The following is a 56,916-nucleotide window of genomic DNA, read 5'->3' as shown; positions in this document are numbered from 1 at the left end:
TACGCCGGTGCGCGGCCGGGCTGGCCCGCGGACGCCGCGATCGGCAAGACGCTCGTGTCGTCGTCCCTGATCGACCGGGTGGCGGGCAGCCTCGGCCGCCGGCTGCTCGAGGTGCCCGTCGGGTTCAAGTGGTTCGTCCCCGGCCTGCTCGACGGGTCGGTCGGCTTCGGCGGCGAGGAGTCCGCGGGCGCCTCGTTCCTCCGCAAGGACGGCGGCGTGTGGACCACCGACAAGGACGGGATCATCCTGGCGCTGCTCGCCTCGGAGATCCTCGCGACGACCGGCAGGTCGCCGTCGCAGCACCACGCCGACCTGGTCGCCGGGTTCGGCGAGTCCTGGTACGCGCGGGTCGACGCCCCGGCGACCCTGGAGCAGAAGGCCACCCTCGGGAAGCTGTCGCCGGAGCAGGTCACCGCGACCACGCTCGCCGGCGAGGAGATCACCGCGAAGCTCACCTCCGCGCCGGGCAACGACGCGCCCATCGGCGGCCTCAAGGTGACCACCGAGAACGCCTGGTTCGCCGCCCGGCCGTCGGGGACGGAGAACGTCTACAAGATCTACGCCGAGTCGTTCGTGAGCCCCGATCACCTCGCCCAGGTGCAGGAGGCGGCGAAGGACGTCGTCTCCGACGCCCTCGGCGGCTGACCCGCACGCCGGCCCCGCTCCGCGAGGAGCCGGGCCGGCGCGGCGCGCCCCGCCGCGGCGGTCAGGCCGTGGCCACCGGGAGGCAGACCCGGGTGACCCAGGCCGACGGGTCGGGCTCGGTCACCGGGCCGACCACGTACACGTTGCGCATCGGGCCGGCGACCCGCAGGCCGCGCGCCGCGATCCACGCGCCGAGCTCGGCCATGACCGCGCCGACGCCCTCGTACGGGCCGTGCAGCTCGCCGACCACGGCGTCGACCGCCGGCTCCTCGACGTACCGCACCCCGTCGGCGTCCGGGAACGGTCGGGCCACGTCGAGCTGGACCTCGACGTCGGCGTCCTGCTCGACGAAGCCCTCGTCGTGGAACACGGCGACGGCCGCCGCGTCCGGGGCCGGGGCGACACCGGCGGCGTCGAGCGCGGCCCCGAGCCGCTGCCAGAGCAGGCCCTCGTCGTCGTAGGTCGGGATGACGCCGCGGAGCGACGCGACGCGGCGCGCGGGCAGGGTGGTGCGGGTGACGGTGGTGGACATGACGGGTCCTTCCAGATCGGCGAGGAATCGGTCGATGTCCGCGAGCCGGCCCTCCGCCACCGCGATCTCCGCCTGCACGGCGCGCCGCCGCTCGAGCAGCACCGCCCGCAGCCGCGCCTCGTCGTCGAACGGGGCGCACGCCGCGAGGTCGTGCACACCCACCCCGGCGTCGCGCAGCGCCCGGACGCGTCCGGCCGTGCGCAGCAGCGCGGGGTGGTAGCTCCGGTACCCGCTGGACGGGTCGACCCGGGTGGGCGGGAGCACGCGGTGCTCGTCGTAGTGCCGCAGCATGCGGATGCTGAGCATCGACAGGCGCGAGAACTCGCCGATCGTGAGGAGCCGGTCGTCGGACATGTCCACGACCCCACACCCTGCCACCGTGCGAGGGTCCAGCCCTTCGGCGCGCGCCGCCGCCCGGACGCGCCTAGCGTGGCCCGACCAGGCCGCACAGCGAAGGAGCAGTGATGAGCGAGGACGTCACGCCGTTCCCCGAGGACTCCCCCGACTCCCTGACCGAGCCGGACGTGGACGAGATTCGCGACGAGGAGGTCTCGGACGACGAGGTCGCCCGGTCGATGCCGGACGCCAGCCCGTCCGACCAGGACCCGGGCTCGTACCTCAACCCCTGAGACCGCCCGCCGCGCCGAGCCTCGGTGACGACTCGGCGCGGCGGCGCGACAGCAGCGCGAGCACCAGGGCGAGCGGTGCCAGCGACTCCGCGCCGGCCACCGCCCGCTCGGCCAGCCCCTCGACCGCGCCGCCCCGGGCGGACTCCGCGACGAACCAGCCCAGGAGCCCCAGCAGCGCCGCCGTCGCCGGCACCAGCACCGCCGGGCGCAGGGGTGCCGGGCCGCTGCGACGCGCCGACGCCGCCGGCCACAGCGCGAGCGCCCCGAACGCCACGCCCGCCGCGGCCCCGTGCGCGTGCGGCGCGGCGTCGAGCGGCAGCAGGCCGACCGCCGCCGTGGCGACGCCGCCGAGCGCGAGGCCGAGCCGGCCCGCCCACGGCACGCCCCGCAGGCCGGCCGCGGTGGCGACGTGCGCGCCGCCGGTCACCAGGAGCGCCGCGGTCATGACACCGGGGTGCGGCACGTCCGCGGTGGCGAGCTCGCTGATCGTCCGGCGCTCCGGGTCGAACCCGGGCGCGACGGCCTCGGCGACCAGCCAGCCACCGATCATCGCGACCGGCGCGACGACCGCCGGCACGACGGCCCAGCGGCGAGGGGCCGCGGTGCGGGAGCCGGCCGCGAGGGCGGGACCGGGGGACGCGGCGCGGCGCGGGCGGGGCATCGCCGCACGCTAGCCGCGGGGCCCGCCGTCCGCCCGCCGGGGCCGCCCCGGGTCGCGGGCCCGGCCGCCAGCCGCTAGACCGGGGGCATGACCGGCACCGACGCACCCACCGCCGTCCTGCTCGACATCGACGGGACGCTCGTCGACTCGAACTTCCTGCACGTGCACGCCTGGGTCCAGGCGTTCGCCGAGGTCGGCCACCCCGTCGACGCCTGGCGCGTGCACCGGCGGATCGGCATGGGCTCCGGCCGCCTGATCGGCGAGCTGCTCGGCGACGACGCGGACCGTCTGGGCGACGACGCGAAGGAGCAGCACACCGCGCGGTACACGGAGCTCGCCGGGCTGCTCCGCCCGTTCGACGGCGCGCGCGACCTGGTGCGGACGCTGGCGGACCGCGGCGTGCGCGTGGTGCTGTCGACCTCGGCGGCCCCCGAGGAGCTCGAGAGGCTCCGGGCGACGCTCGACGTCGACGACCTCGTGCAGGTCACCGGCGCGGAGGACGTCGACGAGGCGAAGCCCGAGCCGGACCTGGTCCACGCCGCGCTCGACCTGGCCGGGGTGCCGGCCGACCGGGCGGTGTTCGTCGGCGACTCGGTGTGGGACGTCGAGGCCGCCGTGCGCGCGGGCGTGCCGTGCATCGGCGTCCTGTCCGGCGGCACCTCGGAGGCCGAGCTGCGGGACGCCGGGGCCACGGCGGTGGTCGAGGACGTCGCGGCGCTGCTGCGGGACCTCGACGCGACGCCGGTGGGGGCGCTGCTGCGCGGCTGACGGGGCAGTCGGAGGGCGCGGCCGCGATGCCGCGTCGCCGCGTCGTCCCTCGCGCCCCCGAGGTCAGGCGGTCGGGTCGCCCCCGGCGGGGTCAGGCGGCCGGGTCGGCGACCAGGTCGCCGTACTCCGGGTGCTCCTCGACGAAGGCCCGCACGAACGGGCACCGCGGCTCGATGCGGTCCCCCGCGGCCCGCACCGCGTCCAGCGCCTCGCGCACCAGCGTCGAGCCGATGCCGTGTCCCTCCTGCCGCGGGTCGACCTCGGTGTGCGTGAACACCACGATGCCAGGGCGCCGCCGGTACTCCGCGACCCCGAGCACGGTCCCCTCGTCGTCGGTGATCTCGAACCGCTGCTGGTCGGCCACGTCCGTCACGCGCGTCGTCATGCCGCCGAGCATCCGACCGACCGGCCGATATCCGCGAGCGGGGTGTCGGCGGCGGGTGCGACACTGACGACGTGCTGGGGCCCTACCGCGACGTGCTCTCCCGTCCGGGGGCGCTGGCGTTCTCCTCCGCCGGCGTCATCGCCCGGCTGCCGATGTCCATGGTCGGCATCGGGATCGTGCTGATGATCCAGGCGCTGTACGGCTCGTACGGCCTCGCCGGCAGCGTCTCGGCGGCGTACGTGCTGGCGCAGGCCGTCTGCTCGCCCCAGCTCGCGCGCCTGGTCGACCTGCACGGGCAGGCGCGGGTCATGCGCCCCGCGGTCACGGTCTCCGCCACCGCGCTGGTCGGCCTGGTCGCGTGCGCGCTCGCCGACGCCCCCGTCTGGTCGCTGTACGTCACCGCCGTCGTGGTCGGCGCGACCGTCGGCTCCTTCGGCGCGCTGGTCCGCGCCCGCTGGTCGCACGTCCTCGACGACCCGCGGGCCCTGCACACCGCGTACTCGCTGGAGTCGGCGCTCGACGAGCTGGTGTTCGTCGTCGGCCCGATCCTCGCCACCACGCTCGCGACCGCCGTCACCCCGTCGGCCGGCCTGATCGTGCCCGTGCTGGGCATGGTGCTCGGCGGGTTCTGGTTCCTCGGCCAGCGGGCGACCCAGCCGCCGCCGCACCCCCGCGAGGCCGTCACCGCCCCCGACGGGACCCCGGTGCGACGCCGCTCGGTCATGCGTTCCGGGGGCATGGTCGTGCTGGCGGTCGTGTTCGTGGCGATGGGCGCGATCTTCGGCGGCACCGACGTCAGCACGGTCGCCTTCGCCGAGGAGTCCGGCACGCCCGGGCTCGCCGGCGTCATCCTGGCGGTGTTCGCGTGCGGGTCGATGATCTCGGGCCTGCTCTACGGCGCCCGGCACTGGACCACCCCGCTGTGGCGGCGGTTCGCGATCGGGATGGTCGCGCTGGCGCTGGGGGCCTCGCTGTTCGTGCTCGTCGACTCGATGGCGATGCTGGCGGTCGTCATGTTCGTCGCCGGCTTCGCGATCGCGCCCACCCTGATCAACGGCAACGGGCTCGTGCAGGACCTGGTCCCGCGCGAGCGGCTGACCGAGGGCCTGACCTGGGTCGGCACGTCGCTCGGCGTCGGGGTGTCGGTCGGGTCCTGGGTCGCGGGGCTGCTCATCGACCGGCAGGGGTCGCACGGCGGGTACCTCGTGGTGGTCGGCGCGGCGGTGCTGGCGGTCGTGGCGGTGCTGGGGTCGCTGCGGGTCCTCCGGGCCGGGGCGGCGGCGGGCGCGGCCGGGGTGCCGGCGGCGGGCGCGGGCGCGGAGGCGACGAGGGCGGCTGGCGCGGCCGGCGAGGGCGCGGCGGGCGCGGCCTCGGCCGGCGCTGCGGCGACCACCCGGATCGGGGACGCCGACGCCGACGCCGAGGGCGTGTCCGCGGTCGACCGCGCCGCAGCGCCGCGGGGCGACGCCCGGCGCTGAGCGCGCTCCGGCGCGGGTCGGGCGCTCGGCGGGCGAGCCGCGTCCCGCGCCGGCAGCCGCGCCGGCCACCGGACGCCGGACGCCGGACGCCGAGCGCCGGACGCCGGACGCCGAGCGCCGAGAGTGCATCGAACACGTCGACCGAGCATCCAGCGGGTACTCGCTCGACGCGTCGGTTGCACACTCGGTGACGGCCGGCCGCACGCGCACGCGCGCGCCGGTGCGCCCAGCCGCGCACGCGACGGCCCGCCGCCCGCGCACCGGGTGACGCGCCGGCCGCGGCTCAGCGCAGGACGCCCCCGGCGGTCGCCCGTCCCTCCGCCACCGCGGTGCGACGGCGCTCCGCGAAGACGCCGAGCACCAGCAGCAGCCCGCCCGCGGCGAGCAGCGTCAGCAGCCACGGACCCGCCGAGATCGTGCGCCCGAGCTGTGCCGCGAAGACGCTCAGCACCGCCACCGGCAGCGCGCCCGCCCCGAGGACGAGGGGCGCGCGCAGCATCTCGCGGGCTCCCTCGAGCATGAACCCGAGCGCCAGGACGACCACGAGGATCGCGCGCCACGTCATCGGGTCGGTCCAGATCGCCAGCATCGACGGGCCGAGCGTCGCCAGGATGCCCGGGGTGAGCGTGGCGAGCGACGTCGCGCGGCCGACCGGCCACGCGGGGCGCACCCCGACCGGGCCCCCGGGGCCGGCACCCGCCCCGACGCCCGGGACGGTCCCCGGTCGGACGGGCGTTCCCGGCCCGGCGGCCGGACCGGCGAGCGACGCGCGCAGCGCCACCCAGCCCATCGCCGTCAGCGCGAGGCCGAGCGGCAGCGCGAACACCTCGACGCGCAGCTCGCGAGGGCTCCACGCGCCGATGGCCCACGCGAGCGCGGCGAGCCACAGCACCCAGCCCGGCGGGACGTCGGTCGCGAGCGAGCCACGCGGCCGGGAGGCCTCGGACCGCACCGCGGCGACGGCGAGCGCGAGCAGTCCGAGCTCGACGACCCACCCCGTCCAGGTCAGCGCCCAGGACGGCCGCACGGCGACGAGCGCGCCGACGGTGAACGCGAGCAGTGCCGGCGCGAGCGCCCAGCGCCGCAGCGCGGCGGCGCGAGCGGCGCGGCGCGCGTCCGGCCAGGCGGGGGCCGCGGGCGGACGGACGCCGAGGACGGCCGCGGGCGCAGCCGCACCCACCGGTGCAGCCGCACCGGCCGGCGCGGACGCGAGCCGGTCGACCAGCAGCCGACCCAGTACGCCCAGCAGCACCGCCCCGACGAGCGACCACAGCAGCGCCGCCCCGAACAGCCGGGCGTTGGCGACCCCGCCCGCGACCGGCGTGCTCGCCGCGAGGTGCGCCGCCCGGACCGCGCCCGCGACCGCCGCCGCGGCACCGCCGGCCAGCAGCGGCTCGGTGAGCGCCGACCAGGCCCGCGGGCCTGCGGCCCGCGGGCGGTCGAGGGCCCCGGCCGCGACCGCGAGCGCCGCGACGGCGAGCAGGACCGCCGACCGGACGCCCACGTCGCGCCCGGCGAGGGCGAGCAGCAGCGTCGGGGCGACGAGCAGCGCGACCCCGGCCGCCACGAGCGGCCGCCAGCGGTCGCCCCGGCGCGTGAGGAGGGTGCCGACCACGACCGCGGCCAGCGCCGGGGGCGCCGTGTACGCCTCGACGAGACCGACGCCCCACCACACGAGCGCCGACCACGCCACGCCGCACCACAGCAGCGCCGCCGGCCACCAGGCGAGCCGCCGGTCCGGCCGCATCGCCACGGCGGTCGCCCCCGCACCCAGCAGGGCGCAGAGCACCAGCACGGTGTCGGCACCGGTGGGCGTCCGGGCGATGCCGAGCAGCAGCGCGACGGCGCCGGTGCCGGCGGCGGCCAGCTCGACCGCCACCCGCGCGCGGTCGCCGGGGGTGCCCGGGGCGCGGTGCCGCAGCCGGTCGCCGATCGCGGGTGCGGCGACCGCGGCTGCGGCGGCGAGCACCGCGACGACGGGCAGCAGCACCGGGGAGCCGGAGCCCGGCAGCAGCACCGCGCCGGCGCAGATGACGACGACCGCGACCGTGGGCAGCACGAGAGCCGCCGCGGAGACCCGGGCCCACGACGGCACCGGCCGGCGGCGCGTGTCGAGGAGCAGGACCTCCACGAGCAGCAGCGCCGCGGCGGCGCCCGCTCCCCACCAGGTGCGGTCGACCGCGACGGCCGCCACCGCGACCACGGCGGGGACGAGCGCGACGACCAGCACGCCGAGCCAGGTGTCGTCGCCGACGCGGGGCAGCACCACGAGCGCCGCCGCGACGACGAGCAGCGCCACCGCGACGCCCCCGGCCACGCCGAACCCGTCCCAGCCGGACCAGGCCAGCACGGCCGCCAGCACCGCGCCGGCGTAGGCCGTGGCGAGGCCGACGAGGACCGCGCGGACGTCCCGCGGCAGCAGCGCCCGCGCCCGCAGCAGCAGGGCGGCGACCGCGACGGCGCCGAGGGCGGTCGTCGGGCGGGACACCCAGCTCAGGAGGGCGAGGAAGGCGACCTGCGCGAACGCCGCCGGGACGAGGGTGGCGCGCCACGGCACCCGCGGAGCGGGGCGCACGAGCGCGGGGCCGGACGGGGCACCCGCGACGCCGGGAAGGCCACCCGCGACGCCGGGCACGCCACCGGCGACACCGGACGCGGCGACCGGTGTGCCCGTCGCGCCACCGGCGGCACCCGATGCCGCCCCGACGACGCCCGGCGCGCCACCGGTCGCGCCAGCACCGCGGGCGGGCGGGATCTCCGGGCTGACGGCGGTGCCCGCGCCGGCGGACACGGCGGGCACCCGACGCGCCACCTCGACCAGCGTCGCGGCGAGCACGATCTCGGCGACGAGCAGCGGGACCGCCCACGACCGCAGGAGCGCGACGGCGAGCCAGGCGGCGAGGACCACGCCCGCGGGGAGGCAGGCCCGTCCGACGACCACGGCCGCGTGCTGGCGCCACACCGTGGCGCGGACCAGCACCGCGCCGGGCGCCACCGGGTACCGGGGCGGGGCGGGGTGCCCCGGCACCGGACCGCCCGGCACCGCCCGGCCGGGCGCGCGCGGGCCCGCGACGGGGACCGACTCCGCCACCCGCGCGAGGGGGACCCGGCCGATCGCCGCGAGCGCCCCCGCGAGCACCACGGCGGCGAGCACCGGGCCCGCGCCGGCGCCGAAGCCCGTCGCGTCGAACGCGCCGGGCGCCAGCGCCCAGCCGGATCCCGCCCAGCCGGCGCCCACCCGGGGGGAGCCGCCGTCGACCCCGACGGCACCGAGGAGCCCCAGCGTCTCCAGGACGCCCGCCGCGACCCCGGGCCCGGTGGTGAGCACGAGCGCCGTCCACCCGCCTGCGACCTGCGCGCGGTACCGCGCGTCGGTCGCGCGGTCGCCGGGGAGCAGCCGCGGCACCAGCACGAGCAGCGCCCACGCCGCGGCGGCCGCCGTCGGCACGGTGCCCAGCGGCGCGGGCAGCAGGGACGCGACCGCCACGCCCGCCGACAGCACGGCCATGCCGCCGGCGACCCACACCCACGCCGCGGCGGCGCCCCACGTGGGCCGCTCGGCGAGCGCCTGCGCGCGGGTCGTCGCGGCCGCCAGCAGGAGCGCCAGCGCGAACCCGCCGGTCTCCCAGCCGGTGCCCGGCTCCGGGAGCACGACGGCGGCGACCAGGGCGCCGCCGACCAGTGCGAGGGCCGCGAGGGCGAGCAGCGCGTCGACGACGGCCCCGTCGGTGCCGAACCGCCCGGCGACCGCCCGGCGGTACCCGGCGCGGACGAGCGTCACGAGCGCCGCGGCGAGCAGGGCCAGGTGCCACGCCCACGGACCCGGCCAGGCGGCGGCGACGCACAGGGGCACGAGCGGCAGCGCCAGCACCGCGACGGTCCACGCGCGGACCCGGACGGCGAGGCCGGCGGCGGGCAGGCCCACACCCACCGCGAGCAGCAGGAAGGCGAGCGCCAGCCACCGGACGGGCCCGTCCGCCAGGAGCGCGATCATCCAGGCGTCCACGACGGCGAGGGCCGCGACGAGCCCGCCGACCGCCTCCGCCGACGCGCCCAGGCCGCTCCGGCGGAGCGCGAGCGTCCCGGCCACGGCGCCGGCCGTGGCGACGAGCATCACCACGACCCGCGGGCCCGGCGAGCCAGCCAGGAAGAAGAACGCGAACACGAGCGCCGCCGCCGCGACGAGCCCGGCACCGGCGAGCACGAACAGCCGGGCGACGTCGAAGGGCCGCTCGGGTGCGGCGGCGGGCACCGGGGCGGCGGGTCGGCCGGGCCCGCGCGGCGGGACCGCACCGCGGGACGGCGCGCCCCCCGCCGCCGGCGCGGGCCCCCAGGGCGGCACCCGGCCGGGCGCCGGCATCCCGACGGGCGGGGGGACCGGTCCGGGCGCGGAGACCGGGCCGCGCGGAGGGACCGATCCGTGCGCGACGGGACCACCCGGGGCGCCCGGGGCGCCCGGGGCCTCCGCCACCGGCCGCCACGCGGTCGGCCGCGCGGAGCCCGGGTCGGCGGCGCGCGGGCCCGGGGCCTGCGCCCCGCTCGCCCTCCCGGCGTCCGGCACCCCCGCGCCCTGCCGCGCCCGCACGCCGTCGACGACCTCCCGCCGCGCGTCGAGCGCCCGGACCGCCGCCCACGACGCCTCCGCGATCCGTGCCCCGTCGGCGCCGCCCAGGTCGAGCCCGCACCGGGTGCAGCGCGTCGTCGTGAGGGTCGCGCCGCACGCGGCGCACCGCGTGAAGTCGAGCAGCTGGCGCCGTGCGGCGTCCACGGGGGTCGGTTCCACGAGCCGAGCGTGCCAGGTCAGGCGGCTGCGGGGCGGCTCGTCCACCGTTCCTCCCCACGGAATCACCGTGTCGGACCCGCGCGGCCCGACGCCGCCCGACTCCTCGGCGCCCGCCGGCGGCGCGCGGCGCTCGACGTGCCGACGGACCGCGTCCGCGACAGGCTGGCACCGTCCCCCGTGACCGACGAGACACCGCCCCCGGGTGGCACGCGGGCAAGTCATGGGATGAATATGGCCTGACGACAACGACAGGAGTGATCCCGTGGCACGCAGCAGCACGGTGGCCGACCAGCTCGTCGCCCAGGTGGTGGCGGCCGGGGCCAAGCACATCTACGGCATCGTCGGCGACAGCCTGAACCCGGTGGTGGACGCGGTCCGCCGCGCCCGGGCCGCGGGCGAGGACATCCAGTGGGTGCACGTCCGGCACGAGGAGGCCGCCGCGTTCGCCGCGGCCGCCGAGGCGGAGATCACCGGCGACCTCGCCGTGTGCGCCGGCTCCTGCGGCCCGGGCAACCTGCACCTCATCAACGGCCTCTACGACGCGAACCGCAGCCGGGTCCCGGTGCTCGCGATCGCCTCGCACATCCCGAGCGCGCAGATCGGCACGCAGTACTTCCAGGAGACGCACCCGGACCGGCTGTTCGTCGAGTGCTCGGTGTTCTCCGAGATGATCTCGTCCGCCGCGCAGGCCCCCCGCGTCATCCGCAGCGCGATCCACCACGCCTACGGCGCCCCCGGCGTCGCGGTGCTGACGCTCCCCGGCGACGTCGCCGACCTGGAGGCACCGCCCGCCGGGACCGACACCCTGGCCCGGCCGCGCAAGCCGCGCGTGGTCCCCGCCGAGGCCGACGTCGCCGCCCTGGCCGCCGCGATCGACGGCGCCAAGAAGGTCACGATCCTGGCCGGCGCGGGCGTCCGCGGCGCCCACGACGACGTCCTCGCGCTGGCGGACAAGATCGCCGCGCCCGTCGGGCACAGCCTGCGCGGCAAGGAGCACATCCAGTACGACAACCCGTTCGACGTCGGGATGACCGGCCTGCTCGGCTACGGCGCGCTCCAGGCGTCGATGGACGAGGCCGACCTGCTGATCCTGCTCGGCACCGACTTCCCGTACGACCAGTTCCTGCCCTCCGACGTGCGCACCGTGCAGGTCGACATCGAGCCGACCCGCCTCGGCCGCCGGACCCGGAACGACCTGGCGGTCGTCGGCGACGTGGGCGAGACCGTCCGCGCGCTGCTGCCGCTGGTCGAGCGGAAGAAGTCCCGCCGGTTCCTGGACCAGATGGTGAAGAAGCACGAGAAGGCGATGGGCGGGGTCGTCGGCGCCTACACCAAGGACGTCGAGCACCACCGCCCGATCCACCCGGAGTACGCCGCGGTCGTCCTCGACGAGGAGGCCGCCGACGACGCCGTGTTCACGGTGGACACCGGCATGGGCAACGTCTGGGCCGCGCGGTACCTCACGCCGAACGGCCGCCGCCGCGTCATCGGCTCGTTCCTGCACGGGTCGATGGCCAACGCGGTGCCGCACGCGATCGGCGCTGCGCTGGCCGCCCGGGACTCCGGCGCCGAGCGGAAGCACGTCGTGGCGATCGCGGGCGACGGCGGCCTGTCGATGCTGCTGGGCGAGCTCATCACGCTCGTGCACTACGACCTGCCGGTGAAGGTGATCCTGTTCGACAACGCGACGCTGGGCATGGTCCGGCTGGAGATGCTGGTCGACGGCCTGCCGAGCTACGGCACCGACTCCCCCGCGATCGACTACGCGGCGCTCGGCACCGCCCTCGGCATCCCGTCGGTGCGCGTCGAGGACCCGACGCAGATCCGGTCGGCGCTGCGCCAGGCGTTCGCGCACGACGGCCCGGCGCTGGTCGACCTGGTCACCGACCCGCGGGCCCTGTCGATCCCGCCGAAGATCACCCGCCAGCAGGTCAGCGGGTTCACGGCGGCGATGAGCAAGGAGATCCTCGGCGGCGGGATGGGCGAGGTCATGGCGATGGCCCGCTCGAACCTGCGCAACGTCCCGCGCCCCTGATCCCGCCGAGATAGGGCCTCCGCGCCGAGGTAGGACCGCACGAGGTCCTACCTCGGCGAGACGGTCCTATCTCGGCGAGATCGTGGTCAGTGCAGGTCGCCGAGGGCGGCGCGGATCTCGCTCGTGATCACCGTCATCGCCCGCTCGGCCGCCTCGGGGTCGCGGCGGCGCACCGCCTCAGCCACGGCGGCGTGCGCGTCCAGCGCCTCCGCGCGCGGGCGGGAGGGCATCAGCCCGTGCCGGGTCCGGCCGGCGAGCACCTCGGCCACCACGCCCGTGAGCGCGCCGAACATCTCGTTGCGCCCGGCCCGCAGCAGCAGCGCGTGGAACTGCTGGTCGACCTCGAGGAACTCGTCCAGCCGGCCGGCCTCCCCGAGGTCCCGCAGCCGCGCCATCAGGGCCAGCAGCTCGTCGACCTCCTCGGGCGACGCGTGCCGCGCGGCGGCCGCGGCGGCGACCGGCTCGACCGCGGCGCGCAGCTCGGTGAGCGAGCGCAGCTGACCCAGGCGCCCGGGGCCGGCGAGCCGCCACCGGATCACCCGCGGGTCGAACACCATCCAGTCGGACGACGGCCGCACCACGAGCCCGACCCGCCGCCGGGAGGTCAGCAGACCGAGCTGCTCCAGCGAGCGCATCGTCTCCCGGGCGACGGTGCGGGACACGCCGAACCGCTGCTGGAGCTGCTCCAGCGTCAGCACCGTCCCGGCCGGCAGCGTGCCGGCGGTGATCTCCGCGCCGACCGCCTCCAGCACCGTGCTGTGCAGCACCTCGACCGCCACGACTCTCCTCCTGCCACCCTGCGGGGCGTCCCCTCGACGCGCGACCTCCGGACGGCCGTGCCAGGGTCGCACACGGGAGCGGGAGCGCAGGTCACGCCCGCCCCTCGCACCACAGGTGACATCTTTGGGTTACAAAGGTCGCATCTTTGTGGCAGAGTGTCGGCACCCCGGGGCGACCCGGGGCAGCGCCCGGACGCTCACGCCCGGACAACGACGTCAAGGAGGGCAGCGATGCCGGAGGTCCAGCACCTCGTGATCATGGGTGTCTCGGGGTCGGGGAAGACCACGACCGCGCAGATCCTCGCCGACCGTCTCGGCTGGCCGTACGCCGAGGCCGACGAGTTCCACCCCCAGGCCAACATCGACAAGATGTCGGCGGGCACCCCGCTGACCGACGAGGACCGCTGGCCGTGGCTGCGCGCCATGCGGGACTGGCTCACCGAGCAGTCCCGCGCCGGCCGGTCGACCATCGTCACCTGCTCCGCGCTGCGCGTCGCCTACCGCGACGTGCTGCGCGAGGCCGAGGGCCGCGTCCGGTTCGTGCACCTGCAGGGCACGATCGAGGCGATCGGCGAGCGGATGTCCGGCCGCGCCGGGCACTTCATGCCGACGTCCCTGCTGCCCTCGCAGTTCCAGACCCTCGAGCCGCTGCACGACGCCGAGGACGGCGTCGTGGTGCCGGTCGAGGTCTCGCCCCACTCCGTCGCCGACGCCGCCCTGCGCGAGCTCGGCATCGACCCCGCCACCGCACGCGCCGGCACGACGCCGGCGACCTCCCCCCAGGAGTCCTGATGCTCTCGCTCCCGACCGCAGCACCGTTGCTGCTGGCCGCCGCGGCCGACGACGCCGCGCCCGCGGTCTCCGACACCCGGCTGATCGTCGCCGCCGTCATCGGCATCGCGGTGATCGTCGCCCTGATCGTCTGGGTCAAGCTGCACCCGTTCCTCGCCCTCATGCTCGGCGCGGGCGTGCTCGCCGTGGCCGCCGGCCTGCCCTACGTCGACGCGTTCACCTCGTTCACCGCGGGGCTCGGCACGACCGTCGCCGGCGTCGGCATCCTCATCGCGCTCGGCGCGATCATCGGCAAGATGCTGATCGACTCCGGCGGCGCCGACCAGATCGTCGACTCGATCCTGGCGCGCACGCCGGTCCAGCGGCTGCCGTGGGCGATGGCGTTCGCCGCGTTCATCATCGGCATCCCGCTGTTCTTCGAGGTCGGCGTCGTCCTGCTGATCCCGGTCGTCATGCTCGTCGCGCGCCGGTCCAAGGTGTCGATGATCGTCGTCGGCATCCCGGCCCTGGCCGGTCTGTCCGCCCTGCACGGCCTGGTGCCCCCGCACCCCGGCCCGCTGATCGCGATCGACGCCCTGGGCGCCGACCTCGGCCTGACCCTCGGCCTCGGCCTGCTCGTCTCCATCCCGACGGTCGCGATCGCGGGCCCGCTGCTCGCGAAGCCGATGGCGCGCTGGGTCCCCCTCGACCCGCCGACCGAGATCCTCGGTGCCTCGGACCGCGCGGACGACGCGCGCCGCCCGTCGTTCGCCACCGCGCTCACCGTCGTGCTGCTGCCGGTCGTGCTCATGCTGGCCCGCACGCTCGCCGAGACCGTCGGCTTCGAGGACTCCGCCGCCGGGCAGGTGCTGGACTTCGTCGGCACGCCGCTCGTCGCGCTGCTCATCACCGCGCTGGTGTCGCTGGTCCTGCTCGGCACGCGCCAGGGCCGCGACCGCAGCATGGTCAGCAAGCTCGTCGACTCCTCGTTCGCCCCGATCGCGAGCATCCTGCTCATCGTCGGCGCGGGCGGCGGCTTCAAGCAGACACTGGTCGACTCCGGCGTCGGTGACGTCATCGCCAAGGGCCTCGCGGACGCCCCGATCTCCCCGCTGCTCGCGGCGTGGCTGGTCGCGGTGCTGATCCGCGTCGCCACGGGGTCCGCGACCGTCGCCACGGTCACCGCTGCCGGCATCGTCGCACCGCTGGCCGAGGGCCTGTCCCCGACGCACGTCGCCCTCATGGTGCTGGCGATCGGCGCCGGCTCGGTGTTCCTCAGCCACGTGAACGACGCCGGGTTCTGGCTGGTCAAGGAGTACTTCAAGATGACCGTCGGCCAGACGTTCAAGACGTGGTCCCTGATGGAGTGCGTCCTGTCCGTCACGGCCCTGGTGGTCGTCCTCCTGCTGAGTCTCGTGATCTAGGAGCGCCGAGATCGCAGAAGAGGCGGGGTTCGCGACGTGCGAACCCCGCCTCTTCTGCGTGGTCGACGGGCCGCCGCCGCCGGGCTCAGGCCCCGGGCGGGGTGACCGGCGTGGTCGGCGTGGTGCCGGCCGGCGGGGTGGTGCGGGTCGCGCCGGTGGCCTCGGTGTCGTCGTCGGAGCCGCGCGACACGGCGCTCTTCACGGCGTCGACGGCCTTGTCCTTCAGCGCGACGCCCTGGTCCTTCGCGAACCCGGCCGCCTTCGACTCCAGGTCGTCGACCGTGGACTGCACCCGCGGGTCGTGCCACGCGTCGGACGCCCAGCCCTTGATCTTCTCGAACTGCGCGCGACCCGCGCGGGTCCCGAGCACGTAGCCCACGCCCGCGCCGAGGACGAATGCCAGCTTGCCCTTCATGCCTGACCTCCCGAGATGTCCTGGTGGTCCGATCGAGCCTAGGGGCGGGGGTCGTCGTGCGCCCGGCGAGCCCGCGGGTGCGGCGCTCGCCGCGCGCGCCGCCGCGCCCGGGAGCACAGTGACCCCCGGAGGGGGAGGTGCGCAGATGGGCGAGTCCACGCAGGTGACCCAGGACCAGCAGCCCGCGCTCAGGCGGTCGATCGGCCGGACGGTGCTGCTGCTGTTCGTCGTCGGGGACATCCTCGGCGCCGGGATCTACGCGCTCACCGGGACGGTCGCGGCCGAGGTGGGCGGCGCGATCTGGCTGCCGTTCCTGCTCGCGTTCGCGCTGGCGGCGCTCACCGCCACCGCGTACGCCGAGCTCGTCGCGCGCTACCCGCGGGCCGCCGGTGCCGCCCTGTACGCGAACCGGGCGTTCCGTCGGCCGTTCCTGACCTTCCTGGTGGCGTTCGCGGTGATGATGTCCGGCATCACCAGCGCGTCGGCCGCGGCGCGCGCGTTCGGCGGCGACTACCTCGCGGAGCTGCTGCCGTTCGGTGTGCCGACGGTCGTGGCCGCATGGGTGTTCCTCGGCCTGATCACGCTGGTCAACGTGCTGGGCGTCTCGGAGTCCGTGCGGGTCAACGTGGTGCTGACGCTGATCGAGGCGACGGGGCTGCTGGTGATCGTCGCGATCGGCGTCGTGGCGCTGGTCCGCGGCGAGGGCGATCCCGGCCGCGCCCTGGAGCTGCGCACCGAGGGCGCGACGTGGATGGGCGTGCTCGGTGGCGCGGCGCTGGCGTTCTACGCGCTGCTCGGGTTCGAGGACTCGGTGAACCTGGCGGAGGAGGCGAAGCACCCGCGGCGCGACTACCCGCGGGCGCTGTTCGGCGGCCTCGCCATCGCCGGTGCCATCTACCTGGCCGTGGCGTTCACGGCGTCGATGCTGGTCGAGACGGACGTCCTGGTCGGCTCGACGGGGCCGCTGCTCGAGGTGGTGAAGGTCGCCGGGCTGGTCTTCCCCGCCTGGCTGTTCGCGCTGATCGCCCTGCTCGCGGTGATGAACACCGCCCTGATCAACATGATGATGGCCTCGCGGCTGGTGTACGGGATGGCTCGGGAGCGGATCATCCCGGCGCTGTTCGGGCGGGTGCAGGCCCGCCGCCGGACCCCGGTGGTGGCGATCGCGTTCACCGTGGTGCTCGCGCTGACCCTCACCGCGACCGGGGACCTCGGGGACCTCGCGGACACCACCGTGCTGCTCCTGCTGCTGGTGTTCGCGGTGGTGAACGTGGCGGTCCTGGTGCTGCGGCGGCGACCGGCTTCCGAGGACGGCGACGGCGACGGGCCCGAGCGCGTCGAGGGTGACTCCGCGCGGTCGTTCCGGGCGCCGACCTGGGCGCCGGTGGTCGGTGCCGTGGTGTCGCTGGTGCTGGCCTCCCCGCTGACCGGGCGGGAGGGGTCGGTGTACCTGCGGGCCGCGGTGCTGCTGGCGATCGGCGTCGTGCTGTATGTGGTGAACCGGCTGGTCGTCGGGAGGGTGGACGCGGACGACGCGGCGCTGGCAGGCTGACGGGGCATGTCCGACGAGACGTTCCTCGACCACGTCGCCGACACCCTGGCGGCCCTGCCCGGGGTCGAGGCGGTGTCCCTGGGCGGTTCCCGCGCGCACGGCACCCAGCGGCCGGACAGCGACTGGGACCTCGCCGTGTACTACCGGGGTCCGTTCGACCCGCAGCACCTCCGGGACGTCGGCTGGGACGGCCACGTGTTCGAGGTCGGGGGCTGGGGCGGCGGCGTGTTCAACGGCGGGGCGTGGCTGACCGTCGAGGGCCGGCGCGTCGACGTGCACTACCGCGACCTCGCCGTCGTGGAGCACGAGGTCGACCGCGCCGAGCGGGGCGAGTTCGACATCGAGCCGCTGCTGTTCCACCTCGCCGGGTTCCCGACGTACGTCGTCGTCGCCGAGCTCGCCGGGCACCGGGTGCTGCACGGCACGCTCCCCCGCCCCGGCTTCCCCGCCGCGCTGCGCCGGACCGCGCCGGAGGTGTGGGGCGCACGGGCCGACTTCACGCTCGACGGCGCGGAGCAGCACGCGCGGGCCGGGCGCGTGGCGCAGTGCGCGGGGCTGGTCGCGGTGGCGGTGACGCAGCGGGCGCACGCGCTGCTCGCCGCGCGCGGCGAGTGGGCGACGAACGAGAAGCGGCTGCTGGACCGGGCGGGGCTGCGGGCGGTCGACGACGTGGTCCTGGGGATGACGGCGGAGCCGGCAGGGCTGCTGGCGGCGGTGGCGGCGGCGCGGGAGCTCGGCGGGAGCTGACGGCACCTGGACACCCTCGGTACGATCGACGGTATGAGTCGGAGTGAGCGGGTCACTGTGACGGTCCCGGTGCCGGACCTCGACTTCCTGAAGGAGTACGAACGCGCCCACGGCCTCCGCTCCCGCTCAGCCGCCTTCCACGCAGCCATCGCCGCCCTTCGCGAGAAGGAGCTCGAGAGCCAGTACCTCGAGGCCGACGAGCAGTGGTACGGCTCTGACGACGCGGCGGCCTGGGACCTGACATCGGGAGACGGGCTCGGGGGCGACGCATGAGGCGTGGCGAGATCTGGACCGTCGACTTCCATCCGGTGGTGGGCGCCGAGGCGGACAAGCGCACCCGGCCGGCCGTCATCGTCTCGGGCGACGGACGCAACAAGGCGTCCGAGCGCACGGGGCGCGGGGTGGTCACCGTCGTGCCGCTGACGTCGAACACCGCACGGGTCCTGGCGTTCCAGGTGCTCGTCCCCGCCGAACGGCGCAACGGCCTCGCCGCCGACTCCAAGGCGCAGGCCGAGCAGATCCGCGCGGTCGACGTGTCGCGGTTCGGCCAACGGCTCGGCTCCCTGACCCCGGAGCAGGTCGCCGCCCTGGACGAGGCGCTCCTCGTCCACCTCGCGCTGTAGACCCCTCCCACCCGGGCGGGCCACGGGCGTACGGTCCGGGGATGACGACGCCGAAGGTGCCCAAGGACGTGTACGAGGCCGAGCTGTTCCGCCTGCAGTCCGAGCTCGTGACCCTGCAGGAGTGGGTGCGCGCGACCGGCGCCCGGGTCGCCGTGGTCTTCGAGGGCCGCGACGCGGCCGGCAAGGGCGGCACGATCAAGCGGATCTCCGAGTACCTGAGCCCTCGCGTCGCGCGCATCGCGGCGCTGCCGGCTCCCACGGAGCGCGAGCGCACCGAGTGGTACTTCCAGCGGTACGCCGCGCACCTGCCCGCGGGCGGGGAGATCGTGCTGTTCGACCGGTCCTGGTACAACCGCGCGGGCGTCGAGAAGGTCATGGGGTTCTGCACCGCCGAGGAGCACGCGCGGTTCCTGCACCAGGCCCCCGTGTTCGAGCGGATGCTCATCGACGACGGCGTCCTGCTGCGCAAGTACTGGTTCTCGGTGTCCGACAAGGAGCAGCTGCGGCGGTTCCGGTCGCGGCTCGACGACCCGGTGCGGCGGTGGAAGCTGAGCCCGATGGACCTGGAGTCGATCGCGCGCTGGGAGGACTACTCGCGCGCGAAGGACGAGATGTTCGCGCACACCGACACCCCGGACAGCCCCTGGTACGTCGTGGAGTCCGACATCAAGCGGAACGCGCGGCTGAACATGATCGCGCACCTGCTGTCGACCATCCCGTACCGCGAGGTGAAGCACCCGAGGGTGAAGCTGCCGAAGCGGCCGCCCGCGGGCGCCGACTACGAGCGGCCGCCGCGCGAGCTGTTCACCCAGGTCCCGGACCACGCGGCGCGGCTGGCGGGCGACCCGGAGGCGGACGCCTGACCATCGGGGTCGCCCGCGCCCCGCGTCACGGGACGGCGAGCCCCTCGATCGCCGTGCGGTCGACTGCGCCGGTCTTGCGCTTGATGTTGCGCAGGTGGCTCTCCACGGTGCGCCGGCTGAGGAACAGCTCCTCGGCGATCGCCGTGTTCGACAGCCCGCGGGCGACGAGCTCGACGATCTGCACCTCCCGGGCGGAGAGCCGCGGGGCCAGCACGGGCGCGGCGCCGACGCGCCCGCCCAGCGCGCGCGCCTCCGCCCAGGCCAGCGCCGCCTCCTCGGGCAGCCCGTCGAGCTGGAACAGGCTCGCGGCGTCGGCGTACGCCCGCGCGGCCCCGCCCACCGCGGTGAGGCGACGCAGCCGGTCCGCGACGGTCACGAGCCGGCGGGGGTCCTCGTCGTGCATGGCCTGCTTCGCGGTGAGGTACGCCGGGAACAGCGGCCCGCCGATCCGCTCCGCCGTCTCCGCGAACGCGGCGGCGCGCGCGGGGTCGTAGCGCAGCACGATCCGGTTCATCTCGGTGGTGTTCGCGGCGAACACGTGCCCGCGCGCCCGGTGATCCTCGGCGATGACGTCGAGCACCTGCGCGGCGGCGTCGAGGGCCCCGTCGGCGTAGAGCCGCAGCGCGGACGCCCAGGCCTCCGAGCAGAACGGCAGCGCCCCGCCCCCCGGCGTGCGCGGGATCAGGCCCACCGCGGCCGCGCCGACCACCGGCTTCTCCGTGTAGAGCGCCGCCGAGGCCAGCAGCACCCGGGCCGTGCGGTCGACGGGCAGGAGCAGACCGTGGCTCGAGGCGCCGGAGCCGAGCAGGTCGAACATGTGCTGCCGGACGGCCTCCATGTCGAGCGCGGCCCCTGAGCACAGCGCGGCGACCACGCTGCCCGCGGCGTAGGCGGAGCTGTCGTCGTCCGCCGCGGCCCGGTCCAGGACGCCGCGCGCATGCGCGAGCCCCTCCTCGAACTGCCCGTCGCCGAACAGGGCGAGCCCACGGACCAGCTCGGCGCTGCCGCGCAGGAGCTCCGGCCAGCGGTCGTACCCGGGCGCCAGGAGGTCGAGCGCGTCCGTGTGCCGCCCGCGCAGCACCGACCACGCCGCATACGCCACCCGCGCGGTGCGGGAGAGGTCGTCGTCCCCGGCGATGCGGCGCAGCAGCAGGCGCCCCGCCTCAGGATCGACCCCGCCGACCTCGCTGCGCAGCAGGACCGCGAGGCTGGACACCGCGCCGTGCATCGGGGCGTGGCCGGGCAGCGCCTGCTCGAAGCGGTGGACCACCTGGTCCGGGGGCTGTCCTGCGGCGAGCGCCCACCGCGCGCCGTACCACGCGACGGCGACCGCGGCGAAGGTGTCGCCGCCGGCGGCCAGGTCCGTGCCGTCGAGCACCGCGGAGACCACGCCGCGGGGGCACGGGCCGGCGAGCGCGAGGCGCAGCACGGCAGCGGCACTCGCCACGCAGCGGTCCACCTGCCAGGCACGGAACGCCGTGCTGAGGGTCTCCCGGTGCCGGCGCAGCAGGACGTGCGCGAGCAGACCCGAGGTGCGGTCCGGCGTCGTCCCGGTACCCACGAGTGCGGCGAGGCGGTCGCGGCGGCTCGGGGGGCAGCTCGCCTCGAGGTGGTCGGCCAGGCCCGGCGGGTGCACGAGGACGGCGTCCGTCCCGCGCGCGCGGACCGTCCGCACCAGACCCAGGTCCTCCAGCTCGTCGAGCGCGGCCGTGGTCAGCAACCGCTCCGCGGTCCCGCGCGGCACCGGTCCCGACACCGCCAGCGCCTCCGCCGACTGGCGCGCCTCCGCGGGCAGGCCGTCGACCTCGACCTCGAACACCGTCCCCTCCGCGCGAGCACCCGGCTCCGCCGCCACCCACAAGCCGTCGACCTGCTCCAGCCGACCGCCGGCGATCGACGACTCGAGGACGGCCACCGCCGCCCCCGGCAGGCCGCCGGAGTCCGTGTGGACGCGCGCGGTCACCGCCGGCGACAGGTCTGGCCCGAACCGGTCCGCCAGCACCTCGTGCAGGTCCTCGACCGCGACCGGTCCGAGGGCCACCCGCACGAGCGGCTGGCACCGGTCCGCGAGCCAGGAACCGCCACGGCCGGGCTTCCGCGACGCGCAGACGGCACCGAGGAGCACCACCCCGCACCGCGCGTGCAGCAGACCCAGGACAGCGCGCGACCGCCGGTCGAGCAGGTCGGCGTCGTCGACGACGACCACGGACTCGCCACCCTCCAGCAGGTCCGCGAGCACCCGGTGCAGCCGGGGCAGCGTGTCGGCGGCGCCCATGGTCCCGGCGAGCACCCGCGGCGGGAGGCCCAGCCGCAGCGCCTCGAGGTCGGGGAGGTCGGCGTCGCCACCCACCCGCAGCACCGTGCGCCCCAGCCCCTCGAGCGTGCTCGCGGCCTCCTCGACCAGCATGCTCCGGCCCGATCTCCGCGGTCCGACGACCTCGACGCTGGTCCCGCGCAGCGCCGTGGCGACGACGCGGCGCAGCTCCTCGTCACGGGCGCGGAGGGTGCCGCGTGCCGGACACGGGCGCCCGACGTCGATCACGGACGCGCGCGACGGGCGTCGCGGGCGAGCGCCGCCCCGGCAACCAGCAGGACGGCCGCGGCACCGACGAGGGCGGCCCCCGGGCCCGTGAGGGCGAGTCCGCGTCCGGCCCCGCCTGCGCGAGGCTGCGTCGCCTCGGCCCCCGTCCGCACGTAGCTCACGGAGAACGTCGCCCGGACCGCTGCGTCCGCGCCGGCACCGAGCGCCGCGACGACAGGGACGGGGTCGCGGAGGGACACCCGCACCGGGATGCGGGTGAGCGAGCCTCCTTCGGCGGACGGCTCCGAGCCGACGGCGTCGGCGTAGCTCCGGGTGTCGGAGAGCGTCCCGGCGTCGTACCAGCGCACGTCCCCGCCCGGCAGCACCCGCCCGTACTCGACGACGAGCGACCGGGCGAGCGCCGGGACGTCCGGACCCTCGACCTCGAGGACGCCGTCGTACGCGACCGCCGACGTCGCGACCAGGACCCACTCGCCGGAGACGGCGCCGGGCGCTGCGAGGTCGAAGGTGTGCACCAGCGGCTCACCGGTCACCTGCAGCCCTTCGCCCGGCGCGGCGTGCGCGGGTGCCGTCCCGCCGAGCACCAGCCCGGCCGCCAGCACGAGGCCGGCCCGTCGTCCCCGGGAGCGCTCGGCCCTCATCACCCTCACCACGTCCCGTCCTCGCCGAATGTGCCCGGCGACGCGCACCCCTCGAGGAGCCGGTGCCCCCCGTCCAGGCCGTGCTGCGCCAGGTACAGCTGCACCACCGCGTCCGGGATCCTCCCGCGCCCGGCGACGCGCAGCCCTGCCCGGCGGGCCCATGCCCGCACGTCCGAAGCCGCGGGGCGAGACCCGGCCGGCCAGCGCGAGCCCTCTCGGCCGGTCCCGCCACCCCGCCGCCCGCGCGCGAGCTCCCGCTCCCGGCGCCACCAGCCGAGCAGCTCGTCGAGCGAGTCCCCGACCGCTGCCAGGTCGGGGGCGTCGCGGCCGACCTGCGCGGCCAGCACGCGCACCGCCGCCGTGGGGAGCGGCGGACGACGGCGCGACCCCGGAGACGTCCGGGGACGCCCGCGGGCCGTGCCGGTGCCGTCGCTCACCAGGCGTCCCGACCCGGCAGCGCGTCGACCAGCACGACGCGCGGGGTGACGCGGACGTGCACCGACGGCAGGCGCACCACGGTCAGCCGCGCGGTCCCCGAGACCACACCGGCCGGGCTCGCCTCGTTCGACACCACCGCGCGGAACCGCCGCCCCCCGTCGGCCCACCGCGCCACCGGCACCACGTACTCCCACGACCCCGCCGACTCACCCGGCGCATCCACCCACGACACCCCGTCGTCCGACTGCTGCCACCGCACCGCCAGACCACCCTCGGACGCCGACGACACCGACGCCGCCACCCGGAACCGCGCCGCAGCACCCTCCACCACCGACACGTCCACCGGGTCCTCGGTGATCACCACCCGACCCACCACCGTCAACCGCCCCACCTCGGACGTCACCGTGCCCGCCGCGTTCGACACCACCACCCGCACCCGCAACCCGTCGTTCGCCGCCGACGACGCCACCGAGTAGCTCCCGCTCGCAAGAGACGACGCCGAACCCCTCGTCTGCCACGACGCACCCCCGTCGACACTCACCTCCCACTGCGCCGACAGGTCCTCACCCACCGCCGCGTACCGGAACACGACCGAACCTGAGCCCACCGCCACCGTCACGTCCTGCGGGTGCTCCGTCACCACCGGCGCCGGCGCCGACCGCTCCTCCACCGTCAACCGCGCGGCGTCCGACCAGACCGACCCCGCCTCGTTGGCGAACTGCACCCGGTACCACCACCCGTCCATCTCGCGGTACGTGGGATCGACGACCAGCGGCGCCTCCCCGCCGTCGGACACCGGCAGCCACGTCACCCCGCCGTCCGGCGAGTACTGCCAGCGCACCGAGGTCGGTGCCTCCGTGCCCCCGTACGCGCCGGTGAACGACACCGACTCCCCCTCGGTCACGCTGCGATCCGCGGGATGCACCGTCACCACCGGCAACGCCGCGCTCACCGTCAGCCGCGCGGTCCCCGAGACCACACCGGCCGGGCTCGCCTCGTTCGACACCACCGCACGGAACCGCCGCCCCCCGTCGGCCCACCGCGCCACCGGCACCACGTACTCCCACGACCCCGCCGACTCACCCGGCGCATCCACCCACGACACCCCGTCGTCCGACTGCTGCCACCGCACCGCCAGACCACCCTCGGACGCCGACGACACCGACGCCGCCACCCGGAACCGCGCCGCAGCACCCTCCACCACCGACACGTCCACCGGGTCCTCGGTGATCACCACCCGACCCACCACCGTCAACCGCCCCACCTCGGACGTCACCGTGCCCGCCGCGTTCGACACCACCACCCGGAACAGCCGCCCGTCGTTCGCCGCCGTCGCCTGCACCGAGTAGCCGCCGCTCGTCGAGGACCCGGTGGTCACCAGCGTCCACGACCCACCCCCGTCGGAGCTCGTCTCCCACCGCACCGACAGGCCCTCACCCACCGCCGCGTACCGGAACGCGACCGCACCTGAGCCCACCGCCACCGTCACGTCCTGCGGGTGCTCGGTGATCAGCGGCGCCGTCTGCACCGTCACGGTCGCGGGGTCCGACGCGACCCCGGCCGTGCTGGTCTGGTTCGACACCAGCGCGCGGTACCGCCGCCCGCTCTCCGCCGCCGACAGCGCGGGGGTCGTGTACGCCCACTGCCGCGCCGACGCCCCGGGCGCATCGGACCAGGTCGCCCCCCGGTCGTCCGACTGCTGCCACTGCACGGCCAGGTCGCCCTCGGCGCCCGAGGACACCGTCGCCGCCGCCCGCAACGTCGCCGTCGCACCCTGGGCCACCGTCACGTCCGCCGGGTGGTCGGTGATCCGCACAGCGCCGACGACCGACAACGTCGCCGGCTCCGACGTCACGCTGCCGACCGCGTTCGACACCACCGCACGGTACCGGTACCCGTTCAGCACGGTGCTCTGCGCAGCGGACACCGACAGCGTCCAGTCCGCGCCACCCGTGCTCGCGCTCACGTCGACCCACCCCGCCGTCGGCCCCGGCGCCCGCTGCCACTGCACCGACAGGTCCGAGCCCGTCGCCACGACGGTGAACGACGCCGACCCCGCCATCGGCATCGTCACGTCCTGCGGATGCGTCGCGATCACCGGCGGCGTCAGCACCCGCACGATCGCGGGGTCCGAGACGACGAAGGCCGTGCTGCTCTGATTCCACGCCAGCGCGCGGTACCGCCGTCCGTCCTCCGCCGTCGACAGCACCGGGGTCGTGAACGTCCACTCCCCCGCCTCCCGCGCCGCGGTCCCCGGCGCGTCCGACCAGGTCGCGCCCCGGTCGTCGGACTGCTGCCACCGCACCGCCAGGTTGCCCTCGACCCCCGACTCCATCGCCGTCGCCGCCCGGAACGTCGCGGTCGCCCCCTCGGCCACCGTCAGATCAGCCGGGTGCTGGGTGAACCGGGCGGTACCGATGATCGACAAGGTCGCCGGCTCGGAGGTCACGCTGCCGGCCGCGTTCGACACCACCGCACGGTACCGATACCCGTTCAGCGTGGCGGCGTTCTGCCCGGCGGAGATCGACAGCGTCCAGCTCCGCCCGCCGACGCCCGCGCTCACGTCGCTCCACGCCGCCGTCGGCCCCGGCGCCTGTTGCCACTGCACCGACAGGTCCGACCCCGTCGCCGCGACGGTGAACGACGCCGTCTCCCGCAGGGGGATCGTCACGTCCTGCGGGTGCTCCGTGATCACCGGCGCCGTCAGCACCGTCACGGTCGCGGGGTCCGACGCGACCCCGGCCGTGCTGGTCTGGTTCGACACCAGCGCGCGGTACCGCCGCCCGCTCTCCGCCGCCGACAGCGCGGGGGTCGTGTAGGCCCACTGCCGCGCCGACGCCCCGGGCGCATCGGACCAGGTCGCCCCCCGGTCGTCCGACTGCTGCCAGCGCACCGCCAGGTCGCCCTCGACCCCCGAGGACACCGTCGCCGCCGCCCGCAACGTCGCCGTCGCACCCGGGGCCACCGTCACATCAGCCGGGTGCTCGGTGATCCGCACAGCGCCGATGATCGACAAGGTCGCCGGCTCCGACGTCACGCTGCCGGCCGCGTTCGACACCACCGCACGGTACCGGTACCCGTGCACTGCGGTGCTCTGCCCGACGGACACCGACAACGTCCAGGCCCTGCCGCCCGCGCTCGCGCTCACGTCGCTCCACGCCGCCGTCGGGGACGACGACCGCTGCCACTGCACCGACACGTCCGACCCCGTCGCCGCGACGGTGAACGACGCCGACTGCCCCATCGGGATCGTCACGTCCCGCGGGTGCGTCGTGACCACCGGCGCCGTCAGCGCGGACCGCACGGTGAGCCTCGCCGCGTTGGTGAGGACCGATCCCGACGCGTTGCTGAACCGCGCGCGGTACCGTGCGCCGTCCATGCTCGCGGCGGCTGCGCCCAGGGACAGGGTGGTGGCGGTGCCCCCGGGGACGTCGCCCCAGGTCGTCCCCTGGTCCGTCGAGACCTGCCACTGCGTGCTCACCGCCGATGCGGTACCGCCGTACGAGGCGGAGAAGGTCACCGGAACCCCGACGTCCACGGTGCGGTCGGTCGGGTGCCCGGTCACCGTCGGCACTGCCGGCGCGACCCGAAGCACCGACGGGTCCAGGTCGATCACGTTGAAGAACACCCGGACCCGGAGCCGGTACTGGTAGCCGTCCATCGCGAGGGTGACGCCGGGGACCGTGAGCATCCGCTCGGTGGTCTGCCCGTCCACGAACGCCCAGGTCGACCCCCCGTCCGTCGAGCGCTGCCACGCCGTCTCCTCGGCGAGGCCTCCCCAGGTGTCGGAGATGTACTGCCGCAAGTCGATGGTGAGCGTGCCGCCCTCGATCACGGTGTAGGTCGGCGCCGGCTGACGGGACGCGTCGCCGGCCGCCGACGGGACCACCGGCGCGGCGCGGTCCGGCGGGGCCGCGAGCGCCGCGCCGGGCGCCCCCAGCAGCAGCACCAGCACGAGCACGACGGCGGTGCGCAGGGTGGTCGCGCGCATCATCTCAGCCCACCTCCGACCGCGCGGGGCGCATGGCGTGCGCGCCGCGCCGGGGACGTCGGGCGGGCACCAGCAGCAGGCCCAGCACGGCCACGCCCAGGACCACCCGGCCGGTCAGCGTCAGCGACCAGGACAGCGCCGCACCCGCCCACCCGGTGAGTGCCGCCCGCGGCGCGCCGACGACCGCGTCCTGCGTCACCGGGCGCGGGTCCCGGTCCGCGTTCGCATCGCCCTGCAGCCACGCACCGCCGTCGGTGACCTCGACCACGCGGTGCACGTAGCTCGTGCCGCCGCCGGCCAGCTCGACCACGACGGGCCGGCCGACCCGGGCGAGCTCGTCACCGGTCGGCCGTTGCACCACGAGGACGTCGCCCGCCTCGTAGGTCGGCGACATCGACCCGCTCGTCACCGTCAGCAGCATGTCGCCGCTCGCCCACGTCCAGGCGAGCGGGACGACCAGCACCGCGGCGAGCAGCACGGCGACGGCACGGGCGACGAGGCGGACCATCGGACTCCCTCACGGATGGGACACGGCGGGTGGATCAGGGCACGGGGCCGCCCGGGCGGCGCACACACGGCGCACCGCCCGGGCGGGACGCTCAGGGCGTCGTCTGCAGCGGGTCGAGGTAGCTGACGACGAAGTCCGCGGTGACCCGCAGCTCGTCGCCCTCGTCGCCCGCGTCCACCAGGTCGGCGGGGTCGACGAGCGTCAGACGCACCGGGACCGTCACCGACGCGTCGCCGGCGACCTCGTCGATGCCGAGCACGTCGGCGAACGTCGCGGGGGCGGCGAGGGTGCCTGCCGACCGCCACGCCGTCACGGCTCCGCCGGCGTCCGTGACGCCGTAGTCCACGGAGATGGCGGCGGCGAGCTCGGCCGACACGTCGTTGCGCACCTCGAACGCGGCGTCGAACGTCGCCGCCCGCGGGCCCTCGTTGGCCAGGGTCCAGGTGGCCTGCACCCGGTCGTTGAGCACGGTCGTGTCGAACGTCTTGTCGATCGGGTCGCCCGTGACGACGAGCCGCGCGCCGTCCGGCCGGTCCGTGTCGGACGGGACGGCCGCGCGGAACTCGTTCCCCGTGATGCTGGTGTACAAGGTGCTGAGGGCGCCGGTGCCGGCCATCGCCGCCACCAGGACGGCCGCGCCGCCCGCCACCCACGCCCGCCGACGCGCCGAACCCTGCCGGTGCTGTGCGCTCATGTGTCTGTCTCCCGATCCACTCGTCGTCCGGCGCCCGCCCACCCCGGGGAGCGCAGCCGCCGGCCGGCCCCCGGCGTGGACCGGCGAGGTGTGCTCACAGGCTGCTGTCCCGGAGCGCGCGCCCATCCCCGGCGGCCTGCGGTTCCGTGACCCGGCCCGGCCCGGTGCGGGTCCGCGTACCCGGATCGCGCGTCCCACCGGGGCCGCGCTTAGGACCAACGTCCTGACCCGGTGCGCGGGCGCGGCCGAGCGGCTCCCGCGCGCGCCCGCGACGTGGAGTACCGTCCCCGGCGATGACCACGACCGCCGCCTCCCCGCCCGTGATCGCCGTCGACGACCCGCGCTCCCCCGACGTGCGTGCGCTGCTGACCCGGCACCTGGAGCTCATGCACGCGCAGAGCGACCCGGAGGACGTGCACGCCCTCGACGTGGCCGCGCTCACCGCCCCGCACATCACGTTCGTCAGCGCCCGCGACGGCGACGGCGGCGTCCTGCTCGGCGTCGGGGCGCTCGCCGAGATCGAGCCGGGGCACGGCGAGATCAAGTCGATGCACACGGCCGAGGCGGCCCGGCGCCGCGGGATCGCTGGGTCGCTGCTCGCGCACCTCGTCGCCCTCGCCGTGGACCGCGGGTACGCCCGGGTCAGCCTCGAGACCGGCAGCGACGAGCACTTCGCGGCGGCGCGGGCGCTGTACGCCCGGGCGGGCTTCGTCGAGTGCCCGCCGTTCGCGGCCTACGCGCCGAGCCCGGCGTCCACCTTCCTGACGCTGGACCTCACCACCCGAATGCGCTGATTCGTCCCGTTTGAGTGGCGTGGAGCCCGGGCGCCACCTACCGTCGAGGGCGGCCCAGACCCGTCACCGACCATGGAGGACACCGTGGTGCACCCCGCCGACGAGGCAGCCGCCCGGCCCCAGGAGGACGCGGGCATCGTCTCGTCCCGCCCGCCGGAGCGGTTCCGGCCCGTGCGCTCGTGGAGCCTCGACTCGGTGACCGACCTCTCCCGCGTGCGCAACGAGCTGCTCGCGGAGATCACCGCGCCGCACGCCGCTCCGCAGGACGCGCTCGGGCGCGTGCCGGAGAACATGGTGCTCGTCGCCTCCGAGCTCGCCACCAACGCGCTCCAGCACGGGCTGCCGCCCACGGTGCTGTCCCTGCTCGTGGACGCGGACGACTACCTCCTGGACGTCTGCGACACCGACCTGGAGACCACGCCGGTGATCGCCGGCGTGCGCCCCTCCGGCGCGGGCGGCTTCGGCCTGCTGATCGCGCACCGGCTGTCGCAGGAGGTCGGCTGGTACACCACCGACTCGACCAAGCACGTCTGGGCGGTCTTCCCCGCGCAGCGCTGACGCCCGGCGCTCAGGGCGGCTACTTCAGCCCCGAGCGCACGAACGCGTCCACGACGTACCGCTGCAGGAACAGGTAGATCAGCAGGATCGGCACGCACGCCAGGCCCGAGGCAGCCATGACGGCGCCCCAGTTGTTCCCCTCGGCGCCCAGGAAGCTCCGGATGCCGACCTGGACCAGCTGATCCGTCGACCGCAGCACCAGGGACGGCCACAGGTACTCGTTCCACGCCGAGATGAAGAGCATGATCGACAGCGCCGCGAGCGCCGGCCGCATGTTCGGCACCACCACCCGCCAGAGCGTGCCCCACGACGACCGGCCGTCCATCTGCGCGGCGTCCAGCAGGTCGGACGGGAACGCCTGCATGTGCTGCCGCATCAGCATGACCGCGAACGCCGAGCACAGGTTCGGCACCACCACGCCCGCGACGGTGTCGAGCAGCCCGAGCTGCGACACCAGCAGGTAGTTCGGGATCATCGTGACCTGGAACGGCACCAGCCAGGACCCCACGAACAGCAGGAACAGCAGCTTGCGGCCGGGGAACGACCACCGGGCGAACCCGTAGGCCGCGAGGATCGCGACGAGCAGCTGCGCGACGGCCAGCACCAGCGACATGCCGAACGTGTTGAGCAGCATCGACCCCAGCGGGATGGCGTCCCAGACGTACCGGAGGTTGTCCAGGCTGATCGGCCAGACCACCGGGTTCTGGGACAGGGCGTCGTCGGGCGCGCGCAGCGCCGTGGCGAACATCCAGTAGACCGGGAACACGCTGACCAGCGCGAGCACGGCGAGCAGCAGGTGCGCGCCCGACAGTCCCGCGAGGCGGGCGATCCCGCGGGGCCGGTCGGATCCGCGCTGCGCGGGCGCGGGCACTGCCGCGGGCGGGGCGGCGGCGGGCCCGGGGGCCACGCGGCCCGCGGGCGCGGGCAGGACGACGAATGCCATGACGGTCGGCGCTCCCTCAGTTGTCGTAGAAGCTCAGGCGCTCGGACAGCTCGACGAACACGGCCGCGACGATGCCGAACCCGACGAAGAAGATCGTCCCGGCGGCGGCCGACAGGCCGGCGTCGAAGTTCCGGAACCCGAACTGGTAGAGCAGGTAGTAGATGTTCGTGGAGGCCGTGCCGGGCCCGCCCTGCGTGAGGATGTCGATGACCGGGTACGTCCACTGCGCCGACAGCAGGATCGTCATGAGCCCCAGGAACACGAGCGTGGGCGACAGCAGCGGCAGCGTGATCCGCCAGGTGATCGTGCCCGCGCCGGCGCCGTCCATGGACGCGGCCGACGCGTAGTCGGGGTTGATGCCGGCGAGGCCGGCCGACACGACGAGCACGCCGAACCCGAGCATCTGCCAGCCGACGATGACGATGACCGCCCAGATGACCGTCGACGGGTCGCGGAACACGTTGCCGATCTCGATGCCGGCTGAGCGCAGCGTCTCGGTGAGCGCTCCGCCCTCCTCCGCGAACAGCCACCGCCACACGGCGCTCGTCGCGACCGGGGTGATGAGGTACGGGACGAAGATCAGCGCCTGGTAGACGGTCCGGGCCCGGCCGGTGACCCGGCGTGCCACCAGGGCGAACACCAGCGGGAACACGACCGAGAACACCAGGAACGCACCCGTGTAGAGCAGCGTGTTCCGCAGCGCGTCGTGCAGCTCGGGCAGCGCCAGGCCGTCGGCGTAGTTCTGCGCGCCGACGAACGTCATCGGCGAGGTGGGGACCAGGTTCCAGTCGTAGACGGACAGCCGGAAGGTCTCGACGAGCGGCTTGTAGACCCACACCACCAGCAGCACGACGGCCGGCAGCAGGTACAGGTACGGCACCAGCCGCCGGGCGGCCCGCCGACCGGCGGAGGAAGCAGCGAGGACGGGACCCGCCGCCTCCTCCGCCGGAGCAGCCGACCCGGCCGCGGCCGGGGGGTCGAGGGTGACGAACACGGTCGGTCAGTCCTCCACCGACGCGGCGACGGCGGCGAGCTGCTGCTCCTCGGACATCGCGAGGAACGCGTCGAGCTGCTCGGCCGACATCTCGTAGACCGTCGGGAACCGGCCGATCGGCACCACCGAGTGCACGACGCGGTCGCCGTAGACGTGCACCAGGTTGTACGCCTGCGCGCCGTCCTGGCCGCGGGCCGCGGGGTACCGCACCTGCAGGTCCTGCGTGTAGCAGGTGGCCGACGCGACCGACACCGGCACCCCGGCGAACGTCGAGCTGGTCGAGTAGTGCAGGTGGCCGCCGAGCACGCCGCGGACGTCGGTGCCGCGGACGACCTCGGCCAGCCGCTCCTGGTCGCGCAGCTCCACCAGCGCGATCAGCCCGAGCGGGCTCGGCACGGGCGGGTGGTGCAGCGCGAGCAGCGTGCCGTGCGGCGCCGGGGTGGCGAGCACGTCGCGCAGCCAGTCGAGCTGCTCGTCGTCGATCGCGCCGTAGTGCTGGCCGGGGACGGTCGAGTCGAGCACGACGATCCGCAGTCCGTTGACGTCGTGCACCCGGTCCACCGACGCGGTGCCGTCCTGGTCGAGCAGCCCGGCGCGGAAGGCGCCGCGCTCGTCGTGGTTGCCCATGACCCAGATGACCTCGGCGCCGACGGCGGCCGCGGCCGGCTCGACCATGGCCCGGAGCCGGGCGTAGGCGTCGGGCCGGCCGGTGTCCGCCAGGTCCCCGGTGAACACGATCGCCTCGGGGCGGGCGCCCGACCTCGCCAGGCCCTCGAGCATGAGCGCGAGGTTCGCGTCCGAGTCGATGACCTCGTGCAGCCTCTCGCCGTCGGCGACGAAGTGCGTGTCGCTGATGTGCAGGATCGTGTGGTCGGGCAGGCCGTGCTGGCTGTGCAGCGCGCTCATCGGGGGTCCTCCGTCGGGGTCGGGATGGTGCCGGGGGCCGCGTCCGCGGGCGCTGCGACGGGCTCGACCAGCCGGGCGCGGAGTGCCGCCAGGTCGTCGTCCGTCAGCCCGTGGGCCGCGAGGTAGGCCGCCGCGGAGCCGTGCTCCGCCTCGACCCGGGTGAGCAGGGCGGTCAGCACCGGGGCGGGGCTGGCCGTGACGATCTCGACGACGCCGGGCGGCAGCTCGCCGGCCGTGCCGAGGGAGGACGCCGCCGCCAGCGCCTCCCGCGCCCAGTCGCCGGCCAGGTGCTCGGCGCTGCGGGCGTAGTCCGCGGCGACCACCTCGACCGGGACGCCGACCGCCCGCAGGGCGAGCGCGACGACCAGGCCGGTGCGGTCCTTGCCGGCCGTGCAGTGCACGATCGACGCGCCCTCGCCGGCCCGGGCCAGGGCGGCCACCGCGCGGGTCAGGGCGTCCCCGCGGCCGTCCACCATGGCGTCGTACAGGGTGGCCAGGTCGATCCGGCCGGTGAGCAGCGCCGCAGGTGCGGCGTCCGCGAACACCGGCAGGTGTGCGACCTCGACGTCCAGGCCGTCGAGCCGGCTCGGCGCGGCCAGCAGCTCGCGCTCGTCCCGCAGGTCGACCACGAGCCGGACGCCGCGGCCGGCCAGCGCCGCGAGGTCGCCCGCGGTCAGCCGGTGCAGCGCGTCCGAGCGGAGCAGCGCGCCCCACCGGGTGCGGCCGACGACCGCACCGTCCGCGTCGAGCACCGGGTAGCCGCCCGTGTCCCGCAGGTTGTGCGTGCCCTCGAGCGCGATCAGGCGCTCGGTGCCGGGCAGCGACTCGGTGGCGCTCACTCGGCGATCAGCCCCTGCGCGCGCTCCTGGGCGTCGGCCATCGTCGCGGCCGGGTCCTCGCCGTAGAACACCGAGTCCTCGATCGCGGTCGCCAGCAGGTCGTCGACCTGGACGTACGAGTCGCCCGGGTAGGAGACCCACGGCTCCAGGTCGTCGAGCTGGTCGAGGTTCGGCTGCACCAGCGGGTTGGACTGCGTCCAGTCGTACAGCGCGCCGCCTTCCTCGGTGAGCGAGGTGCGCAGCGGGAGGTAGCCGATGCCGGTGGAGATCTTCTCGTACGCGTGGTCGCTCGTCATGAACTGCATGAACTCCCACGACGCCCGCTGCTTGGCCGGGTCCTGGCTGAACATGAACAGCGCCGAGCCGGAGTTGGTGGGCACCACCTGCTGGTCGCCGAACGCCGGCATCCCGGTGTTCGCCAGCGTCCAGCCGCCGGCGGCCGCAGCCGCCATGAACGTGGACTGCAGGGCCGAGGTGTTCAGCTGGAACACGGTGTCGCCGCGCGCGAACGACTCGTACTGCGCGGTCGAGTCCTCGTTCGCCAGCACGCCCGCGTCGAACAGGTCGCGGAGCTCCTGGACGGCCGCGACCGCGCCGTCCTCGCCGAACTCGATCGTGCTGCGGTCCTCGCTGAGCACCCGGCCGCCGGCCGACCGGATCATGCCCTGCATGCACCAGGAGCCGCCCTTGACGGCGCACGAGATCGACAGCGACGGCTTCCCGGTCTGCGCGGTCACCGCGGCGGCGGCCTGCTCGACGGCGTCCCACGTCGACAGGTCGACGTCGGCCGGCAGGCCCGCGGCCTCCAGCGCCGAGGCGTTGTAGAACAGCACCGGGGTCGAGAACACGTAGGGCATGCCGTAGAGCTCGCCGTCCCAGTCGCCGAGCGTCGCCGCGCGCTCGTGCATCGGGTGCTCGCCGCCGAGCGCCTCGTCGACCGCGTCCGACCCGACGAGCTGCTCGACCGGCTGGGCGCCGAGCTCGGTGACCGCGAAGTCGAGGGTGTCGAAGGTCAGCTGCGCGACGTCCGGAGGGTTGCCCGCGAGCATCTGGGTCTGCACGGAGCCGACCGTGTTGCTGCCGGCGGCGCCCGTGGTCTGGGTCGGCTGGGCCTTGACGGTGATGTTCGGGTGCTCGGCCTCGAAGTCGGCGACCAGGCCCTCGATCGTGTCCGTCCAGGCGCCGGCCTGGAGCAGGTTGTAGCTCTCGAACACGATCTCGACCTGCTGGTCCGGGTCGAGCTCCGGGATGACGTCCGAGGTGCTCGCGGCGGTCGTGGTGCCGGCGGTGGCGCAGCCGGTCAGCGCGAGCGCCGTCACGCCGGCCAGGGCCAGCGTGCGCGTGCGGGTGGAGGTGCGCATGGGGGTCTCCTGCGTTCGGGTGGGATGCGGGGGTGGGCGGTTCAGGGGCCGTCGTCAGGCGGCCGCGAGGGCCGGGTCGCCCGCGGGGGCGGTCTCCGGGTCGGCCACCCACTGCAGGCGGCGCCCGGTCTCCCGGTCGAACAGGTGGGTGTGCGCGACGGGGGCGTGCAGCCGGGCGGCCTCGCCGACCCGGACGACCACCTCGCGCGGCGCGCGGACCGCGAGGCGCGACCCCCCGCTGCGGACGTAGACGACCTGCTCGCTGCCGAGGTTCTCGACGGTGTCCACGACGCCGTCGAACGCGACGCCCGGGCGGGTGCCCGCGGGCGTCGTCGGGTCGACGAACGTGAGGTGCTCCGGGCGGACGCCCAGCACTGCGTCGAGCGGCGGCGTGGCGCCCGGCCAGAGCACCCCGCCGGCGTCGGGCGCCGACACGCGGACGGACCCGCCGTCCGACGTGAGGGTCGCGTCCAGCAGGTTCATCGCGGGGCTGCCGAGGAAGCCCGCGACGAAGACCGACGCCGGCCGGTCGTACACCTCGGCGGGGGTCCCCAGCTGCTCCAGGTCGCCGGCGTTCAGCACGGCGATCTTGGTCGCCATGGTCATCGCCTCGACCTGGTCGTGGGTCACGTAGACGAAGGTGGCGCCGAGGCGGCGGTGCAGGTCCGTCAGCTCCTGCCGGGTGGCGGTGCGGAGCTTGGCGTCCAGGTTCGACAGCGGCTCGTCCATGAGGAACGCGCGCGGTGCGCGGACCAGGGCGCGGCCGACCGCGACGCGCTGGCGCTGGCCGCCGGACAGCTGGCGGGGCTTGCGCTGCAGCAGGTGGTCGATCTCCAGGCTGGCCGCGACCTCGGCGACCCGGGTCGCGACCTCGGCGGTGGGCACCCGGCGCACCTTCAGCGGGAACGCGAGGTTCTTCGCGACCGACAGGTGCGGGTAGAGCGCGTAGCTCTGGAACACCATCGCCAGGTCGCGGCGCTTGGACGGCTCGTGCGTGATGTCGCGGCCGTCCAGCAGCACCTGGCCGCCGGTCGGCTCCAGCAGCCCCGCCAGCATCCGCAGCAGGGTCGTCTTGCCGCAGCCGCTGGGGCCCAGCAGGACCAGGAAGTCGCCGTCCTCGATGGTGAGGTCGACGCTGTTCACGGCGACGGTGCTGCCGAAGCGGCGGGCCAGGCCGCGGATCTCGATGGCGCTCATCGGTCCTCCGGGATGGAACGGGTTTCCACTCCGATGTTCCGACACGGAGCGGCGTTACATCCGCAGCATGGGCGGCCCCGGTGAACGGCGGGCGTGCAGCAGGCGAACCCTCGGCCCCCGGTGCCGGAACTCTGGCGTCGTGGTCACGGCCCGGTGGCGAGGTCGCAGGTCAGGGCGTAGCGGTGCCGTCCTCGTCGTCGTCCGCCACCAGCCCGAGGACGGCCTCGCGGGTCCGGCGACCGGCGTCGGCGGACGCGGCGGTCCGCTCGGACACCGCGGCCTGGAGCGCCGACAGCAGCAGGATCTGGGCGAGGTTCCCGGTCACGGCGCCGGTGTCCCACGACCCGTACGACGCCCCGACGACGAGGGTGTGCGCCGCGGCCCGCCCGAGCCGCGAGCGTGCGTACCCGGTGACCCCGACGACCGTCGCCCCCGCCGCGACCGCGCCGTCGACGGCGTGCAGCGTCACGGCGTTCATCCCGCTGTCGCTGACCGCGAGGCACACGTCGCCCGGCGACAGCAGCGTCCCGGTGAGCTGCTGCGTCACCGCATCCACCGGCGCCTCGCACGGCCGCCCCGACACCAGCAGCCGCAGCGCGACCATCTGCGCCGCCGGCGCCGACCCGCCGTTGCCGACCACCAGCACCCGCGGCGCCCGGGCGATCGCCTCGGCGGCCCGCTCGAACGCCTCCACGTCGAGCGAGCCGGGCGCGTCCCGCAGCTCGTCGGCCGCCTGCGCGAACAGCGCCGCGACCCGGTTCGCGGGCGGCGCGCCCGCGTCGGCGGCGTGCTCGGCGGCCGCGGCCTGCGCGGCACCGGCGTCGCGGAGCAGCAGGAGCCGCAGGTGCTGGAAGCCCTTGAACCCGAGGGTCTGGCACGCCCGGACCACGGTCGCCGACGACGTGGAGGTCCGCGCCGCCAGGTCGCCGACCGACAGCAGCGCCACCTCCTGCGGCGCCCGCACGCACTCCTCCGCGACGCGCCGCTCCCCCGGCCCCAGCGACGGCAGGATGGACGCGATCAGGGCGACCGTGCCGCCGACGGGCGGCTCGGCGGCGGGTGCGGTGGTGCTCATCGGGCATGCGTACCACGCGGGGGTGAACCACCGGGGGCGGTCGCGCGCTCTGCCGAGCGTGCCGGGGACCGCGTCGCACGCTCAGGGGCCGCACAGCGGGGACCGGAGCGGGGCACGGGATCGGGCGCGAGGGTCGTGCCCATGACCGAGCACCCCGACACCACCCGCCCGCCGGCCGAGGGGCCGCGATCCGCGGCGCCACCGGCGCCCGCAGAGGCGACGACCCCGACCACGCCCACCCGGGCCCCGGCCGCCACCGTGCCGGACGGCTACCCCGCCGCGCCGCCCGACCCGGACGCGCCGCCTGCGCCGCCTGCGCGGCGCCGGCTCGGCCGCCGCGCTGTCGCGTCGCTCATGCTCGCCGGCGTGCTGCTCGTCGGCGGCGGGGGCGGCTTCGCGATCGGCCGGGCCACCGCGCCCGACCCGACGTTCCCGACGTTCGACGGAAGCGGCCCCGGCCAGCAGATGCCCGGTGGTGGCAGCGGGGACGGCGAGATGCCGCAGCCGCCCTCGGACCTGCAGGGCAGCGGCTCCGGGAGCGGGTCCGACGAGGGCTCCGGCAGCGCCGACTCCGGCACGACCGACGACGGCTCGTCGGCGACCGGCTCGTCCGCGACGACCTGACGCCCACGCCGGTCCGGCCCCGCGGCGCCTCAGTCCGCCGTGACCTCCGCGACCCGCCCGCCCTCGACGTGCCACCGCCGGGTCAGCCGCACGCTGTCGAGCATCCGGCGGTCGTGCGTCACGAGCAGGACGGTGCCGTCGAACGACTCCAGCGCCTGCTCCAGCTGCTCGATCGCCGGCAGGTCGAGGTGGTTGGTCGGCTCGTCGAGGACCAGCAGGTTGACCCCGCGCGCCTGGAGCAGCGCGAGGGCGGCGCGGGTCCGCTCCCCGGGCGACAGCGACGACGCGGCGCGGTTCACGTGGTGGCCGCCCAGACCGAACTTCGCCAGCAGCGTCCGCACGTCGGCCGTCGTCCAGTCGGGCACCTCGCGGGAGAACGCGTCCGCGAGCGCGGCGTCGCCCTCGAACGCGGCGCGCGCCTGGTCGACCTCGCCGACCAGCACGCCCGAGCCGCGGTCGACGCGGCCCTCGTCGGGCGCGAGCCGGCCCAGGAGCAGCGCGAGGAGCGTCGTCTTGCCGGCGCCGTTCGGGCCGGTGACGGCCACGCGGTCCTGCCAGTCGAGCTGCACGTCGACCGGGCCGAGCGTGAAGTCGCCGCGGCGGGCGACCGCCGCCCGGGCGGCCGCGACGACGGCACCGGACCGGGGCGCGGCGGCGATGCTCATCTGCAGCTGCCACTCCTTGCGCGGCTCGGCGACCACGTCCAGGCGCTCCATCATCCGCTCGGTCTGCCGGGCCTTCGCCGCCTGCTTCTCCGAGGCGTCGGCGCGGAACTTGCGGCCGATCTTGTCGTTGTCGGACGCCTTGCGGCGGGCGTTCTTCACGCCCTTGTCCATCCACGCGCGCTGCATCCGGGCGCGGGCGGCGAGCGCGTCGCGGCGCGCGGCGTAGTCCTCGTAGGCCTCGCGGGCCTGGCGCCGGGCGGTCGACCGCTCCTCCAGGTAGGCGTCGTACGAGCCGCCGTAGACGGCGACCCGCTGCAGGCTGCGGTCGATCTCCACCACGGAGGTCACCGTCCGGCTGAGGAACTCGCGGTCGTGGCTGACGACCACCACCGGCGCGGTCGACCGCTCGACGAAGTCCTCCAGCAGCGCCAGCCCCTCCAGGTCCAGGTCGTTGGTCGGCTCGTCCAGGAGGTACAGGTCGTACCGGGAGAGCAGCAGGGCCGCCAGGCCGACGCGCGCGGCCTGGCCGCCCGACAGCGCGGTCATCGGCAGCTCCGGGTCGACGTCGAGGCCGAGGTCCGCCAGCACCGAGCCGGTGCGCGCCTCCAGGTCCGCGCCGCCGAGGCCCATCCAGCGCTCCAGCGCCTCGGCGAACTCGTCGTCGGCGCCGGGCTCGCCCGCGCCCAGGCGCTCCGCGGCGGCGTCCATCGCCGCCTGCGCGGGGCCGACACCGGTGCGCCGCTCCAGGTGGGCGCGCACCGACTCGTCCGGCCGGCGCTCGATCTCCTGCGCGAGGTAGCCGAGCTGCGCGGTGGGCGGGGACACCGCCACCGACCCGTCGTCCGGCGCGCGGGTGCCGGCCAGGATCCGCAGCAGCGTCGACTTGCCGGCGCCGTTCGGGCCGACCAGCCCCACGACGTCGCCCGGCGCGACGACCAGGTCGACGCCGGAGAACAGCTCGCGGTCGCCGAACGCGGCCCCCACACCCTTGGCCTGCACGGTCGCGCTCATGGGTCCATTGTCGCCGGGCCGAGCGGGGGGCTCACGCGCATTCCGCGCGCCGGAGACCTGTCGATCGTCGCGTCACCACCCGGTCGACCGGCGGGCAGCGCGACAACCGGGCGGGGACCGGGCGTCAGCGCTCCGCGGGCGTGCGCTCCGCGGGTGCCTCCAGGCGGCCCGTCCGGTGCAGCCAGCGCTCCGCGAGCAGGGTGAACATCGGCGGGACGGAGGCCGCGAGCGCCAGCAGCGTCGGCCACCAGCCCCAGCGCAGCCGCACCCCCGCGATCACCGTCAGCGCCGCGTACGCCAGGAAGACGAGCCCGTGGGCCTGCCCGAACACCTGCACGCCGACCTCGGTCGTCTTCGTGACGTACTTGAGGACCATGCCCACGAGCAGCCCGGCCCACGTCGCGGCCTCCAGGAACGCGGCGATCCGGAACGCCTGGGCGTCCGGGTTGGTCACTCGCTTCATGCGGGGCGCGCTCCTGCGGGTCGGCTGCGGCACGGGACCGCACGACAGTAACCCGCCGCGCGCCCGAGCCGCGCCGCGCGCCCCGGTCAGGGCGCCGCCACCTCGAACAGCCCGCGGGCCCCGCGCTCGGCGTCGGTCATGACGTGCGAGACGAACGGGTAGTGCCCCGCCTCGGGGAACGTGAGCTCCACGAACCCGCCCTCCGCCGGTTGCAGGGCGAGCACCTGCGCGCCACCGGTGCCGGTGCTGCCGCCGTCCCGCAGGGTCCAGTCGCCCTCCCTGAACACGGAGTCGAACTGCCCGCCGACGACGTGGAACGCGCTCGCCCGGGACGGGCCGGTGTCGAGCACCCAGACCCGCACCCGCTCGCCCGCGGTCGCCGGCAGCGGCTCGTGCCGGTACTGGTCGGCGACGCCGTTGAACACCACGAGGTCGGCGTCGCCGTCGAGGAGCTTCTGCTCATCGACGGTGCCGCCCTGCGGCCCGAGGTACAGCTCGGACTGGACCAGCACGTACTGCCGGTCGACGGCCGGCAGCCCCGGCGGCTCGATGACGACCGCGCCGGCCATGCCGTTCGCGATGTGCAGGCTCATCGGCATCGTCGAGCAGTGGTACATCCAGATCCCGGACCGGGTCGCGGTGAACGTGTACGTCAGCGTCTCCCCCGGCGCGATCGTCCGCATGACGTCGTCCGGCGCCAGCGACCCCGCGTGGAAGTCGACGGAGTGCCCGATGCTGCCGTCGTTCTCGAGCGTGACGACGAACGTGTCGCCGACCCGGCCGTGCAGCACCGGCCCGGGGGCGGTGCCGCCGAACGTCCACACCGTCTGGACGACGCCCGGCGCGACCTCCTGCTCGTGCTCCTGGACCCGGAGCGTGACGTGCCGGGTGGTGGGCCCGGTCCCGGTCAGGGGCGGCAGGACCGCGTCCCGGGCGCCGGCGGCGGTGCCCTCGTCGCCGGACAGGTCGACGTCCTGCGCGGCGGAGGGCGCACCGTCCGCAGCGGCGCCGTGCTCCGCCCCGGCGTGGCCCGTCCCGGCGGGGCCCGACGCGACCCCGGCCTGGTCGGTCCCGGCCGCCACCGTCGCACCGGTGACCACCACGTCCAGCGTCATCCCCATCAGCCGGTGCCCCGCGACCGAGCACCAGCCGTCGAGGTCCGCACCCACGACGCCCGCGTCGACGTCCGCCGACTCACCGGGACCCAGCCGCCCGGAGGTGGCCCCGTTCGCCAGCACCAGGTCGTGCACGGCCGCGTCGGCGTTGGTCACCCGGATCACCAGGCGGTCGCCCGCGGGGACCTCGACGCGGCCGGGGACGAACCGCATGTCCTGCGCCTCGACCTCGACGGTGGTCGTGCGGCCCGACACGGTGGCGGCCGCGCGGCCCGTCGACGCGGCCAGGGCGCCCTCCGAGAGCCCGGCCGCCGCGGGGTCGAGCCCGACGCCGAGCACGACCACCCCGAGCAGGGCCGCGACCGCGACACCGGCGGCGCCGCGGCGGCGCGCCCCCGCGACGGGGTCGGCCGGCCCGCCGGCGGCCTCGCGCCTCGCCGGGGCGGGGAGCGGCACCGGCGCACCGGCCGCCGCCCGCAGCCGTCGCCCGGCCAGCACCGCGCGGACCGCGAGCACCAGGAACGCCACCAGCGCGCCCAGCCCGACGACCGACACCCCGACGCGGACCAGGCTCGGCGCGGGCGCGAGGAACAGGGCCAGCGAGCCGTTCAGCAGCACGACCCGCGCCTCCGCGCCCCGGTTCAGCAGCGCGGACGTCTCCTTGCCGACGGCCGGCCCGCCCCCGAGCACCACCGGCAGCAGCTGCGTCAGCGACCCGACCAGCACCTGCGCGGCGAACCCGACCACCAGCGCCGGCGTCAGCGCCGACACCCCCGCCGCCGCGGCCTCCCACGTCGGGGCGGCGAGCACGCGGACGCCGAGCGCCACCGTGGCCGCGACCCACCACGCCACCGCGGCGGCGAGCGACAGCACCGCGAACGTCCCGGTGCGTGCGCCGCGCACCAGCCGGGCCAGCGGCACCGCGAGCAGCCCGATGCCGGTGACGAGGACCGCGGCCCCGGCACCGGCGAGCACCGGCACCCCCGCGAGCGCCCCGGCGGCCAGCACCAGGACCCCGGCCACCAGGACCGGCAGCGAGCGCCGCGCGGCACGCTCCGTCGGGTCGTCGATGCGGGTGTGCAGGACGGTCGGCCAGAGCACGACGAGCGTGCCCGCCACCGTGACGCCGATCCAGCCGAGCACCGAGAGGGCCACGTGCGCGACGGCGAGCCGGCCGTGCAGCTCCGGCCCGACCGGGAACCGCGCCATCAGCACTCCGCAGGCGACGCCCGGCACCAGCAGCGCTCCCGCCGCGACGTAGTACCGGGCGAGGTGGCCGAACCGGGTCGGCAGCCCGCCGCGCCCCTGCCGGGCGATCCGCACGGCCTGGTCCACGGCGGCGCCGGCCACCATCGCGCCGCCGAGGACGACGACGGGCGTCCAGCGCCCGGCCACCCCCGCCACCACGAGGAGCGACCCGGCGGTGTGCACGGCGAGCCGCGCCAGCAGCGCCCGCCGGGGCGCCGCCCGGCGGATCAGGGTGTCGGCGAAGTGCTGGCTCCACACGAGGATCGCGGTGCTGGCCGCGCCGAGGAGCAGCAGGTGCACCATCAGCCAGCCGGACGCCGGCGCCCAGCGGTGGGCCAGCGCGACCGTGGCGGCCGCGACGCCCCAGCCGAGCACCAGGACGTGCGCCCGCAGGTGCCAGTCGGCCCGCCTCACGACGCGCCGCCCGCGGGTCCGGGACGGGCGCCGAGGGTGATCGGCGCCCGGGCCGCCGGCCCGGCCGGCACCGCGTCGGCACGGTCGCCGGCGCGGGTGTCGGCGGACGCGCGCGCCCCCGCGGCGCCGTCCCGCCGGCGCGCCGGGCCCAGCGCGACGCTCCCCGCCGCGATCGCGAGGAACGACAGCAGCGCCACCACGTTCCCCACGCCGCCGGCCCGGACCGCCCACGGCTGCCCGTGCGCGTCCCCGACCAGCAGCCGCAGCGCCAGCGTCAGGTGCAGCAGCACCAGCGGCGCGGACATCACCGGCCGGTACGGCAGCGGCCGCCGCAGCACGGCGGGCAGGACGACCGGCGCGTGCGCCATCAGCATCGACACGACGAACCCGAGGAACACCGCGTGCAGCACCGCGTCGTACGCCGGGCCGCCGAGCACCCGGCCGGCCGCCAGCCAGATCGCGCCCGCGACGGCCAGCCACGCGTACCCACCGAGCATCGCCGCCGCCATGAACCGCGGCAGCCCCGTCCCCCGCACCGTGCGCCGGGCGACGTCGTGCCGCACCAGCACCGCCACCAGGACGAGCAGCACGCCGCCCAGCGCGGCGTGCGCCGGCTCCGGCCAGAGCAGCCCGGCGACCGCGGCGGCCCACCAGCCGACCGCGCACGCGAGCACCGCGTCCTCCGCGGTCCGCGGGAGGCCACCGACCCGGCCGAGCTCGAGCCGCTCGCCGGCGACGGTCAGGACCAGGAACCCGGCGAGCGCCGGCGCCAGGTACGGCACCGCGACCCCGCGCGCCCACAGCCCCGCGGCCACCACGGCCAGGCCGGCTCCGAGCGTCTGCACCGCGAGCGCGGTCGACGGCTGTCGGCGCCAGACCACGGCGTAGATCGCGCACAGCCCGGCGGCCCCCGCGACGAGCGCCAGTTCGCCGGCGAGCAGCGGCGCGGGGCTGAGCAGCAGCAGCGCGCCGGCGGCCAGGCAGGCCGGGGCGAGCAGGGCCCGGCGACCGCCGACGGCCACCGCCCGCTCCAGCGCGACGACGGTGCCGACGAAGCCGAGCACCATCAGCGGCCCGTGCACCTGCTCGAGCCGGGCGGACCGCACCGGTGCGGACAGGCCGAGCAGCAGCAGGGCGCCGTCGAGACCCGCGAGCACCGCCACCCCGGCCGGCACGAGCACCGCGAGGCGGAGGCCGACGCGGGGAGGCTTATTCACGGGATCGAGCGTATTTATCCCGGGAGGGCCGCGGCCTCGGACGTAGGTCCCGGTGCGTCGTCGGCGCCGCCGAGCCGGAGGACGCAGTGACCCGGCCCGGCGAACGGCACGATCCCCGCCGCCTGCACCGGCCCCCCGACCCGCGCGAGCACGCCACGGGCCAGCCCGAGGTGCACGCCGCAGACGACCTCCGTGCGCTCGTGCGCCAGGTCGAGCACGGGGCACCGGCGCAGCCGCACCTCGGCGCCGCGCAGCTCCGGGTCGAACCCCAGCCGGGCGAAGTGCTCGTGCAGCGCGGCGAGCTGCCGGTCGCGCGCGTCCGCGGGGTCGGCCGGTCCGGGGGCGGCCAGCTCCGCCGCCAGCCCCTCGGCCGCGCGCTCCGCCTCCGCGCCGGGCTCGGCGATCGGTCGCCCGTACCCGGCGAGCAGCACCCGGCTCAGCCGGTCCCGCAGCCACGGCTCGCCGTCGGGCTCCACCGGCCCGAGCGCGGCGTACAGGGTCCGCGGCCGCCCCCGGGTGGCGCGCGCCTCGGCGGTCCGCGACGCGAGGCCCGCGGCGACCAGCACCTCGAGGTGCTCCCGCGTGGTGTTCACGTGCAGGCCGACCCGCTCGGCGACGTGCTCGACCGCCAGGCCGGCACCCTCGGCCCGCAGCACCGCGAGGATCGCGGCGCGCCTCGGGGAGGACAGGGCCCGGTGCCGGGTCGCGGCGTCGACGGTCACCCCGCCATCCTGCTCCCCTCCGGCCGCCCCGCGGCCCCCGGCCGGCACGCTCACCGCCACGGCCGTCAGCGCAGCGCCGCGTCGTACCGGTCCAGCACGATCCGGGCGAGGTCCGGGTGCGGCGCGAGCGGCGCGGTCACCACGTCCGCTCCGGCGCCCGCCAGCGCCCCGTGGAAGTGCCCCGGTGCGAGCAGGTACGACGCGACGACCACCCGCCGGGCTCCCGCGGCCCGGGCGTCGGCGACCGCCGTGGCGACGTCCGGCCGCGCCGCGGCGCCGTAGCCCACCGTCACCGGCCCCGGCCAGCGCGCCCGGAGCGCCGCCAGCACCGCGCCGACCGCGACCACCGCCGCCGGGTCGCTGGACCCCGCCGCGGCGAGCACGACGCCGTCGTCCGCGGTCGCCCCCGCCTCGACCAGGCGGTCGACGAGGACGCCCGCCAGCCGGTCGTCGGGCCCGAGCGGCTCCGCCGCCACCGCCGGGCGGTCCGCGACCGCCGCGCCGATGTCGTGCCGGACGTGCACGCCCGTGGAGAGCAGGAGCGGCGCGACGACGGCGGCGACGCCGTCCGGCCCGGGCGTCGGGCCGGCGGCCCCCACGACCGCCTCCCCCACCGCGTCGCCGACCGTCGGCTCCTGCACGTCGACGAACGCCTCCCGCACGTCGAGCCCCGGGCGCAGCCGCCGCACGTCCTCGACCAGCGCGCGCACCACCGCGCGCCCCGCGGCGCTCCGCGTCCCGTGGGCGCAGGCGACCAGCACCGGCCCCCCGCTCACGCCGGCACCAGCCCGGACGCGGCCACCCCGGCCCCGGCGGACGCCCGGCGGGCTGGCACCGCCCGCGCCGCCCCGGGGGACGCCGGGTCGAGGAACCCCTCGCGCGCCACCTCCCCGACGACCACGACCGCGGGCGACCCGACACCCTCCTCGGCGCACCGTGCCGCGACCTCCCACAGCGCGCCGCGCACCACGCGCTCGCCGGGCAGCGTCGCCGCGTGCACCACGGCGACCGGCGTCTCGGGGTCGACCCCGGCGTCCAGCGCCTGCGTGGTCAGCCGGCCCAGCCCCGCCATGCCCATCAGCACGACCGCGGTGACCTCCGGCGCCCGCAGCGCCGCGAGGTCGACCTCCGTCAGCGCGCCGTGCCCGTTGACGACGTGCACCCGGTCGGCCGTGCCCCGGTGGGTCACCGGGATCCCGGCCGCCTCCGCCGCCGCGACCGCGGACGTCACGCCGGGCACCACCCGCACCGGCACGCCCGCCGCGCGGCACGCCAGCACCTCCTCGCCGCCGCGGCCGAACAGGAACGGGTCCCCACCCTTGAGCCGGACGACCCGGCGTCCCGCGCGCGCCTGCTCGACCAGCACCGCGTTGATCTCCCCCTGCGCCACCTGGTGCACGCCGGGGGCCTTGCCGACCGCGATCACCTCGACGTCGTCCCGCAGGTCGGCGAGCACCGCCGTCGGGCCGAGCCGGTCGGTGACCACGACGTCGGCCTGCGCCAGCAGCGTGCGGGACCGGACCGTCATCAGCGCCGGGTCGCCGGTGCCGCCGCCCACCAGGGCGACCTCGCCCGGCAGCAGCAGGTCCGGGCCGCCGGACGCGGGCCGGGACGGACGCAGGTCGGCGCGGCCGCCCAGCAGCTCGGCGGCCACGTGGTCCCGGACCGCCGCCGCCCGCGCCGGGTCGGGCCGGCCGCTCGACAGCACGCCCACGTGCACCCCCGCAGCCGTGACGGTCGCCGGGGTGCGGGCGGTGCCCCGGTCGGCGTCCGACGCGACGACGCAGAACACCCGCCGGCTCTCGGCCCACCCCGCGAGCGCGCCGTCGACCGCCGGGTCGCCGGTGCAGGCGTGCACGAGCCACACGTCGGCGACGTCGGCCTCCGCGACCGGTCGCCGGTCCACCGTCACCCGGCCGCCGCCCGCGAGCGCCACCAGGTCGTCGACCACGTCCGGCGCGACCACCCGCACCCGGGCCCCGGCGTCGACCGCCGCCCGCGCGCGGCGCGCCGCCACCGGCCCGCCTCCGGCCACGAGCACCGTGCGCCCGGTCAGGTCGAGCCCCAGCAGCAGGCTCACGGGGTCACCGCCACGCGCACCTCGTCGCCGACCAGCCGCACCGGGTAGGTCCGCAGGTCCACCGGCTCCTTGCCGACCGGGTCCAGGCAGGCACCCGTCGCCAGGTCCCAGACCTGCTTGAACATCGGGGACGTGACCGTCGGCGCGCCGTCGACGTCGCCGACGATGCCGCGGCTGAGCACGTTCGCCCCGGAGTACGGGTCGCGCTGCTGCACCGCGAGCAGCCGGTCGTCGGCCAGCCGGAACACCGCGATCCGGTGCTCGCCGACCAGGGCGCCGGCGCCGCGCTCGGGCAGCAGGTCGTCCAGCCGGCAGACGCGGACCTCGTCCGCCACGACGTCGCTGCTCACAGCGGGGCCTCCTCGAGGGTGCGGGCGACGCGCAGGTCGTGGTGGCCGTGCTCGCCGGGTCGGGCCGGGCGCGCCTGGCCCCGCTGCGGCACGTAGGCCAGGTCGGGGTCGGCGGCGTCGGGGTCGTTCAGGTACGGGGTGAACCGGCGCAGCTTCTCCGGGTCGTCGAGGGTGGCGCGCCACTCGTCGACGTAGCCGGACACGTGCCGCTCCACCTCCGCGTCGAGCTCGGCGCCGATCCCGAGCGAGTCCTCGACCACCACGCGGCGCAGCTCCTCGAGCCCGCCCGGGTAGGCCGCGACCCACGGGGCGGTGCGCTGCAGCCGGTCGGCGCTGCGGACGTACAGGGCCAGGAACCGGTCGATCACCTGGACCAGCCGGTCGTCGTCCAGGTCCTCGGCCAGCAGGTCCGCGTGCCGGGGCGTGAAGCCGCCGTTGCCGCCGACGTAGACGTTCCAGCCCTTCTCGGTCGCGATGACGCCGACGTCCTTGCCGCGCGCCTCGGCGCACTCGCGCGCGCAGCCGGAGACGCCCACCTTGAACTTGTGCGGCGACCGCAGGCCCCGGTACCGGAGCTCCAGGCGCACCGCCATGCTCGCGGAGTCCTGCACGCCGAACCGGCACCACGCCTGGCCGACGCAGGTCTTCACCGCCCGCAGCGACTTGCCGTACGCCTGGCCCGACTCGAAGCCCGCGTCGACCAGCCGCCGCCAGATCGCCGGCAGCTGGTCCTGGCGGGCGCCGAACATCGCGATCCGCTGCGCGCCGGTGACGCGGGTGAACAGGCCGAAGTCGCGCGCGACCTCCGCCAGCACCAGCAGCCGCTCCGGGGTGACCTCGCCGCCGGGCATCCGCGGGACGACCGAGTACGTGCCGTCCTTCTGCAGGTTCGCGAGCAGGTGGTCGTTGGTGTCCTGCAGCGGGGCCTGGTCGGGCTGGAGCACGTGCCCGATGCCGAGCGAGGACAGGATGGACGCGACGACCGGCCGGCAGACGGCGCAGCCGCGACCCTTCCCGTGCGCGGCCACGACCTCGGTGAAGGTGCGGAGCCGCTCCGCGCGGACCAGGGCGTACAGCTCGGCGCGGGACATCGCGAAGTGCTCGCACATCGCGGAGGACACCGCGATGCCGGCCTTCTCCAGCGTCCGGTTCACGACGGTGGTCAGCAGCGGGACGCAGGAGCCGCAGACGGTGCCGGCGCGGGTGCACGTCTTGACCTCGGCGACGCTGGTGCAGCCGTGCTCGGTGACCGCCGCGCGGACGGTGCCCGCCGACACGTTGGAGCAGGAGCAGAGCACGACGTCGTCGGGCACGTCGGTCTCCACCGGGGCGCCGCCGCCCTGCGGGGCGAGGAACGCCGACGGGTCGGCGCCGAGCGGGCGGCCGAGCATCGGGCGCAGCGCGGAGTACAGCTCGATGTCGCCGACGAACACGCCCCCGAGCAGCACCCGGGCGTCGTCGGAGACGACGAGCTTGCGGTAGGTCCGGGCGACCGGGTCCGCGAAGGTGACCTCGAGCGCACCCGGCGCGAGCGCGAGCACGTCGCCGAAGCTGGCCGCGTCGACCCCGACCCCCTTGAGCTTCGTCCCGTCCGCGGCCTTGCTGTAGCCCCGGACGCCGCCGCACAGCTGGTCGACGACGACGTCGGCCATCGCGTTGCCGGGCGCGACCAGGCCCGCGCACTCGCCCTCGTACGACGCGCACTCGCCGATCGCCCACACCGCCGGGTCGGAGGTCCGGCAGGCGGGCCCGACCACGACGCCGCCACGCTCGGCGACCACGAGGCCCGCCGCCCGCGCCAGGCCGTCGCGGGGCCGGATGCCGGTCGAGTAGACGACGACGTCCGCCGGCACCGTCTCACCGGTCGACAGCTCCAGGCCCGCGACCCGGCCGTCCTCGCCGGCGACCACCCGGGTCGCGGCGGCGGAGGTCCGCACGTCCATCCCGAGCTCCGTCACCAGGACGCGGAGCGCCTCGCCGCCGCCCGCGTCGAGCTGCACGGCCATCAGCCGGTCGGCGAACTCCACGACGGTCGGCGCGACGTCGAGGCTCTGCAGCGCCGCGGCGGCCTCCAGCCCGAGCACGCCGCCGCCGACGACGGCGCCCCGCAGCGGGCGGCCCAGCGCGACGGCGCGGTCGGCGACCCAGGACCGCAGGTCGGTGACGTCGCCGAGCGTCCGGTAGCAGAGCACGCCCGGCAGGTCGACGCCCTCGGTGCGCGGCACCCAGGCCCGGGACCCGGTGGCCAGCACGAGCGCGTCGTACGGCTCGACCCGTCCGGCGCGGGTGGTCACGGTCTGCCCGGCGAGGTCGAGCGCGACCACGGGGTCGCCCGTCACCAGGTCGACCCGCGGGTCCGCCCACACCTCGGGCGCGAGCGCCAGGTCCGCGTCGGCCCGGCCGGCGAACACCTCCGACAGGTGCACCCGGTCGTACGGCAGGTGCGGCTCCTCGCCGATCACCGTGAGGTGCCACTCCCCGGCGTCGGTCCGTGCGGCGAGCTGCTCCGCGAACCGGTGCGCGACCATCCCGCCGCCCACGACCACGACACGTCCCGGACCCGTGCGGGCCGTCCCCTCGCTGCGCATGGGGCAAGTTTTCGACGGACCGAGCCGTGTCTATTGGGCCGAACGACCCAGGGCGATGCGTCTGCGCAGGTCAGGCGCCCGCTGACGGCTCCGGCGCCAGCGGCAGCCGGCGGACGCTCGCGAACCGCCGCGGCGTGCCGTCGACCGGGTCGGTGAACCCGATCTCCGCCGCGAGCAGCTGCAGCGGGGCGCTGAAGTCGTCCACCGCGACGTCCCGGACCACCGGGTACAGCGGGTCGCCGACGATCGGGATGCCGAGCCCGAGGAGGTGCAGCCGGAGCTGGTGCGTCTGCCCGGTGCGTGGGCTGAGCCGGTACACCCCGAGGCCGTCCGCGGTCGTCGACTCCAGCTCGACCCGCGTCTCCGCGTTCACCGGCGCCCCCGGCACGACCTCGGCCTGCCACACGCCGCGCTCCTTGCGGATGTGGTCCCGCACGTCGACGGGCAGGTCCAGGTCGGCTCGCACCGGCGCCAGCGCCCGGTAGGTCTTGCGCACCTCCCGGCGCTCGAAGACGGTCTGGTACGCGCCCCGCCAGCGCTGCTCGGTCGCGAGCATGAGCAGCCCGGACGTCACCCGGTCCAGCCGGTGCAGCGGTGACAGCTCCGGCAGCCCCAGCTCCGCGCGCAGCCGGACGACCACGCTCTGCAGGACGTGCCGGCCGCGCGGGATCGAGGACAGGAACGGCGGCTTGTCGACCACGACCAGCCGCTCGTCGCGGTGCACGACGTGGATCGCGCCGGGGACCTCCGGCTCGTCGCGCAGGTCCCGGTGGAACCAGACGAACCGGTGCGGGCCGTACGGGTCGTCCCCGCGGACGGGCCGGCCGTCCTCGCCGACGAACCGCCCGTCCGCGAGCATCGCCGGCACGTCGACTTGCTCGGGCAGCCGGTCGCGCAGCCAGGCGCCCATCGTCGTCCACGGCACCGGGCGCGCACGGTCCCGGTCGGGGGTGCGCAGCCACGCCGCGGCCAGGCCGTGGCGCGGCGGCAGCGGGGAGCGAGGGGGCACCGGGCGATCGTACGAGCGCCCCGGGTCACTCCAGCCCGTCGACGAAGGTGCGCACCCGCTCCCGCACGATCTCCGCGCAGGCGGGGTCGAGGTCCGGGTGGCCCACCTCGGCGAACAGGTGCCCGGCGCACGGGTAGACGAACAGCTCGCCGCCGAACCCGACCAGCTCGTCCTCCGCCTCGGGCTCGCGCCACGGGTCGCCCTCGGCCACGTGCGCCTGGGCCGGCACCACGTCGGGCCAGGTCGCGTCCCACCACGACGGGGCCACGGCGCCGTACAGGAAGAACGCGCCCCGCGCGCCCGGCCGGGTCAGCGCCTGCTCGGCCGCGCGGGCGGCGCCGAACGACATCCCGCCGTAGACCAGCTCGGCGGGGAGCCCGGCGACGGCCTCGGCGGCGCGGCGCGCGAACACGTCCTCGCCCGCCTCCTCGACGAAGGCGACGCCCTCGGCCACGTCCGCGAACGTCCGGCCCTCGAACAGGTCCGGCGTGTGCACGGTGTGGCCGCGCTCGCGGAGCAGGTCGGCGAACGCGCGGACCCCCGGGGTCAGACCGCCGGAGTGGTGGAACAGGACGACCTCGGCCATGCGGCGAGGCTACGCGCGGGCGCGCGCCGACGGACAGGGTGCCCGGCGTGTCACGGCGCGACGCGCCGCGCGGACCAGGCCGCCTCGTCGTCGTCCTGGTCCGCGGTCCCCTCGACGGCGGCGCCCGGGGCCGCGACCGTCGCGTAGCCGCGGCGGCTGCCCGGGCCCAGCGCCGCCCACCGCCGCCGGAGCTCCGCCGGGTCGTCCACGACGGCCGCGCGGCCCTCCAGCCGCACCTGCACCTGCGCCTCGTCGTCCCACACCACGAGGGCGACGCGCGGGTCGGCGCCGATCTCGCGCACCTTGGCGGAGCGGGCGTCGGTGGCGAGCCCGAGCGCGGCGCGACCCGGGTCCCAGGACCGGAGGATCACCGAGCGGGACCGCGGGGCGCCGTCGGCGGACACGGTCGCCAGGGACGCCAGGGTGAACGGCGTGCGCCGGGTCGTCGCCGCGTCGAGGGCGTCCCAGACGGACGTCAGGGCGGCGTCGGGGGTCGGGGCCACGGGTCTCCTCGGGGTCGCGGGTGCGGGTCCAGCATCGCGCGGCGGGCCGGGTCGGCGCGCGGCGGGTGGTTGCGCGGCGGGTGGTTGCGCGGCGGGTGGTTGCGCGGCCGGGACGGCGGCGCTGGGATGGACGCGCCAGCAGACCCGAGCCGGAGAGGCCGTGATGAGCACCGACGCCACCCTGACCGCCGAGGACCTCGACCTGCTGCGCCGGCCGCTGCACGGGTTCCTCACCGTCGCCGCCGGACCCACCCCGCCGCAGCCACGCCCCGTGTGGTTCGAGATGGCCGACGACGGCACGATCCAGCTGTTCAGCGAGGCCGACGCGCTGAAGGTCGCGCGCCTGCGCCGCGACCCGCGGGCGTCGCTCGTCGTCGCCGCGCCCGTCGGCGAGCGGGAGCACTGGGTCGCGGTCGCCGGGCGGGTGACGATCGAGGACGACGGCGCCCACGCACTCGCCGAGCGCCTGGCGCACCGGTACTGGGACCTCGACGACCCGGCCCGGCAGGAGGACCTGCGCGGCGTGCTGCGCGACGACCAGGTCCGGCTGGTGCTGCACCCGGAGGACGTGCGGCGGTTCGCGTACTGACGCACGCAGGGCGTCAGGACTCGCGCACCAGCGCGTCGTACGCCGCGGCGAACCGCGCCGCGCGGTCGGCGTAGTACCCGGCGTGCTCGGCGCGCGGCTCGTACGTGGACCCGGTGGCGCGCGGCGCGCGGGGGACGTCCGGTGCCAGGACGCCCAGCGCCAGCAGCGCCGTCCCGCGCTGCGTCGCCCGCTTCCGCGTCACGTGCGTGACCGGCCGCCCGAGCACGTCCGCCAGCACCTGGAGCCACTCCGGCCGGTCGCCGCTGACCCGGCCGGACGCGGCGACCTCGACCACGTCCGGGGCGGCGGGGTGCAGCTCGTCGGCGACCCGCGCGTACGTGAGCGCGACGCCCTCGACGAGCGCGCGGTACAGGACGTCGGGGGTGGTGGCCGCCGAGACGCCCGTGAACGCGGCGCGCGCCCCACCGGCCCAGCCCGGCGCGCGCTCGCCGGTGAGGTACGGCAGCACGAGCGGCGTCCCGGGCGCGGGCGCGGCCGCGAGCACCGGCGCGAGGTCGTCGCTCAGCCGGAGGGTGGCCTGCGCCCAGCTCACCGCCCGCCCGACGTCGTTGATCGCGCCGCCGAGCAGCGTCCGGCCCGCCTCCACGCGGTAGTTCCACAGCCCGAACGGCAGGGGGTCGGCCGGCCCGTCGACCAGGACGCGCAGGGCGCCGGAGGTCGCCGTGGACGCCGTCATCACCGTCGCGTCCGTCGCCCCCGAGCCGACGTTGCTGGCGTAGCCGTCGGTGATCACGGGGAACCAGGCGGCGCGCGCGAGCGCGGGCCACCGGGCCGGGGCGGTGGGTGTCGCGGGGTCGCCGGTGTCCCGCGGCGCGGAGAACCGGTCGGGGTCGGCGCCGGCCGCGGCCAGCAGCTCGGCGTCGAGCGCGCCGGTGCGCCGGTCGAGCAGCCCGGTCCACGCGACCGTCGACGTGCCCGCGAGCGGCTCTCCCACGAGCCGCGCGTACACGTACTCGCCGAGCGACCACCACGCGGCCGCCGCGGCCGCCACCCGCGGCTCGGCCTCCGCGAGCCAGCGCAGCCGGGGCGCGTGGTAGCTGGTGTGGATCCGGGTGCCGGTGCGCTGCTGCACGGCGTGCTCGTCGAGCTCGGCGCGCAGCGCCGCGACCGCCGCCGCGCTGCGCGAGTCGGCGTAGGTCAGGCAGGGGGTGAGGGGGCGGCCGGCGGCGTCCACGCCGATCAGCGACGCCGCGAAGGTGTCGAGCGCGACGCCCGCCACCCGCGTCCCGAGCCGCCGGTCGCCGGTCACGGCGTCGAGCACCTGGCCCACCTCGGCGGCGACCTGGTCCGGGTCGATGACCGACGTGCCGTCCGGCGCGACGGTGAACGCGTGCGGCACCTTGTGCTGCAGGCCGTGCACCGGCCGGCCCGCGGCGTCGTGGACGCCGCCCCGGGTCGCCGTGGACCCGATGTCGAGCGCGACCACCAGGGGGTCGAGGGCGTCGTCGAGGGCGACGTCGTCAGCGGTCCGGGTCATCGGGGCGTCCTCGTCGTCGGGGGCGGGTCGCGATCGACCCTAGCCACGGCGCGCGGGCCCCGCCGGGCGAGGTCGTGTCGGGGGGCGCTCGTACGCTGCGGGGCATGACGATCTCGTCGGCGCAGGCGCTGGCGTGGCGGCTCGGCCGGCAGCACCTGGTGTCCGGCGCGGCCTCCGCGGCCGACGCCGTGCGCCGGCTCGGCGCCGTCCCCGCGTGGTCCGGCGACGCCGACCTGGCCGTGCGCCGCCGCCTCACGGACCCGGCACCGGACGCGGTCGCGGCCGCGGTGCGGTCCGGCGACCTGCTCCGCACGTTCGCGTTCCGCGGCTCCTCGCACCTGATGGCAGCCGACGAGGCCGGCGTGTACCTCGCGGTGCGGACCACGAGCCGGCAGTGGGCGCTGCGCAGCTGGCAGGAGCACTACGACCTGCGCCCCGAGGACTGGCCCGCGCTCCTCGACGCGGTGCGCGCGGCGCTCGCCGACGGGCCGCTGGACCGCGAGGCGTTCGCCGCCGCGGTCACCGCGGTCCCGCGGTTCGCGCACCTGGGCGCGGCGCTGCTGCACCCGAGCATGACCCTGCTCAAGCCGATCGCCTGGCACGGCGAGCTGTGCTTCGGCCCGTCGGCGGGCGGCCGGCCGACGTTCGCGTCGCCCTCGGCGAGCCCGGCGTGGCGGGGCCTGCCGGACCTCGACGAGGCGGGGCGCCGGGCGGTCGTCGGCTACCTCGGCGCGTACGGCCCGGCGACCCGGGCGAACCTGCACTACTGGCTCGCCGACGGCCTGAGCGCGGGCCGGCGGCGCGTCGAGCGGTGGACCGACGAGGTGCTGGCCGACGCGGCGGCGGAGGTGGCGGTCGACGGGGAGCCGGCGCTGCTGCTGCGCGAGCACGTGGCGGAGGTCGAGGCGGCGGAGCCCACCGACGCCGTGACGCTGCTGGCGGGGCACGACCAGTGGGTGCTCGGGCCGGGCACCGCCGACACCCGGGTGGTGCCCGCGGAGCGGCGGGCCGAGGTCACCCGGGGCGCGGCGCTCGTGCTGCACGGCGGGGTCGTCGCCGGCACCTGGTCGACCGGGCCCTCGACCCTCGACGTGACGTGGTCCGCCGAGGCGGGGCCGCCGCCGCGCGACGCGCTCGCCGCGGAGGCGCGCCGGCTGGCCGCCCTGCTCGGGCACCCCGGCGAGCTGCGGGTGACGACCGCCTGAGCCCGGCGCCCGGCCTCAGGTCCCCGCGGGCCCGAGCACGTCCGTGCTCGTCGGCACCGGCCGGGTGTCCGGGACCGGTGTGCCCCAGACGGGGTTGCCGTGGTCGTCGAACGGCAGGACCTGGGCGCGGGCGTGCCGGTTGGGGTCCCACAGCGGGTCGCCGACGATCTCGGTGTAGGTGCGGGCGTGGTAGACGAGCACGGGGGTGCCGTCGGGCAGCTCGGTGAACGAGTTGTGCCCCGGCCCGTACTGGCCCGCGGCCGGGTCGGACACGAACACCGGCGTCTCGCTCTTGGTCCACGACGCCGGGTCGAGCAGGTCGGACCCCAGGTCGGCGGTCAGCACGCCCATCGCGTAGTCGATCCCGGTCGCGGCGCCCGAGTACGTGAGGAAGACGCGGCCGCCGCGGACCAGGACCGAGGGGCCCTCGTTGACCCAGAACCCCTTGACCTCCCAGTCGAACTCCGGGCGGGACAGCTCGACCGCCGGCCCGGCCAGCGTCCACGGGTTCGCCATCGGGGCGATGTACAGGTTGGAGTGCCCGCGCACGTCGAACGCCTGCTGCGCCCAGACCAGGTACTGGGTGCCGTCGATCACCGCGCTGGTCGCGTCGAGGGCGAACGACTCCCACCCGGTGTCGACCTGGCCCCGCTCGACCCACTGCCCCTCGAACGGGTCGGCGGCGGTGTTCTCCAGCACGTAGACCCGGTGGTTGAACGTCTCGGCGGTCCCGGGCACGTCCACCGTCCCGTGGTCGTCCGGGGCCGCGGCGTAGTACACGTACCAGGCGTCGCCGACGCGGTGGATCTCCGGCGCCCAGATCAGGTGCGACTGCGGGCCGGCGGCGTGCCGCTCCCAGATCGTCACCTCCTCGGCCGCCTGCAGGTCCTCCAGGCGCTCCGCGCGCCGGAGCACGATCCGGTCGTACAGCGGGTGCGAGCCCGTGAAGTAGTACTGCCCCCCGTGCCGCAGCACGCACGGGTCCGCCCGCTGCAGCACGATCGGGTTCACGCCGACCCCCGCGCCCACACCCGCGCCCGCCCCGCTGCCCACGTCCGTCACGCCGCCCACCGCCTCTCCTCCGCCGCGGCGGCGCCGTTGGCCCGCGCGTCGGTCGCCAGCGCGCGGTACGTGTCCGCGACCGGCGTCCGCCGGCGGTCCAGCCCGCCGGCGCCGTCCTCGACCAGGTCGAACAGCCCCATCGTCAGCAGGTACTCCTCGCGCTCGGCGGTGCCGTGCCGGTAGGTCCACTCGTACATGTCGAACACCGGCCACCAGGTGTACCCCACCACGCGGTGCCCCAGGGAGCGCAACGTGCGGATCGCCGCCACCGACTCGTGCAGCCAGGCCACCCGGTCCGCGACCGGGGCGGTCACCGCGGTCTCGGTCAGCATGACGGGCGCGCCGTGCCGGCGCTCGGCCTCGAGCAGCACCTCGACCAGCCCGGCCACCCCGGCGTCCTGCGCGGGTCGCGGGTCGGCGAACCCGCCCCCGTGGTGCACGCCGTCCTCGAACACCTCGGTCGAGATCCGCGGGTAGTAGTTGACGCCCATGACGTCGGGCCGCACGGCGTGGTCGGCGAACCAGGCGAGCGCCGCGTCGTCCATCCCGTGCGCGCGCAGCGCGCCGGCGAGCGGGTGCCGGTCGTCGACCGCCCCGGTGACCAGGTCCTCGACCAGGTGCGCCTGGTGGGTGAGCCGCTCGGCCTGCGCGCGGTGCTCCCCGTGCACGTCCCCGGCGTACCGCATCGAGGCGTCGACGTGCATGAACGTCGCCCGGTCGCCGAGCACCTCGGCGATCCCCCGCTGGGTGCGGACGAAGCCCTCGCCCAGCGCGCGGACCATCGTCGTCAGCCCGGTGTCGCCCGTGAGGTACGGCGGCCAGTAGCCGTACACGCCGCAGAACAGCGCGTGGATCATCGGCTCGTTGACCGGCGTGTAGTCGGTGACCCGGTCGCCGTACCGCTCCGCGAACGCGACGCCGTACTCGGCGACCACCCGCGGGTAGTCGGGGTGCGCGAACTGGCCGTCGAGCCAGAGCGGCGTCCCGTAGTGCAGCAGGTCGATGACCGGCCGCAGCCCGAGCTCGCCGAACCGGTCGACGACCCGGTCCACCCAGGACCAGTCCCACACCCCGCGCTCGGGGTTCACCCGGTGCCAGGGCACGCCCCAGCGCAGGAACGTCGCCCCCGCGTCCGACGCGAGGCCGAGGTCCTCGGCGTACCGCGCGTAGTGGTCGGTGAGCGCGTACTCGTCGATCGGGCGCTCGCCCGGGCCGCCCTGCGGCACGAACGTGTCCTCGATGCCGAGCCCGAAGTGAAGGGCACCGTCCTCGAACCAGCGGCCGCCGGCCGCGACCCCGGTCACTTGAGCCCCGTGGTGGCGATGGACTCGATGAACTTGCGCTGCACGAGCATGAAGGCGAGGACCAGCGGGACGACGGCGACGAGCGCGCCGGC

The 56,916-nt window shown here is 76.5% G+C and carries 52 protein-coding genes (2 of these 52 running past the window's edge); 17 read left to right on the top strand and 35 right to left on the bottom strand.

What is annotated here, in order from left to right; translation table 11 throughout:
- On the top strand, positions 1-645 hold the end of the coding sequence (gene pgm, locus FS882_RS12315; protein ID WP_158373356.1) for a phosphoglucomutase (alpha-D-glucose-1,6-bisphosphate-dependent). Its footprint begins 1,029 nt before the window's first position; 645 of the gene's 1,674 nt are visible here — the last part of the coding sequence; its start codon lies beyond the left edge, outside the window; the stop codon is at positions 643-645.
- 61 nt (positions 646-706) lie between these two features.
- Here the strand turns inward: pgm and FS882_RS12310 are convergent, their stop codons facing one another.
- Entirely contained in the window at positions 707-1,531 is an 825-nt protein-coding gene (locus tag FS882_RS12310) for a MerR family transcriptional regulator (RefSeq protein WP_262348282.1), read from the bottom strand.
- Between the two features lie 110 nt (positions 1,532-1,641).
- On the opposite strand from FS882_RS12310, the gene FS882_RS21015 reads away from it, so the two are divergent.
- Complete coding sequence (locus FS882_RS21015) at positions 1,642-1,806, top strand: hypothetical protein (RefSeq protein ID WP_187365279.1); 165 nt, start codon at positions 1,642-1,644, stop codon at positions 1,804-1,806.
- Here the strand turns inward: FS882_RS21015 and FS882_RS12305 are convergent.
- Positions 1,796-2,467 (bottom strand): DUF998 domain-containing protein, encoded by a 672-nt coding sequence (locus FS882_RS12305; protein WP_158373354.1) that lies wholly within the window; start codon positions 2,465-2,467, stop codon positions 1,796-1,798. The genes FS882_RS21015 and FS882_RS12305 overlap by 11 nt on opposite strands.
- Positions 2,468-2,554: 87 nt before the next feature.
- On the opposite strand from FS882_RS12305, the gene FS882_RS12300 reads away from it, so the two are divergent.
- Complete coding sequence (locus FS882_RS12300) at positions 2,555-3,235, top strand: HAD family hydrolase (RefSeq protein WP_158373353.1); 681 nt, start codon at positions 2,555-2,557, stop codon at positions 3,233-3,235.
- Positions 3,236-3,326: 91 nt separating this feature from the next.
- Here FS882_RS12300 and FS882_RS12295 read toward each other — a convergent pair whose 3' ends face one another.
- Positions 3,327-3,620: a GNAT family N-acetyltransferase gene (locus tag FS882_RS12295; RefSeq protein WP_158373352.1), complete on the bottom strand. Its 294-nt coding sequence runs from the start codon at positions 3,618-3,620 to the stop codon at positions 3,327-3,329.
- A 71-nt stretch (positions 3,621-3,691) separates the two neighbouring features.
- On the opposite strand from FS882_RS12295, the gene FS882_RS12290 reads away from it, so the two are divergent.
- Entirely contained in the window at positions 3,692-5,098 is a 1,407-nt protein-coding gene (locus FS882_RS12290; protein WP_158373351.1) for an MFS transporter, read from the top strand.
- A 283-nt stretch (positions 5,099-5,381) separates the two neighbouring features.
- Here FS882_RS12290 and FS882_RS12285 read toward each other — a convergent pair whose 3' ends face one another.
- Positions 5,382-9,881 carry an SCO7613 C-terminal domain-containing membrane protein gene (locus tag FS882_RS12285; protein ID WP_158373350.1) on the bottom strand — a complete coding sequence of 1,500 codons (4,500 nt, stop codon included), beginning with the start codon at positions 9,879-9,881 and terminating at the stop codon, positions 5,382-5,384.
- A gap of 262 nt (positions 9,882-10,143) precedes the next feature.
- Between FS882_RS12285 and FS882_RS12280 the strand changes: the two genes are divergently transcribed.
- A complete protein-coding gene (locus tag FS882_RS12280) occupies positions 10,144-11,916 on the top strand; it encodes a pyruvate dehydrogenase (protein WP_158373349.1) in 1,773 nt (590 codons plus the stop codon).
- 86 nt (positions 11,917-12,002) lie between these two features.
- Here the strand turns inward: FS882_RS12280 and FS882_RS12275 are convergent, their stop codons facing one another.
- On the bottom strand, positions 12,003-12,695 hold the full coding sequence (locus FS882_RS12275; protein ID WP_158373348.1) for a FadR/GntR family transcriptional regulator: 693 nt from the start codon (positions 12,693-12,695) through the stop codon (positions 12,003-12,005).
- Positions 12,696-12,926: 231 nt separating this feature from the next.
- On the opposite strand from FS882_RS12275, the gene FS882_RS12270 reads away from it, so the two are divergent.
- Positions 12,927-13,487, top strand: a complete 561-nt coding sequence (locus FS882_RS12270; protein ID WP_158373347.1) for a gluconokinase — start codon at positions 12,927-12,929, stop codon at positions 13,485-13,487.
- Positions 13,487-14,890 (top strand): GntP family permease, encoded by a 1,404-nt coding sequence (locus FS882_RS12265; RefSeq protein WP_158373346.1) that lies wholly within the window; start codon positions 13,487-13,489, stop codon positions 14,888-14,890. The genes FS882_RS12270 and FS882_RS12265 overlap by 1 nt, the downstream gene beginning before the upstream one ends.
- Positions 14,891-14,975: 85 nt before the next feature.
- Here the strand turns inward: FS882_RS12265 and FS882_RS12260 are convergent, their stop codons facing one another.
- Positions 14,976-15,305 (bottom strand): YtxH domain-containing protein, encoded by a 330-nt coding sequence (locus tag FS882_RS12260; protein WP_262348266.1) that lies wholly within the window; start codon positions 15,303-15,305, stop codon positions 14,976-14,978.
- A 145-nt stretch (positions 15,306-15,450) separates the two neighbouring features.
- On the opposite strand from FS882_RS12260, the gene FS882_RS12255 reads away from it, so the two are divergent.
- The 5 genes from FS882_RS12255 to ppk2 are packed head-to-tail and all read left to right on the top strand — an operon-like array spanning position 15,451 to position 19,090.
- Positions 15,451-16,857 (top strand): APC family permease, encoded by a 1,407-nt coding sequence (locus FS882_RS12255; protein WP_158373345.1) that lies wholly within the window; start codon positions 15,451-15,453, stop codon positions 16,855-16,857.
- Positions 16,858-16,863: 6 nt separating this feature from the next.
- The gene (locus FS882_RS12250; protein WP_158373344.1) at positions 16,864-17,604 is read left to right on the top strand and encodes a nucleotidyltransferase domain-containing protein; all 741 of its coding nucleotides are present in this window, start codon (positions 16,864-16,866) and stop codon (positions 17,602-17,604) included.
- Between the two features lie 33 nt (positions 17,605-17,637).
- Complete coding sequence (locus tag FS882_RS12245; protein WP_158373343.1) at positions 17,638-17,877, top strand: antitoxin; 240 nt, start codon at positions 17,638-17,640, stop codon at positions 17,875-17,877.
- Positions 17,874-18,227, top strand: coding sequence for a type II toxin-antitoxin system PemK/MazF family toxin (locus tag FS882_RS12240; protein ID WP_158373342.1), 354 nt, complete (start codon positions 17,874-17,876; stop codon positions 18,225-18,227). The genes FS882_RS12245 and FS882_RS12240 overlap by 4 nt, the downstream gene beginning before the upstream one ends.
- Before the next feature lie 41 nt (positions 18,228-18,268).
- Positions 18,269-19,090 (top strand): polyphosphate kinase 2, encoded by an 822-nt coding sequence (ppk2, locus tag FS882_RS12235; protein WP_158373341.1) that lies wholly within the window; start codon positions 18,269-18,271, stop codon positions 19,088-19,090.
- A 25-nt stretch (positions 19,091-19,115) separates the two neighbouring features.
- Here the strand turns inward: ppk2 and FS882_RS12230 are convergent, their stop codons facing one another.
- The 6 genes from FS882_RS12230 to FS882_RS12205 form a co-directional block, all read right to left on the bottom strand.
- Positions 19,116-21,497: a helix-turn-helix transcriptional regulator gene (locus tag FS882_RS12230; RefSeq protein ID WP_187365278.1), complete on the bottom strand. Its 2,382-nt coding sequence runs from the start codon at positions 21,495-21,497 to the stop codon at positions 19,116-19,118.
- Between the two features lie 131 nt (positions 21,498-21,628).
- Positions 21,629-22,273, bottom strand: coding sequence for a hypothetical protein (locus FS882_RS12225; RefSeq protein ID WP_187365277.1), 645 nt, complete (start codon positions 22,271-22,273; stop codon positions 21,629-21,631).
- A 5-nt stretch (positions 22,274-22,278) separates the two neighbouring features.
- Positions 22,279-22,710: a histone-like nucleoid-structuring protein Lsr2 gene (locus FS882_RS12220; protein WP_187365276.1), complete on the bottom strand. Its 432-nt coding sequence runs from the start codon at positions 22,708-22,710 to the stop codon at positions 22,279-22,281.
- Positions 22,707-26,705, bottom strand: a complete 3,999-nt coding sequence (locus FS882_RS12215; RefSeq protein WP_158373337.1) for a hypothetical protein — start codon at positions 26,703-26,705, stop codon at positions 22,707-22,709. The genes FS882_RS12220 and FS882_RS12215 overlap by 4 nt, the downstream gene beginning before the upstream one ends.
- A 1-nt stretch (position 26,706) precedes the next feature.
- Positions 26,707-27,210: a signal peptidase I gene (locus FS882_RS12210; protein ID WP_158373336.1), complete on the bottom strand. Its 504-nt coding sequence runs from the start codon at positions 27,208-27,210 to the stop codon at positions 26,707-26,709.
- A 91-nt stretch (positions 27,211-27,301) separates the two neighbouring features.
- Positions 27,302-27,904 carry a hypothetical protein gene (locus tag FS882_RS12205; RefSeq protein WP_158373335.1) on the bottom strand — a complete coding sequence of 201 codons (603 nt, stop codon included), beginning with the start codon at positions 27,902-27,904 and terminating at the stop codon, positions 27,302-27,304.
- A gap of 293 nt (positions 27,905-28,197) precedes the next feature.
- Between FS882_RS12205 and FS882_RS12200 the strand changes: the two genes are divergently transcribed.
- Both FS882_RS12200 and FS882_RS12195 read left to right on the top strand, forming a co-directional pair.
- A complete protein-coding gene (locus FS882_RS12200) occupies positions 28,198-28,698 on the top strand; it encodes a GNAT family N-acetyltransferase (RefSeq protein ID WP_158373334.1) in 501 nt (166 codons plus the stop codon).
- Between the two features lie 84 nt (positions 28,699-28,782).
- Complete coding sequence (locus FS882_RS12195; protein ID WP_187365275.1) at positions 28,783-29,256, top strand: ATP-binding protein; 474 nt, start codon at positions 28,783-28,785, stop codon at positions 29,254-29,256.
- A 19-nt stretch (positions 29,257-29,275) separates the two neighbouring features.
- Here the strand turns inward: FS882_RS12195 and FS882_RS12190 are convergent, their stop codons facing one another.
- From FS882_RS12190 to FS882_RS12160, 7 genes are all read right to left on the bottom strand, one after another.
- On the bottom strand, positions 29,276-30,199 hold the full coding sequence (locus FS882_RS12190; RefSeq protein ID WP_158373332.1) for a carbohydrate ABC transporter permease: 924 nt from the start codon (positions 30,197-30,199) through the stop codon (positions 29,276-29,278).
- Between the two features lie 16 nt (positions 30,200-30,215).
- Positions 30,216-31,193 carry a carbohydrate ABC transporter permease gene (locus FS882_RS12185; protein ID WP_158373331.1) on the bottom strand — a complete coding sequence of 326 codons (978 nt, stop codon included), beginning with the start codon at positions 31,191-31,193 and terminating at the stop codon, positions 30,216-30,218.
- A 6-nt stretch (positions 31,194-31,199) separates the two neighbouring features.
- Positions 31,200-32,099, bottom strand: a complete 900-nt coding sequence (locus FS882_RS12180) for a phosphodiesterase (RefSeq protein WP_158373330.1) — start codon at positions 32,097-32,099, stop codon at positions 31,200-31,202.
- Complete coding sequence (locus tag FS882_RS12175) at positions 32,096-32,938, bottom strand: tyrosine-protein phosphatase (protein ID WP_158373329.1); 843 nt, start codon at positions 32,936-32,938, stop codon at positions 32,096-32,098. Before FS882_RS12175 ends, FS882_RS12180 begins: the two co-directional genes overlap by 4 nt.
- Positions 32,935-34,299 carry an extracellular solute-binding protein gene (locus FS882_RS12170; protein ID WP_158373328.1) on the bottom strand — a complete coding sequence of 455 codons (1,365 nt, stop codon included), beginning with the start codon at positions 34,297-34,299 and terminating at the stop codon, positions 32,935-32,937. The genes FS882_RS12175 and FS882_RS12170 overlap by 4 nt, the downstream gene beginning before the upstream one ends.
- Before the next feature lie 54 nt (positions 34,300-34,353).
- Positions 34,354-35,496 carry an ABC transporter ATP-binding protein gene (locus tag FS882_RS12165; protein ID WP_158373327.1) on the bottom strand — a complete coding sequence of 381 codons (1,143 nt, stop codon included), beginning with the start codon at positions 35,494-35,496 and terminating at the stop codon, positions 34,354-34,356.
- Positions 35,497-35,665: 169 nt separating this feature from the next.
- Positions 35,666-36,571, bottom strand: coding sequence for a MurR/RpiR family transcriptional regulator (locus FS882_RS12160; protein ID WP_158373326.1), 906 nt, complete (start codon positions 36,569-36,571; stop codon positions 35,666-35,668).
- Positions 36,572-36,712: 141 nt separating this feature from the next.
- Between FS882_RS12160 and FS882_RS12155 the strand changes: the two genes are divergently transcribed.
- On the top strand, positions 36,713-37,195 hold the full coding sequence (locus tag FS882_RS12155) for a hypothetical protein (RefSeq protein WP_158373325.1): 483 nt from the start codon (positions 36,713-36,715) through the stop codon (positions 37,193-37,195).
- A 29-nt stretch (positions 37,196-37,224) separates the two neighbouring features.
- Here FS882_RS12155 and FS882_RS12150 read toward each other — a convergent pair whose 3' ends face one another.
- The 12 genes from FS882_RS12150 to FS882_RS21010 form a co-directional block, all read right to left on the bottom strand.
- Positions 37,225-38,871 carry an ABC-F family ATP-binding cassette domain-containing protein gene (locus FS882_RS12150; RefSeq protein ID WP_158373324.1) on the bottom strand — a complete coding sequence of 549 codons (1,647 nt, stop codon included), beginning with the start codon at positions 38,869-38,871 and terminating at the stop codon, positions 37,225-37,227.
- Between the two features lie 124 nt (positions 38,872-38,995).
- The gene (locus tag FS882_RS12145; RefSeq protein ID WP_158373323.1) at positions 38,996-39,334 is read right to left on the bottom strand and encodes a DUF3817 domain-containing protein; all 339 of its coding nucleotides are present in this window, start codon (positions 39,332-39,334) and stop codon (positions 38,996-38,998) included.
- Between the two features lie 86 nt (positions 39,335-39,420).
- Entirely contained in the window at positions 39,421-42,111 is a 2,691-nt protein-coding gene (locus FS882_RS12140; protein ID WP_158373322.1) for a multicopper oxidase domain-containing protein, read from the bottom strand.
- Positions 42,108-43,328: a hypothetical protein gene (locus FS882_RS12135; protein ID WP_222848207.1), complete on the bottom strand. Its 1,221-nt coding sequence runs from the start codon at positions 43,326-43,328 to the stop codon at positions 42,108-42,110. Before FS882_RS12135 ends, FS882_RS12140 begins: the two co-directional genes overlap by 4 nt.
- Before the next feature lie 14 nt (positions 43,329-43,342).
- Positions 43,343-44,050 carry a helix-turn-helix transcriptional regulator gene (locus FS882_RS12130; protein ID WP_262348265.1) on the bottom strand — a complete coding sequence of 236 codons (708 nt, stop codon included), beginning with the start codon at positions 44,048-44,050 and terminating at the stop codon, positions 43,343-43,345.
- Positions 44,051-44,115: 65 nt separating this feature from the next.
- A complete protein-coding gene (locus FS882_RS12125; protein WP_262348264.1) occupies positions 44,116-44,826 on the bottom strand; it encodes a sirohydrochlorin chelatase in 711 nt (236 codons plus the stop codon).
- Entirely contained in the window at positions 44,823-46,130 is a 1,308-nt protein-coding gene (gene cobA / locus FS882_RS12120; RefSeq protein WP_158373321.1) for a uroporphyrinogen-III C-methyltransferase, read from the bottom strand. Before cobA ends, FS882_RS12125 begins: the two co-directional genes overlap by 4 nt.
- Entirely contained in the window at positions 46,127-46,480 is a 354-nt protein-coding gene (nirD, locus tag FS882_RS12115; protein ID WP_158373320.1) for a nitrite reductase small subunit NirD, read from the bottom strand. The genes cobA and nirD overlap by 4 nt, the downstream gene beginning before the upstream one ends.
- Positions 46,477-49,068, bottom strand: a complete 2,592-nt coding sequence (nirB, locus tag FS882_RS12110; RefSeq protein WP_158373319.1) for a nitrite reductase large subunit NirB — start codon at positions 49,066-49,068, stop codon at positions 46,477-46,479. Before nirB ends, nirD begins: the two co-directional genes overlap by 4 nt.
- 70 nt (positions 49,069-49,138) lie before the next feature.
- Entirely contained in the window at positions 49,139-50,077 is a 939-nt protein-coding gene (locus FS882_RS12105; protein ID WP_158373318.1) for a pseudouridine synthase, read from the bottom strand.
- A 25-nt stretch (positions 50,078-50,102) separates the two neighbouring features.
- Positions 50,103-50,663, bottom strand: coding sequence for a dienelactone hydrolase family protein (locus tag FS882_RS12100; RefSeq protein ID WP_158373317.1), 561 nt, complete (start codon positions 50,661-50,663; stop codon positions 50,103-50,105).
- A 50-nt stretch (positions 50,664-50,713) separates the two neighbouring features.
- Positions 50,714-51,166: a pyridoxamine 5'-phosphate oxidase family protein gene (locus tag FS882_RS21010; protein ID WP_187365274.1), complete on the bottom strand. Its 453-nt coding sequence runs from the start codon at positions 51,164-51,166 to the stop codon at positions 50,714-50,716.
- A gap of 163 nt (positions 51,167-51,329) precedes the next feature.
- Between FS882_RS21010 and FS882_RS12090 the strand changes: the two genes are divergently transcribed.
- Complete coding sequence (locus tag FS882_RS12090; RefSeq protein ID WP_158373315.1) at positions 51,330-51,755, top strand: pyridoxamine 5'-phosphate oxidase family protein; 426 nt, start codon at positions 51,330-51,332, stop codon at positions 51,753-51,755.
- A 13-nt stretch (positions 51,756-51,768) separates the two neighbouring features.
- Here FS882_RS12090 and FS882_RS12085 read toward each other — a convergent pair whose 3' ends face one another.
- Complete coding sequence (locus tag FS882_RS12085) at positions 51,769-53,253, bottom strand: gluconokinase (RefSeq protein WP_158373314.1); 1,485 nt, start codon at positions 53,251-53,253, stop codon at positions 51,769-51,771.
- Positions 53,254-53,357: 104 nt separating this feature from the next.
- Here FS882_RS12085 and FS882_RS12080 point away from each other — a divergent pair, with 104 nt between their 5' ends.
- Complete coding sequence (locus FS882_RS12080) at positions 53,358-54,458, top strand: DNA glycosylase AlkZ-like family protein (protein WP_158373313.1); 1,101 nt, start codon at positions 53,358-53,360, stop codon at positions 54,456-54,458.
- A 15-nt stretch (positions 54,459-54,473) separates the two neighbouring features.
- Here the strand turns inward: FS882_RS12080 and FS882_RS12075 are convergent, their stop codons facing one another.
- The 3 genes in view from FS882_RS12075 to FS882_RS12065 are tightly spaced (each overlapping or abutting the next) and all read right to left on the bottom strand, a layout consistent with a single transcriptional unit that may run on beyond the window.
- Entirely contained in the window at positions 54,474-55,529 is a 1,056-nt protein-coding gene (locus FS882_RS12075; RefSeq protein ID WP_262348262.1) for a family 43 glycosylhydrolase, read from the bottom strand.
- Positions 55,517-56,824 (bottom strand): family 1 glycosylhydrolase, encoded by a 1,308-nt coding sequence (locus tag FS882_RS12070; RefSeq protein WP_158373312.1) that lies wholly within the window; start codon positions 56,822-56,824, stop codon positions 55,517-55,519. Before FS882_RS12070 ends, FS882_RS12075 begins: the two co-directional genes overlap by 13 nt.
- Positions 56,821-56,916, bottom strand: the final stretch of a protein-coding gene (locus FS882_RS12065; RefSeq protein ID WP_158373311.1) for a carbohydrate ABC transporter permease. It continues 810 nt past the right edge of the window; the window shows 96 of its 906 coding nt (coding positions 811-906); its start codon lies off the right edge, out of view; the stop codon is at positions 56,821-56,823. The genes FS882_RS12070 and FS882_RS12065 overlap by 4 nt, the downstream gene beginning before the upstream one ends.

It is taken from the genome of Cellulosimicrobium cellulans, from assembly GCF_007679345.1.
Lineage (GTDB): Bacteria > Actinomycetota > Actinomycetes > Actinomycetales > Cellulomonadaceae > Cellulomonas > Cellulomonas cellulans_A.
This window is presented reverse-complemented; position numbering and strand designations above follow the sequence as displayed.

Coding starts and splice junctions, on each gene's coding strand:
- FS882_RS12310 (WP_262348282.1), bottom strand. CDS start 1,531: ATGTCCGACGACCGGCTCCTCACGATCGGCGAGTTCTCGCGCCTGTCG.
- FS882_RS21015 (WP_187365279.1), top strand. CDS start 1,642: ATGAGCGAGGACGTCACGCCGTTCCCCGAGGACTCCCCCGACTCCCTG.
- FS882_RS12305 (WP_158373354.1), bottom strand. CDS start 2,467: ATGCCCCGCCCGCGCCGCGCCGCGTCCCCCGGTCCCGCCCTCGCGGCC.
- FS882_RS12300 (WP_158373353.1), top strand. CDS start 2,555: ATGACCGGCACCGACGCACCCACCGCCGTCCTGCTCGACATCGACGGG.
- FS882_RS12295 (WP_158373352.1), bottom strand. CDS start 3,620: ATGACGACGCGCGTGACGGACGTGGCCGACCAGCAGCGGTTCGAGATC.
- FS882_RS12270 (WP_158373347.1), top strand. CDS start 12,927: ATGCCGGAGGTCCAGCACCTCGTGATCATGGGTGTCTCGGGGTCGGGG.
- FS882_RS12265 (WP_158373346.1), top strand. CDS start 13,487: ATGCTCTCGCTCCCGACCGCAGCACCGTTGCTGCTGGCCGCCGCGGCC.
- FS882_RS12260 (WP_262348266.1), bottom strand. CDS start 15,305: ATGAAGGGCAAGCTGGCATTCGTCCTCGGCGCGGGCGTGGGCTACGTG.
- FS882_RS12255 (WP_158373345.1), top strand. CDS start 15,451: ATGGGCGAGTCCACGCAGGTGACCCAGGACCAGCAGCCCGCGCTCAGG.
- FS882_RS12250 (WP_158373344.1), top strand. CDS start 16,864: ATGTCCGACGAGACGTTCCTCGACCACGTCGCCGACACCCTGGCGGCC.
- FS882_RS12245 (WP_158373343.1), top strand. CDS start 17,638: ATGAGTCGGAGTGAGCGGGTCACTGTGACGGTCCCGGTGCCGGACCTC.
- FS882_RS12240 (WP_158373342.1), top strand. CDS start 17,874: ATGAGGCGTGGCGAGATCTGGACCGTCGACTTCCATCCGGTGGTGGGC.
- ppk2 (WP_158373341.1), top strand. CDS start 18,269: ATGACGACGCCGAAGGTGCCCAAGGACGTGTACGAGGCCGAGCTGTTC.
- FS882_RS12230 (WP_187365278.1), bottom strand. CDS start 21,497: ATGCTGGTCGAGGAGGCCGCGAGCACGCTCGAGGGGCTGGGGCGCACG.
- FS882_RS12225 (WP_187365277.1), bottom strand. CDS start 22,273: ATGAGGGCCGAGCGCTCCCGGGGACGACGGGCCGGCCTCGTGCTGGCG.
- FS882_RS12215 (WP_158373337.1), bottom strand. CDS start 26,705: ATGATGCGCGCGACCACCCTGCGCACCGCCGTCGTGCTCGTGCTGGTG.
- FS882_RS12210 (WP_158373336.1), bottom strand. CDS start 27,210: ATGGTCCGCCTCGTCGCCCGTGCCGTCGCCGTGCTGCTCGCCGCGGTG.
- FS882_RS12205 (WP_158373335.1), bottom strand. CDS start 27,904: ATGAGCGCACAGCACCGGCAGGGTTCGGCGCGTCGGCGGGCGTGGGTG.
- FS882_RS12200 (WP_158373334.1), top strand. CDS start 28,198: ATGACCACGACCGCCGCCTCCCCGCCCGTGATCGCCGTCGACGACCCG.
- FS882_RS12190 (WP_158373332.1), bottom strand. CDS start 30,199: ATGGCATTCGTCGTCCTGCCCGCGCCCGCGGGCCGCGTGGCCCCCGGG.
- FS882_RS12180 (WP_158373330.1), bottom strand. CDS start 32,099: ATGAGCGCGCTGCACAGCCAGCACGGCCTGCCCGACCACACGATCCTG.
- FS882_RS12170 (WP_158373328.1), bottom strand. CDS start 34,299: ATGCGCACCTCCACCCGCACGCGCACGCTGGCCCTGGCCGGCGTGACG.
- FS882_RS12165 (WP_158373327.1), bottom strand. CDS start 35,496: ATGAGCGCCATCGAGATCCGCGGCCTGGCCCGCCGCTTCGGCAGCACC.
- FS882_RS12160 (WP_158373326.1), bottom strand. CDS start 36,571: ATGAGCACCACCGCACCCGCCGCCGAGCCGCCCGTCGGCGGCACGGTC.
- FS882_RS12155 (WP_158373325.1), top strand. CDS start 36,713: ATGACCGAGCACCCCGACACCACCCGCCCGCCGGCCGAGGGGCCGCGA.
- FS882_RS12150 (WP_158373324.1), bottom strand. CDS start 38,871: ATGAGCGCGACCGTGCAGGCCAAGGGTGTGGGGGCCGCGTTCGGCGAC.
- FS882_RS12145 (WP_158373323.1), bottom strand. CDS start 39,334: ATGAAGCGAGTGACCAACCCGGACGCCCAGGCGTTCCGGATCGCCGCG.
- nirB (WP_158373319.1), bottom strand. CDS start 49,068: ATGCGCAGCGAGGGGACGGCCCGCACGGGTCCGGGACGTGTCGTGGTC.
- FS882_RS12100 (WP_158373317.1), bottom strand. CDS start 50,663: ATGGCCGAGGTCGTCCTGTTCCACCACTCCGGCGGTCTGACCCCGGGG.
- FS882_RS12090 (WP_158373315.1), top strand. CDS start 51,330: ATGAGCACCGACGCCACCCTGACCGCCGAGGACCTCGACCTGCTGCGC.
- FS882_RS12085 (WP_158373314.1), bottom strand. CDS start 53,253: ATGACCCGGACCGCTGACGACGTCGCCCTCGACGACGCCCTCGACCCC.
- FS882_RS12080 (WP_158373313.1), top strand. CDS start 53,358: ATGACGATCTCGTCGGCGCAGGCGCTGGCGTGGCGGCTCGGCCGGCAG.